This is a genomic window from Flavobacterium sp. U410 (assembly GCF_053570605.1).
In genome coordinates this window covers 57672-115342 of sequence record NZ_JBSEFI010000010.1, presented here as the reverse complement: position 1 = coordinate 115342, position 57671 = coordinate 57672, and the positions used below count along the sequence as shown (strand labels likewise).

Genomic DNA, 57671 nt, shown 5'->3' with positions numbered 1-57671 from the left:
TCATAAACTTTTTCAGCTTTAAATATTGAGATGCTTTTATCATAATATTTAACAGCTTCCGAGGTCTCTTTTTTTAATCCGCGAAAAGCTGCTAGGTTGTTGTAATAAGCCGCAAGATGTGTAGCATAAATTTGATGAGATTCTTGATCTACTTTTTTAGGATAGCCTTTTAGTGCCAGCTTCCCCATTTGCTCATTTATTTCTTCATACAGCTCGAAATCTACTATATTGTCAAGAATTAAAGCAATTTGCATCAGCTTAGTAGTATCATGGAGCTTTGGATTTTCAACAAGTATTTTCACAGAATCTATAGTTTTACCTTGTGAAAAAGAATAAAACACCAAGAATAAGAAAAAAAAGATTGAAGTCCGTTTAATAATAGATTGCATTTATGAAATTTAATAGGTTGAAAAATGTGTCTAAAAATAATCAATTTAAAACAGTTTTTAACAAAAATCCCAAATTCAAAGAACTTGGGATTTTAAAAACTTTATTTATTTTTTATCACATTATTCCTTAACAATAGCAATCCATTGCCCCTTGTTTCTGAAAATATAATTATCATCATACATGGCTTCGCATTGAATTCCCGGTAAATAATAGCTTCCCAAATACGACGCATTCAACAATACAGTAAATGTTTTACTTTCTCCGCGACTCAAACCAAAATAGAATTGTGTTCTATCATCACGAATATCAATATAATCCGCTTTGTTTTCTGCAAAACTTCCAAAATCGGTAAAACGTGAATTCACAATTTCAAATCCGGAAGGGAAAATTTGCGTCAAAGCTACATTCTGAATAGGTTCCATTCCATTATTTCTTACAGTTACCTGCGCTACAATTTCAGTTCCTTGTTTCACATTCGATAAACTTACCGCTGCTCCGTTTCGCGTTTTATAAGAAACTTGCGCCGATAAATTTTTCATCATTTCGCGCTCTTGTCCCATTGGCAACACACCCGAATTCAATACACGAACATATAAAGTAGCATTTCCAGTGTTTTTCAGATTTACACTATAATTGCCTTGATTCACCACTAATTCTTTTTCCAATACCGATTTTGTTGTGGTCAATTTTTCAGATTTTCCGTTGAATGTCAAACTACAATTAACACCTTTACTACCGTTTTTAATTGCAAATTTTGACATGGCATATAACGAATAGGCTGTTGTTTGCGTACTCATATAATATTCTCCCGACAAACGTTTTGCTAATGTATTCGCTGTTTGGAACGCTTTTGTTTTATCATCTAACAGCAAATAGGTTTCCAACAACATGGCTCTGTTTCTATCCTCTGAACCGTAATAATAGTAATAACGATTTTCATTTGTTTCATTCCAATTTACTGAAGTCATAATTTTCTGCGCGGTTGCTTTTTGTCCTGCCAAAGCGTAAGCCGCTGCTAAACGCAATTTAGATTCTGTTGAAATACCAACCGTTTCTCGCAATCGGTTCATAGAAGCCATATCGGCTTGTCCGGCTACAGCCAAAGTGTACAAACGATACGCCTGAGCAAAATCATTATGATAATCGGAATTATAACGCCATTGTTTGGCCTGATTTTGTTGGAACGAAATCCATTTTTGCTTGAAACCAATAGGTAAAACATACCCTTTTTTCTCTGCTTCCATCATAAACTGACCGGCATAAGAAGTTCCCCAATCGTCGGCGGTACTGTTTCCTTGCCAATATGACAATCCGCCACTTGCCAACTGAAAACGACCTAAACGCTGAATTCCTTGATTGATATTTTGCTGTATCTTCTGCTTTTGACTATCGTTTATCGCTACTACATCAGCCAAATACAATTGTGGAAAGACACTTGATGTAGTTTGTTCTACACAACCGTGCGGATATTGAATCAAATATTGTAATCTTCGTCCAAAATCAATAGTTGGAAAAGAAGAAACTTCAACTCCTGCTTTATTCGTTCCTAAAACACCAAATGTCGTCCAATTGATATCTTTACTTTCATTTGGTACCAAAACGACATCCACAAAATCATTCGTCAACGGATTCGGATTTTCTACATCCAATTCTACTTCATATGTTGCCTTTTGACTTCCCGATATTGCAATAACTTCTAATTTGGCAATGCCAATTTTATCTGCGGCTTCTAAATCAAAATACACCATTTTTTCATCTGGAGAAGCAAACGAAATACTTTGCTGAGAAGCTCCTTGAACTTTTAAGAAGCTATTAGTCTTGATTTGAACCGAAACATTTTTCACTTGATTTTCCATAGCAAAAACCGTGATGGGCAACGTAATTTTCTCTGTCGGAGAAATTTTTCTCGGCATGGAAGCCAATACCATCAACGGATTTTTAACCGGAACTGTTTTCTCTGTACTTCCGTAAGCGTTTTCGTTTGCATTTCCGGCTACTACCATCGCTCTAACAGAACCTACATAATTAGGCATCGTAAAACGATGTGTTGCTTTTTGTCCTTTTTCTAATTTAAAAGGTCCTTTATAAATAATAACCGGTTTGAATCGGTTGGCTTTTTTGGCTTTTCCACCGCCTAAATCTTCATCTCCACCAATACTGAATATCTGATTGATTTTTCCGCCATACGCTCCGATAACATCATCGTAAATATCCCAAGTACGAACGCCAAGTGCTTGTTTCGCATAAAATTTATCCCAAGCATTCGGTGTTTTAAATCGGGTTAAATCCAACAAACCTTCATCAACAATAGCAATCGTATATGTCATTTCCTTACCTGATTGTTCGCTAACTTTAATCGTAGCTTCTTTTTCAGGACGCAACACTTCAGCCATTTCAATCTGTGGTTTTAAAACGGTATTTTTATCAATAACTTCAATCGGTAAGATTCCATACATTCTAATCGGAGAATCGTTCAACGTAGACGCGTGTGGTTTAAGCAACGAAATATTGGCATACACATTTGGCGCCATTTCCGGTGTTATTTCAACTTCAACTTTAGTTTCGCCTTTAGTGGTATTTGCCCAAAGTGTTTGCACTACTTTTGAACCGTTTTCGAAAGACAACAAAGCACGCCCGCCTTCGCTGGAAGGGAATGAAATAACTGCTTTTTCACCTACCTGATATTTTTCTTTATCGGATGTGAAAACCAACATATTTGCTGTTTCTCCAGTTCCTGATTTTGATTTTCCGGACCAAATGGGCCAATCGATAATTTGAGTTGTGCTAGTTGCGTGACCACCATTTTCATCCACCACACGAATTAAGTAACGTCCCCAATCATCTTCCGGAACTTCAAACTGAAATGACGCTTTTCCTTTTGAATCGGTATTTAATACAAAATTTTTATAGGCCGTTGTACTGTAATCCGAATTGTATTTTGCTAAATCATCATTTGACGAATTCCACCACCAACGCCAATCTACTTTATATACTCGAACTTCTAAATTTTTAACCGCTTTCGGTTTGCCATTTTCAGAAAGTGTCACTACTTCAAAACGATTCACTTTTCCGGTTTCTAGCATGCCGTATTTATTAGGTTCCGGACTTTTTAACCCTACATACGTTTCATAAGGTGAAAAATGAGCAGTAACTACATCGGTACTGAAATCACCGCCATTTTCATACGCTTTGGTTTGGAAAACTACTTTTAATTTTCCTGGCGATTGACGGTTTACTTTAGGTTGCAACGTAATATTAGCGAAACCTGTTTCATCCACTTTTCCAGAATACACATTGACTTCTTCGGTATAAAAATTACGAACTTCATCATCAAAATCGTAGGCTGCATATCCTTTAAAAGTAGTATTCTCTTCCATGAATTTTGCCTGCATTTCCACTTTCAGATTTTTAGCCGGAGCACCGTGCAACCAATTGACCTGAACCGTTCCTTTATTAGGTTGGTTTCCCGAAATTTGTGCATCGTTAAAACTATTCTTGATTTTTAAACGATTCGGTTTAATCGTCTCAATTTTAATGGATTTGTAGAAATTAGCTCCGCCCACACTAACTTTAGCTTCCCAATTTCCGGTTAAATCAGTAGATTTAGTAACCACATTAAATACATAATGATTGCTCTCTTTGTATTTTTGAACTGCTTGATAGGTTAATTTTCCTTTTGGATCGGACAATCGGAATTTGATCGGGTGTTTTCCTGCTAATTTACTTTCGTTATCATTCAACATAAACGCAATATGCAGTGTGTCGCCCGGTCGCCAAACGCCTCGCTCGCCATAAATATAACCTTTCAATCCTTTTTGTAAGGTTTCTCCGCTCACATCAAAATTACTTACTGAAAGCGATTGCCCTTCATCTAAACGAACATACGTAGTATTATTGTTTTGCGTAACTACAGCAAAAAAAGCATACTTTTCTAAATCGATAGTTGCCCAACCTTTATCATCTGTTTGTACCGTTCCCAATTTTTGTTGTTGGAAATTATACAAATCAACAGTTGCTCCCGGAACCGGTTCGGTTGTTACGATATTGTTCACAGCGAAGAAGTAAGAACCGTTTTCGCCTCTTTTAGCGATAACACCTAAATCGGTTGCCGCAACATTAGTTGCAATTGTTTTACGATAATAATAGGAATTGGTACACGGATCTTCTCTTTCTGACCATTCGTAATCATAATAATAATCGTCTTCGTAATAATAGTAATTACCATTATTGCTTCTTACTTCTTCATTATCATCTTCCGGTTCATCTGTTGTTTCGTCTTCTTCTATCGAAGCACATTTATAAAGTGAATATTTTTTATTAAAATCTAATTCGACTCTATAAATAGCTCCCGGTTCCGGAGTAATGATTTTTGATAAATCTAAAGCATAGGCATTCCATTTGCTATAATTAATCAAATTACTTTTCTTCAAAGTCACTTTTTGCTTAGCAATTGGCCCGGCTACTTTTCTAAGATTATAGTTTCCGTTCAACTGATTATCCTGCAAAAATTGCAGCACATTGTTTTTGTAAATCTTATAAACTTTGACATCAACAGCACTTAAATTAACGGCTTCAAAATTGATCTTTAAATTATTAGAACTTGGCAAAATCGTTCCGCTTTTCACAAAACGAACACTAGGCTTCAATTGCTCGAAAGCTATTTTTTGCGAAAAATTTTGTTTCAATTTATAACCATCTTCACTTTCTATTCCTTGAAAGACCTCAACTAACAATTCGCCTTTTAACGGTTCAGTAAAAAAGACTTTTAGCAGATTTCCTGCTGTAGCAAATTTCAATTGGTTAGCTGATTCGACTTGAACCAAACCATTAAAATCCTGATTTTTCTTTAAAGGATCAGAGAAATTAAGTAACAAAACCTGAGTGTTTCCTTCTTCTACTTCTGCACTTAAAACCGAAAAATTATTTTTTCCCGGAATATCGATTTCTGTTTCTCCTTTTTGTTCAATATTAAAATCTTTTCCATCCCAAGAAACTTTTATTTTAGAATCTTCTTCAAATCTTTGGATACTGTCAATTACAAATTTGAATTCGCGTGCATTGCTAAATTCTTTATCTATTTTCACGGATAATTTTTTATCCTTTTGTAATACAGAAATCAGTTGATTCGCTTTCTCCATCGGAAAATTATCGCTGGTATTCAACACTCCGTTTAGATAAAAGTAATCTTTGCTATAAGATTGCAGATCTTGAAAATTAATTACAAAATCTTGCTTAATAGTTTTTACTGTAAAATTGAATTTTTCCAGTTCACTTTTCACCTCTTTCAATTTAAACAAATGAAAACTAACTTGATATTCTTGATTATTTTGTAAAGGTTCATTTGGTACAAAAGCCAATGTATTGGCCGACATTGCCACAACTTTTCCTTTTACATTGGGGTTTACAGTGAATAAATCTTCGTCAATTTCTTTATTCGGAGTATAATCGGGTATGTCAAAGGCTAGCACTACTCGAATGTCATCATGAGCGGAAATTAAGCCCGAACTAAAATTTAGTATGTACTCTTTGAATAATCCGTAGTTAGAATTGAAATCTTTACTCTCTTTAGAACAAGAAACTATTAGAAAAAGAGCTGCCAAAACAAGCCCTCCTAGAAAAGTTTTACTTTTACTCATGATGATTTATTATAGTTGTTTTTTTATTGATTGATATCAAAAATGATGCAAAAATTGCCTTAAAGATAGATTATTTTTTACTAAAAATAAGACAATCTATCGTTTGGTTCTAAAAAAGGCTCTCATTAATAATGCGCATTCTTTTTCTAAAACACCACTAACTACTTTAGTTTTAGGATGCAACTGTGTTCCTAATTTTGTAAAACCTCTGTTTTCATCTGCGGCACCGTACACAATTTTTGAAATTTGACTCCAATATAAAGCTCCGGCACACATTTGACAAGGCTCTAATGTAACGTATAAAGTGCAATCTTTAAGATATTTTCCTCCCAAATAGTTTGCTGCACTTGTTATAGCTTGCATTTCAGCATGAGCTGTAACATCATGAAGCAATTCGGTAAGATTGTGACTTCGAGCAATGACTCTGCTATCTATGACAATAACAGCTCCGACAGGAATTTCACCTTTTTCAAATGCGACTTCAGCCTCAAGCAAGGCTTTTTTCATAAAATATTCATCGGTGAAAATGTTTTCCATAAGTACAAAAGTACATTTTTTTCAAAAATGCTATGTTGATTTATGGCTATTCTTATTATACTTTTATAATTTGAAATTTCGGGAAAATGGAATTTCTGTTTTATCGGTCATTATTACTGAGGTTTTATTTATTTGACTGATAAAATTTTTATTGATGATATAGGAACGATGACATTTTGTAAAGTTTGGTGGTAATTGTTCAATAATCTCTGATAATTTCCCTCTTACAAATTGGTTTTTACCTGTTGTAACCAGTTGTAAATAATGGTCTTCTGATTTTATATACATCAATTCATTCAGGTATACTTTTGCCTTATTTTTAAGTGTAATATGATCTTCTATAACCAATTGTTTTACTTTTTCCAGTTCTTGAACTGTAGTTGTGTGTTGATGTTCTATTGTTGTTTTTTCCTGAAGGATTTCTCTTTTTCTGGCATCTACTTTTTTCCAACGGAGAAAGGAATAAAAAGCCAACAAGAATACAAAGAACAATAAGATGCTATAAATCAATCTATTCTTATTGAACTTTCCTTCTAACGAAGTTAATTCTCTTTGCTTTTCTTTGAGTTGGAATTTTGAATCTATCTCATAGAAGTTGCTGTTTTTTCTGAAATCATCCAATAAGGAATCCAATTTGGTAAAAATGAGTTCACTTTTACGAAACTGAGTACTATCTCCTAATTTGGAATAGATTTCTTTTCGCTTAAAATATAGCAGTCGATACGATTTTACTTTGTATTTAGGTATGGGCAATACTTCCGCTTTATCTAAATATTCCAATGCTTCTGAATATTTGGATTGATCTACATCATTTACCGCTAAATTCAGATAATTGTAAAATTGATTTTGCACATCAGCTATTTTACCGGATAAATAGAGTGATTTTTGGAAAACTTCGGTAGCTTCTTTATACTTTTTTTCCTGGTTCTTTAAATAGCCGTAGGCTAATAATGTTTTTGCCTGAAAGACTTCTTGTTCTTGATAATACCTTGTTTGAAATATTTTTTCAAATTCTTTTTCCGCTTCCGGAAATTGGAGACTATCAACCAGATGATCTTTGGCAAATTCCAAATAGCAATAGGCTCTCCATTTATCACTTTTCTCTTCCTTAGAAAGTGCATACAGTTGATTCAGAAAAAAACGTCTGTCTTTATGATAGTAATTTTTAGAGGACTCTACATAATGGATATCATACAGCAATTGGTTGTACTCTTCATCACTTAACATTCTTTTTGCCTGTTCTTTTTCATAAGCTTTATAATAATTAGCATACGCCGAATCTTCTATATTGATATTTCGGTACAACTCAGCTATTTTTTGTAACTGTTGGGACGATGCCGAAGAAGCAGTTGTGAACTGCTTCTTTAAGGCTAAAATTTTCTGTATCTCATTCTTATAAAAGTAATTGTACGAAATAGAGTCTTTGTCTATTTGTGAAAACAGAAAAGAATGAGAAAAAAAGATAAGAAATATATAATTCTTCATTAACTACAATTGTCTGCAATACCAACAACACCTCCATTTCCTCCTTGACGAGGTATTGTTATATGTTCAATTTTTTTAGTAAAAGAAGATGATTTTATAGAACAATCATTTCCCACTATAAAAGGACCAACATTCATTATACGTTCATCTAACTTTATTTTTTCAAAAACTTCTTTAAAACAATCTAAAACCGCACCTAATGTATCGCCTTTATCATTCCAGTAAAAAACTCTTAACTCCTGAGTTTTGCAATCGACATTTTTAGGTATATCCACACTTATTGTTTTTGAAAAACTGAGTGGTCCATGAGATAATTCAATACCTTCATCATTTTTTATATGTAATACGACTGCATAATCATTTTTAACTCCGTTAGAAATTTTTATCAACTCATGCGTTACATAGTTGCATTCCGGATTAATGTTATTTAATGAAAGTGTTACTTCTACAATTGTTGTCCCACTAATTCTTTTTGCTTTAATGTCTGTCCACATATTCTTGTTTTTTTAATTGTTATAAAAATAATTGTTTTTTATAGTAAATTATAGCTTATTCCTATAAAAAAAGAGGGTTTATATATTGAATTGTATCTTATTTCTGTATCAGATTCATTTCTGAAATTATAACTACCATTGTCATAAATTAAATTAGCCGTGTTTAAACGTTTTACCTTTTGGAAAGAAAGTCCTGTTGTAAAAACCAATCTGCTCTTTTCTGTAAAAAACAGACTTCCTCCCATATAGAAACCGGCATCGGAATCATCATTAATACTCAAACCTGCGGAGGCACCATATTTAACATCCCCTTTGCAATTGTAATATACATGAAGTAAAGCCCCTAAAGAATTTTTAATCACATTCCCTTTATTTTTAATCACTCCGGTTTGAGAATTCGGATCATTCTCTTTTCTCAACCTTAAAGAATAATCATCATCCGATATAAAGTTAAGAAAATATCCCGCGCTACCATTCACTTTTAAATTACCATAGGTTTTTACTTCAAATGTTCGGTATTCATGCAAAACCTTTCCTTTACTATTTTTTAACTGCGGTTTTATTTCAGCCTCATCACCATATATATTTTCTGAGGTTATCATTAGTGTATATTCCTTTGCCTGTATCTCATCATACAAATCAATCCCCTCCTGAGCCGCGGCAATTATAGCCAACTTGTTTTTAGGCAAAGAAAGGCTATCATAAATTGCTTTTGCCTTGCTCATTTCTTCTTCAAATTGTTTGTTTGTTTCAATCGTTGCAGATACTTTATCAAATTTCAGAACCGTTTTCCCTTGTTTCAATTCACCTGAAAGAGTTAGTTCATCGTTTTTATGTTGTTTATTGAGTTCCTGATATAATGAACTCATCTCAAAAAAAGACTGTTCAATACTCTCCAACTCTTTAATAATTTGTTCTTTTTTTTGCAAATGATTGGTGGTATCTTTATAAACAGCCATATAACTAGATGATGCTCTGTTTTTAAAATTTTCTTCATTTTCAATAAAGATACTGTCTCTATTTATTTGATTGATTAAAGTATTTTTCAGTGATGTGTATAGATTAATTTTATTAAAGGAATCTTGAAATTCTGAAAATCGAGATTTAAAACCTGTCGTTTTTTGAGCAATATCTAAAAGTTCTTCTACTTTCTTTTGAAGCTCTTGATTATCCTTGGTCAGATTTTCTATTTTCTTTTTGTATTCCTCGATTTCAGTTTTTAATTCACTTATCTCTTGTTCTAATTTCACAACTTCCATAGAATCACTATCAGAAAAATCTCCACTGGCAATTCTTTCTCTTAGTGCATTTAATTTATAAGATTTAAAATTAAATTCACGTTCATCTTTAGAAAGTTCTATAACTAAACCTTGAATTTTATCCTCTTTGTAAATAACACCTGATTTATTTGATAATTCAGTATAATCATTGTCTATTGCTAAAAACTCTTTAACACTAAAATCATAATGTATCGGTTTATAAGTTGAATACCCCTTCATATAAAAGGTATTTACATGATTTACTTTAATGCATAATGGCGTACCGTATTTTATAAACCTTTTCTTTTGCGGAGGCAAATATGCTCCGTCTGCCACCAGACACCCTTTTCCTGTGATCTTCTTACCGTTGACTTTTTTAACAACAATTTCATATTCGGTACTGTCTTTCGTTTTGAAAGTTACCTTTTCCTGCCCTATACCAAAATTCAGAGCCAGCAGGAATATAATTGTAATTAATTGTTTCATAATTTTTTCTTTATTAAGATTATTGAGTAATAAAAGATTCAGAAAGTGAAATAGAACAAGCCTGTAGTCCTTTGTCTATGTCTGCTAAAATATTTTGGTAATCCTTAACCATTTTTGACAACTCCTTTTCCATATTAGCTACCTCTCCAATAGCGTTATTCTCTTTCAGGATCTTAATCGCTGCTTTTGTTTTTGCAATGGCTTCATCATAATATTTACAAACGGAATTTCTTTCTTTCATCAAATCCTCTCGCATTCCTTCATTCATTTTTTCAATTTCTGCAGCAACTTCCGCTTGAAGTGAAAGTTGCATTTCACTTTCTACCTTTGCTATTTCAGCTGTTAATTCTTGTCCTACTTCCTGAACTTCTCGTTCCTGTTCTTTAAATTGACCCGATAATTCTTTCACATAGAATTGAGGCAGATGCAACTTAATTTCTACCGTTTCCATTTTAACAACTGGCTTATCAAAAATAATTTCAACTCTTTTAGAGGTAAATCGCGGAATATCTGTCTTTATCTCAATTGTTTTCATATACACTTCTGGTTTATCTCCCCAAACACAAGTCCATTTCACGGTTATTCTCGGAGGAAAGCCTGAAGATTTAAATTCCGGCTTTTTAAAAAGACAAGTCCTAACCATTCTTGTAGCAGGAACATCAAACTTTATGGACTTCAATTCCATTTTTACTTCAGGAACATCAAACTTTAGAATTTCTCTTTCCATTGAAAATTTAGGAACATCAAATTTGATAGACGTTATTTTTGACTTTATCTCAAAAGTTGCATTTAATACTGCCTCAGCAGCATTAGGGTCGGGAGAATCATCTGTGATTTTTTTTATTCTTCGATTTCCTTCTTCTTGAATTTTAGCTATTCTTTCTTCAAATTTTCTTTTTACCTCATCTACTTTTTGTTGAATTCTTTCATCGTTAAATTGTGACATAACATTATAGTTTTTAGAATTAATACTCTTTCATTTTGAAAAACATTAGATTTTTAAACCTTGTCGATTTTCTTTTCAAAATTCCTATGAATAAAGGGCTTACGCAAAAAAATGTCGTGAAATGCACGAAATATAGCGTGAGAAGAATGTTCAGCATAAAAAGCTTTCTCTGATTTTTAATTACGAATTAAAAAACAACTACTAAAGCATTAATTTTATCCTGTAGAAATAGTATTTTTGCATTTTAAAAACATGGATTACACACTACTAAATAACATCCAAGATCCGAATCAGATAAGAATTCTTAATTCAAAGCAATTGCTTCAACTTGCAGATGAATTAAGAACTTTCATTATTGATATTGTTTCACAGAAAGGAGGACATTTAGGAGCAAGTTTAGGCGTTGTGGAACTTACGGTAGCTTTACATTATGTTTTTAACACTCCGGAAGATTTGTTGATTTGGGATGTTGGGCATCAAGCTTATGGACACAAGATCTTAACCGGAAGAAGAGAACAATTCCACACCAATAGAGAACTCAACGGAATTTCAGGTTTCCCAAAGAGAAGCGAGAGCGAATATGACGCTTTTGGTGTTGGCCATTCATCCACTTCCATTTCGGCAGCATTGGGAATGGCTTTAGCCTCACAACTCAAAGGAGATTTTGAAAAACAACATATTGCAGTTATCGGCGATGCTTCAATAGCTAGCGGAATGGCATTTGAGGGATTGAACCACGCCGGAGTTACTGATGCTAATCTTTTAGTGATTTTAAATGACAATGCTATTGGAATTGACCCGAGTGTTGGTGCATTAAAAAATTACTTAACACAAGTAAAAGAAGGTAAAAATCCGAGGCAAAACAACATGATTAAATCGCTCAATTTTAATTACAGCGGTCCAATTGACGGACATAACTTACCTGTTCTTATCAAAGAGCTCAACCGGCTAAAAAAGGTTAAAGGGCCTAAATTCCTTCATGTAATTACCACAAAAGGAAAAGGACTTCAATTAGCAGAAGAAAATCAGGTTAAATATCATGCCCCGGGAAAATTTGAACCTAAAACCGGAAAAATCATTCCGCAAGACGATTCGCATTTACCTCCTAAATTTCAGGATGTTTTTGGATTGACCTTAGTAGAATTGGCACAACAGAATGAAAATATTATTGGAATAACACCGGCTATGCCAACAGGAAGTTCTATGAAATTCATGATGGAAGCCTTTCCGAAACGTGCTTTTGATGTTGGTATTGCCGAACAACATGCCGTGACTCTTGCCGCCGGAATGGCCACTCAAGGTATGGTTGTATTTTGTAATATCTATTCCACTTTTTTACAAAGAGCTTATGACCAAGTGATTCATGACGTTGCTTTACAGAACCTTCCCGTTATTTTTTGTTTAGACCGTGCAGGACTTGTTGGAGAAGATGGTGCAACTCATCACGGTGTTTTTGATATTGCCTATTTAAATTGCATTCCCAATATTATTATTGCTGCTCCGCTTAATGAAATAGAACTACGTAATATAATGTTTACCGCTCAAAGAGGTTTAGAACACCCTATCGCTATTCGTTATCCTAGAGGTCGCGGTGAAATATTAGACTGGCAAAAAGAGTTTAATGAAATTGAAATTGGCAAAGCTGTTTCTCTTAAAAAAGGAAAAAAAATTGCTATACTTTCAACCGGGACTATTGGAAACGAGATTATTAAAGCAATTGATTCTTTCTCTCAACCTGAAAATGTTTCACATTATCATTTCCCTTTCGTAAAACCATTGGATCAAGAAATCTTAGAAAAAATATTTAAAACATATCACTTTGTAATTACGATAGAAGATGGCACAATTATTGGGGGATTTGGAAGTTTGATTAATTTATGGGCTGGTAACAAGAATTTTAATGTTAGCATATACAATTTAGGAATTCCTGATGCGTTTATAGAACATGGAAAAGTCTCAGAATTACATCATCTATGCAAAATTGATAAAGAACATATTATTAACCTATTAAATACTATTATTTCAAAATGAAAAAAACCTTTTTCTTATGGGTTTTAGCACTTTTCATCCAACAAAGTTTTTCCCAAATCGTTGTTACTAAACTACCTGATTCTACGACCTATTGGACCAAAACCAATAAAGTTGGATTTGACATCTCTCAAGTTTCCTTTGTTAACTGGAATGCCGGAGGAAACAACTCTATTTCAGGCTTACTTAAAGGACAAGCTGTTCGTAAATATGAACGTAAAAACTTCACTTGGAATAACGAAATGATTCTTCGTTACGGTATTAACAAGCAAGAAGGTCAAGAATTACGTAAGACTGATGACCAAATTCAAGTAAATTCTACCGCAGGTTTTAGAACAGATAGCACATCTAATTGGTATTACGGTGGAAAATTCACTTTTAACACTCAATTTGCAAACGGGTACAATTATCCTAATACAGAAGATGCTATTTCACGTTTTTTCGCACCGGCCTATGTCTTTTTAGGTATTGGTACAGAATACGTTAGAAAGGACATAAAATTCAATCTATACCTTTCTCCTTTGACTCAAAAAACCACTCTTGTCTTAGATCAAACTTTAGCAGACCAAGGAGCTTTTGGAGTTACCGCTGCCGTTTATGATCCTGTTACCGGAGAACTAATCAGACACGGAAAGAAGACAAGAACTGAATTGGGAGCTTTAGTGACCAGTCAATGGGAAAAAGAGGTATATAAAAATATAAACTTAGAGAATAGATTAAGTCTTTATACTGATTATATCAACAATTTTGGCAATATAGATATAGATTGGCAACTACAACTAGACATGACTGTAAATCAATATGTAAAAGCCAATATCAACACTCATCTACTCTATGATGATGATATTAAGGCAAAAGAAGAAATTGACGGCGAACAAGTAACTGTTGGTCCAAAAGTTCAATTGAAACAAATTTTAGGAGTTGGAATAAGCTACACTTTTTAATTCTAAAAAATTATTTCAAAAGTATTTGTTTATATAGTTCTATTTTCTATATTTGCACCCACATTTAAACACACGCGGGTGTGGTGAAATTGGTAGACACGCCAGACTTAGGATCTGGTGCCGCAAGGTGTGAAGGTTCGAGTCCTTTCACCCGCACCAATACAAAAAGCTTGAACATTGTTCAAGCTTTTTTTGTTTATCTCCACCTTAATTGGATTCCCCAGATTAATATTGTATATTTGCACCACTTATGATTTTAAGCGCAAGAGAAATAAACAATCAAAGAATTTATTCTTTTCAGTACTTAGTTTTTAGAGTACAATCAGACAAATTTATTCCTCCACAACTATACTTTTAGTATCTACCGATTTTTTAAGTATTATTTTTCATTTGTACCAAAGATTTCATCCACATTGATGGATCATCTCTTTATTTATATCTAATTAGCCTGCAGAAAGCGACTGATTATTAGTTTTTTTTATACTAAAGCATCAACGATTAAGACTCACATAAAATACTAATTGGATACACCAAATAATAATTCATTACAACAATAACAAATAAAAACTTTATTATGTTAAAAATAGAAATAAAACAAGGAGACAGTATTGAAAAAGCTTTAAAAAAATTAAAGCGTAAATTTAGAGACACTAAAGTAAAAGAAGAACTGCGCGACAGACAACATTATACCAAAAAATCGGTAACTCGAAGAAGAGAAGTGCAAAAAGCAAGATATAAAGAGGTTTCCCTTAAATCAAAGTACGATTTCTAAATACTTTTCAAAAAATGTAGTACAAAGAAAAACAGCGTTTTGATTTTAAAATCAAGACGCTGTTTTTCTTTACCATTAATTCCTCATTTATTTTTCAAAATTCCTATATATTGTATATTGTTTCTCTCGAAAACAAGCTATAGTTGTATATTTGCCACTCATTCAAGACAATCTATGTTTCAATTCAAGCAATTTATAGTAAAGCAAGAAAAATCAGCTATGAAAATCGGCACTGATGGCGTCTTACTCGGAGCTTGGACTCCGTTGGAAAACAATCCTTTTAATATTTTAGACATCGGTTCAGGAACAGGATTAATTGGATTAATGTTAGCTCAAAGGAGTGATGCACAACAAATCGATGCCATTGAAATTGATGAAAACGCTTATGAAGAGAGTGTTGAAAATTTTGAAAATTCACCTTGGAATGATCGCCTTTTTTGTTATCATGCCGATTTAACTGAATTTACAGAAGAAGTTTTTGAAGAGGAAGAATATGATTTAATTGTTTCCAATCCTCCTTTTTTCACGGATACTTATAAATCTAAAGATAACAGCAGAGATTTAGCTCGATTTGAAGACGCATTACCTTTCGAAGAACTTATCGAATGCTCTTCTGCTCTTTTATCAGAAAATGGCGTTTTTGCTGTGATTATCCCCTTTAAAGAAGAAGAACGATTTGTATCTATTTGCAGAACTTTTAATCTTTTCCCTTTTCAGATCACACATGTTAAAGGTACTCCAGAAACCGAAATCAAACGAAGTTTATTAGCTTTTTCCTTCGAAGAAAAAGCTGTTGAAATTTCAACTTTAATTATCGAAACCGAAAGACACCTTTACACTGAGGAATATATTAATTTAACTCGTGATTTTTTTATAAAAATGTAAAACTATAACATTTCTTTATTGAATTGTTAAAAATCTTTATTTACATTTGTTAACCAAAACAAACGTAAATGAAACCAGATTTATTTCAATCGCCTGATTACTATTTATTAGACGATTTATTATCAGATGAACATAAATTAGTTCGCGAAGCTGCCAGAGCTTGGGTGAAAAAAGAAGTTTCTCCTATTATAGAAGACTACGCACAACGCGCTGAATTCCCGAAACAACTTATAAAAGGATTAGGAGAAATTGGTGGATTTGGCCCTTACATTCCGGTAGAATATGGCGGTGCAGGATTAGACCAAATCTCTTATGGCTTAATCATGCAGGAAATTGAACGCGGTGACTCCGGTGTTCGCTCTACTTCTTCCGTACAGTCTTCTTTAGTTATGTATCCTATTTGGAAATATGGAACCGAAGAACAACGTATGAAATATTTACCAAAACTTGCTACAGGTGAAATGATGGGATGTTTTGGATTAACAGAGCCTGACCACGGTTCAAATCCCGGAGGAATGATCACCAATTTCAAAGACAAAGGCAATCATTATCTTTTAAACGGGGCTAAAATGTGGATCTCTAATGCTCCTTTTGCTGATATCGCAGTAGTTTGGGCTAAAAATGAAGAAGGAAGAATTCACGGTTTAATCGTAGAACGTGGTATGGAGGGCTTTTCAACTCCTGAAACACATAACAAGTGGTCACTTCGTGCTTCTGCTACAGGTGAATTGATTTTTGACAACGTAAAAGTTCCCAAAGAAAATTTATTACCAAACAAATCTGGTTTAGGTGCTCCACTGGGATGTTTAGATTCTGCACGCTACGGAATTGCTTGGGGTGCTATTGGTGCAGCAATGGATTGCTATGATACTGCTTTACGTTATTCTAAAGAACGTATTCAGTTTGACAAACCTATTGGTGCAACACAATTACAACAAAAGAAGCTAGCCGAAATGATTACTGAAATCACTAAAGCTCAATTACTAACTTGGCGTTTAGGTGTTTTGCGTAACGAAGGCAGAGCTACTTCAGCTCAAATTTCTATGGCAAAACGCAACAATGTTGACATGGCTATTCATATTGCCAGAGAAGCTCGTCAGATGCTTGGCGGGATGGGAATCACCGGTGAATATTCTATTATGCGTCACATGATGAATCTTGAATCTGTTATTACCTACGAAGGAACTCACGATATCCATCTATTAATCACAGGAATGGATGTTACAGGGTTTTCAGCTTTCAAATAAGATTTATTCCAAAAACTTACTTCATGAAAACAAAAAGTCCCGAAATAGCTTCGGGACTTGATGTTCTAAATAAGAAATAAAATTACTGCTATTAACCGTTAACAAACTTAGAACAATAAAAGTTACTATCGGTACAGAAAAACTGTATATTTTGTTAAAGTTTAACTTTTTATAAACGGTCTTGTATTCTCTATTAAAGTACATTCGTTGAAAATTAATTCTTTAATCATGAAGAACAGCTATTTCCTTTTTATTTTTATAAGTTTTTTTTCTTTTGCTCAAGGTGGAATGAACATGGGCGGAGGAATGGGCGGACAAAGACCTTCAGGACCGCCACTTGGTAATCGTTTAGAACAAAAAGATTCGAGAGACAACAAAATGTCTATTGACGAACAACTTAGTTTTTTAAAAGAGAACTTAAACCTTGATGAGCTACAAGAACTTTTGATTAGAGAAGAATTGATAGACGAGGAAAAGAAAAGATCGACTTCTTTTAATACAAATCTATCTCCTGAGGCTTTACAAGAAAAAGCGGAAGCTGAAAAAAAGAAAAGAGAAGAAAAATTTAAAAAAATTCTTTCTGAAGAACAATTTCAAAAGTGGAAAGAATTGGGTTCCGGTTTTCATAAAGGAAATAATCCTCCTAAACAAAACGTAATGGATCTTTTCCGTAAAAACTCGCAAGATTTAAATTTAACTGAAGAGCAGCAAATAAAAATAGAGGATTTTACAAATCCTGAAAAAGCAGACTTCCAAGAACCTTTTGATCCTCAAAAAAAAGAAAAAGAATTTGAAGAATTCTTAAAATCTACTTTAGACAAAAAACAATATAAAAAGTGGAAAAGCATCCTAAAAGAGCAATCTTAAAAACATAAAATGCATCATTTAAATTAATTTTAAGTCAAAATGCTTCTTTAATTAAAGAAGCATTTTTAATTTTGTATAAAATTTAGTGTTATGAACACCCAAGCTATTCACCAGACAATTGAGCCTTATAAAAAGCAATTGCTATCACATCCTTTATATAATGAAATAAAAAATTTAGAGGATTTGTATTCTTTTTTGGAAAACCATGTTTATGCTGTGTGGGATTTTATGTCACTCTTAAAAGCCCTGCAAAATAAATTAACATGCACTACTACGCCTTGGGTTCCGGTAGGAAATCCTGAGATTCGTTATTTAATCAACGAAATTGTATTAGCAGAAGAAACAGATATTGACAAAAACGGCAATAGAAAAAGTCACTACGAATTGTACTTGGATGCCATGACAGCTTGTGGCGCAAATACTGAAACTGTTTTAGAATTTTTAAAAGATGTTAAAACAACTCAAAACATTTTTGTTTCTATCAAGCATAGTTCTTTACACGATAATGTAAAAGACTTTCTAGATTTTACCTTTAGAGTGATTGAAGAAGGTGATACACACCAAATTGCTGCCGCTTTCACTTTTGGTCGTGAAGATTTAATTCCGGATATGTTCACTCAAATCTTAAAAAACTTCCAAAATAATTTCCCAGATACTGACTTATCAAAGCTTATCTATTACTTCGAAAGACATATTGAGCTTGACGCTGATGAACATGGTCCAATGGCGATGAAAATGATAGAAGAGCTTTGCGGTAATGATGAACGAAAATGGCAGGAAGCTTCTGATATGGCGATATTGGCTCTTGAGAAAAGAATTAAACTTTGGGATGCTATTGGAGAACAAATTTCAGTAAGACAGGAATTCGTTTAAGCCTTTTCACCTACAAAAGAAAGTCGTTTACCTCAATCTTCTCTCTTTTCATTTATAAATTATTACTTTTATACAAGTAATTTGTTTGATATGCCTAAAGAGAAAAGATTGTTGTTATTTCACATTATAGGATCCGTCGGTTTCTTGCTTATCCCCATATTGAGTTCCCCCGATTTCAATTCCAACACTAATCTTTTCTTAATAAAACCTTTCCTAAGCCAATTTTTAAGACAGATTTTTCTGTTACTATTCTTTTACTTTAATTACTATTTTTTACTTTCTAAATTCTATTTCCCCGGAAAAAGGACACTTTATTTTTTAAGTATACTTATCTGTTTATTTATTATTCTTAAGATTCCTGATTTTCTGATTCTTCAAACCAATTTTAATCCGGAAGCAAATATCCCTCCTGATTTCAATCATTTTCCAAAAAATATTCCACCACGAAATGCTCCTTTTTTTCCGGTTTTCAATGGAGATCTACTTCAATTTATTTTGGTTTTCTCACTATCTCTACTTTTAAAATTAAACGTTCGTTATCACGAAATGAAAGATGAAAAACTAAATGCTGAAGTATCTTATTTAAAAGCTCAAATCAATCCTCATTTTTTGTTCAATACATTAAACAGCCTTTATGCTTTAACTTTACAAAAATCAGATGAGGCACCAAAAGCGGTTTTGAAATTATCCGGAATCATGCGTTACGTTACTACCGAAAGCTCAAAAGATTACGTTTCTCTGGATAAAGAAATAGAGTATATTAAGGATTATCTTTCCCTTCAAAAGCTCCGTCTTTACGACAATGTTAATTTGAAAGTTGAAATCAACGGCTTAATGAATGGTAAAAAAATTGCCCCTTTAATACTAATACCATTTATAGAAAATGCTTTTAAATATGGCATTAATCCAGATGAAGATTCTTTTGTTTCAATAGAAATCTTAATCATAGAGAAAGAATTATTCCTTACTATTGAAAATTCTATCGTCAATTTAGTAACTTTAGACAATTCTAAAAGTGAAAAAGGGATTGAAAACACGAAAAAAAGATTAGATGTCTTTTATTCCGGTAAATATTCTCTTGACATCACTAATGATAAGAAAACTTTTAAAGTTGAACTGAAACTTTCTTTAGATGATTAAAGCTATCGCTATTGATGACGAACCCCTAGCACTTAACATTATATCGCATTTTTGCCATATCACAGGAAAAGTATGTTTAGAAAAATCATTCACTAAACAAACAGAAGCTTTAAAATACCTTAATAAATTCCCAGTAGATTTAATTTTTCTTGATATTAATATGCCTAATAAAAATGGCATTGATTTTTATAAAGAATTAAAAAACAAACCTCTACTTATTTTAACTACAGCATACAGCGAATTTGCTTTAGAAGGATTCAATATTAATACTACTGATTATCTGCTAAAACCATTTTCAGAAGAACGATTTGTACAAGCAATAGAGAAGGTCTGCAAGCAACTAAAACTGATCAAAGACACTGCTATACAAACTCACCTTTCTATTCGTGCTGATTATAAACTGCATCGAATTGAATTTGACAACATTGCATTTATCGAAGGATTAGATGATTATGTTAAAATATTTTTAGAAGATCAAACCAAAATAATTAGTCGGATGTCTTTAAAATATATTTTGGAAAAATTACCTGAAAATGATTTTATACGAGTTCATCGTTCCTACATTATTCCTCTTAAAAAAGTTTCAAGTATTCAAAGTAAATCATTACAAATAGGAGAATTCACTATTCCTATAGGCAATACTTATAAAGATTTAATCTCTAACTTGTTTAACAAATAAATATGTTCTCCTCTTTTTATTAGCAGTTCTCCTCATTTTTTTTGTTCATAACAAATTCAGAACTAGTTTTATGTAATTAAAAATTAATATGTTATGAATAGAAAAGATTTTTTAAAAGGTTTAGGCTTAGTAGGTTTGACAGCAACATCTATACCTATTTTAAATGCCTGTAGTAACGATGATGGTGACTCAACAACTTCTACTCAAAATAATGACATAGACACAAGTTGTTCCGTTACCAACAGTGAAACAGAAGGACCATTTCCGACGATTACTCCTGCCACACTAAATAGAACCGATATAACAGAAGACAGAACCGGAATCACTTTAGATATTACTATTACTGTAGTTGATACAACCAGCGATTGTACCGAGTTAGAAGGTGCAATTGTAGATATTTGGCATTGTGATAAAGATGGTAACTATTCTCAATATGGCGGAACTCAAATGCAAGCTACGGATTATTCCAATTATACCTTTTTAAGAGGAAGACAAGTTACAAATTCAGATGGTATTGTAGGTTTTACTTCTATCTTCCCTGGTTGGTATCAAGGTAGAGCTACTCACATCCATGTGCATATTTATAATGCTTCCGGAACCTCTCTTTTAGTTACCCAAATTGCGTTCCCTGAAGGCTCAAACAGCGCTGTAGTTCAAGTTAATTCAGCTACGGCTTATGGTTACACTAAAGGAATGAGTGGTTACACATACAATGCTCAAGACAATATTTTTTCAGACGGAACATCAAATGAAATGTCTACAATAACCGGAAGTATAGAAGAAGGTTTTGAACTTACTCACACTATAAAAGTTGCCAATTAATTATGTTAGTACAACATCCTGCTAAAATATTTAAAGCTCAACAAAGAGGAATAATCAGCACTGCTGATTATAAATGCTTTCCAACGTTCAACTATTTAAATTATAGAAATGAACATAGAAATCCTTTTGGCAGTTTAAAATATTTTAACGAGGAACAACTTGCGCCACAAAAAAGCATCAAATATACATTTGAGGAAGAAGAAAGTATCATTATCATTCCAATAATCGGAGCCATTGATATTGAAGAAAATAAAAGTGTAAAATTCATTCACATTCACCAAATATTTTCTAACACATATAATGTTGGGGAAACTTTAATATTAACTAATCCTTACGAAAAAGAATGGATTAATTACATTCAAATTAGAACGACAAAAGTTTTACCAAAAAAAATTGGCAATTTCGAATACGAAAATAATACGCTAATTGACATTCTAAATACCGAAGGTGTCCGAATTTCTACAGGATTATTTCAAGATCGCATCGATGGTGAATATGTTTTACAATCAAAGAATAGCAATCTTATGGTTTTTATTATCAATGGTGCTTTTGAATTTCAAAATCGCTTATTGGAGAATAGAGATGCTTTAGGTATTTGGGATATTGAAGAAATCGAATTTGAATGCTTGGTCAAAAATGGTCTTGTGTTACTTATTGAAACTCTCTAGAAATAAATATGCTATTAACCTTTTTAACTCTTACCTACTTAAAACTACCCAATTATGAAAAGAAAAGATTTTTTAAGGAACAGTATTGGATTCTTAGGACTCGCTCATGCAACTCCTAATCTTATTTTTGCGGAAAACCAACCCGAGGAAACACTCACTTGCACTAGTACAAATAGTGAAACGGAAGGTCCTTTCCCTACCATCAATCCCGCTAATTATACTACAAATAATATTATTGGCGACAGAACCGGTGTTTCATTAAGCATTTCCATCAACATTGTCAATATCAATGCTAATTGTTCTGCTTATCAAAATGCAATTGTTGATATATGGCATTGTGATAAAGATGGCAACTATTCTCAATATGGTGGAACTCAGATGCAATCAGCCAATTACACCAATTACAATTTTTTAAGAGGGCGACAAATTACGGATAGCAACGGAAATGTAACTTTTACAACCATTTTTCCGGGGTGGTATCAAAGTAGAGCTACACACATTCACGTTCATATTTATGATCCTAACGGAACTTCTTTATTGGTCACACAAATCGCATTCCCTGAAGGAACAAATAGCGCTGTAGTTCAGGTTAATTCTGCAACAGCTTATGGTTATACTAAAGGAATGACCGGTTATACATACAATGCACAGGACAATGTCTTTTCAGACGGAACGTCAAATGAAATGTCAACGATATCGGGAACAATTTCAGGTGGTTTCGCTTTAAGTCATACTATTTATGTTGCAGGACAAGTATTATCTACGAGTGATTTTGATTCGTCATCTTTTGGATTAGCACAAAACTATCCGAATCCTGCTGAAGACTTTACTGTAATTCCAATTAATCTTCCTTATGATTCTATTGTATCTCTACAATTGTTTGACATGTCAGGAAAACTGGTTTCCGATATTGCTTTAAATAATTTTACATCAGGACAAAACGAAATTCTCCTAGAAAGAAACGGTTTAAGCAGCGGAAATTATATCTATAAAGTTCGCATTCAAAATGAATCAGGAGTCTTTGAAGAAAGCAAGCAACTTATTTTTAAATAAATCTGTAAAAGAAAACTTTTCCTCTTTTTTATAAATTTAATACTATGGAAACCAAAAAAATAAGATTAGCCTATAGAATAATTATTGATGCTCATTCTAATTTTACTTGGGATCGATTTGTTTTTGAAGATACTTATAAAGAATATTTAATGCAGAGCCAGCTTTTTAATTCAAAGGAAAATCCTAAAACTACTTTTAGAGAATTATTAGTAGAAAATGAAAAAGCAAACCAGCTTCATTTCTTAGTCGGAATGGCGGCAAAAGGTTATGTAACTCAATTAAAAGGATTATTTCACCGAGTTCCTGATGTTCTTGGAAAAGATTTTTTCCCTTTTGTCAATTATGAATTGGATATCATTAATACTGATAGTACTGATATTTCAAAACATAAAATTGGAATTACTTTTTATTCTCCAGTTTTAGTTTTATTGGATATTATCAACAACTGTTATTTGGTTTCAACCGAAATTGAAAAAAGCAACCAATATAAAACATTGATGTTTCCCGTTCAAAATAATCTGTCTATCTGTTATTATGAATATTAAAACGGCTTAAGTTTATCAAATAAATTTAAGCCGTATAAAAAATTATCTTTTTAATGAAAAATGAGCTCTAAAAAACCTAGTTGCTCCTTCATAATCATATTCTACAACAAACCAATAATCAGTTGAAGGCAATTTTTTCCCGTTATAAGTTCCGTCCCAACCATTTCCCAATGGAGAAATTTGTTTTAAGAATTTACCATAACGATCAAAAATCGTAATCACAGATTCCGGATGTTCTGATCTTAAATCCCAAATATTCCAAGTATCATTTACACCATCTTCATTAGGCGTAAAATAATTGGGATACTTAATCACAGTAAATGCCAACGTATAGTGACCACAATAGCCAAAAGTATCTCTAACAACAATGACATGGTCTCCGGAATTCAAATTAGTAAACACATTACTAGTTTGAAAATCTCCGTCATCCAACTGATAAATATAATTTCCATATCCGCTATCTATGAGTACTTGGTCATTGGCTACATTCTCAAATGGAAATGTAACTTCCACATGAGCAAGAGCCTTACTAGACTGCCCTACAATCACTTCTTCAGGCTCATAATTACAATCGGGCGGTAACTCCGTAGAAAATTTTATAGGCATAGCGGTATAAGTTCCGACCTGTGTAGCTTCATAAGTCAATCCGGTGCCCATTAAATTACCATCGAGATACCATTCAATGTCATATTCATTTGGATCCAAATCAGCTTCTAACATCAAACTTCTTATTGTTTGATTTGTCTCCGGATCTACACAAATAATTCCTCCTTCTACCTCAAACGTTGGTCTTGGAAAAATTATAAATTGAAAATGTGTTTCATCGGCACACCTTGTAACGGTATTAGTTGATTCATCATATCCTGAAGCTTCTGCATACACCCAAATATTATACGTTTCCGGTTCTGTATCTGGTACAACAGCAAAAACATAATCATTAGAGTTTACAATATCAGCCGGATTTCCTCCTTGTTGTGTATAGTAATTTATATTAAAATTACCTGTCGGTAAAGCTGGTAAAGTAAAATCTCCACAATAATTCTGATTGTCTAAATCTCCATAATTATAAAGTGATAAATCAGGTGTTTCCAAAACTGTTACTACAAACGATTTTTCCTCAACACATAAAGCAAAGTGATTATCCGTATTAATAGCATACACATAAACTGTTTGTGGTGTATTGTTAGGCGTAAACACATAGTTAGCAAAATCTATTTCATCTACCGGATCTCCTCCCGAATTAAAATAATATTTCACATAATTGATTGCTTCCGGATTTGGAGTTGGATTAGTTAATGCGGGAAGCATATAACTATCACAACGCGTTACATCCGGAAAATCAGGCAAATTTATTCCTTTATATATTCTTTGAAATTCCTTATCTATAGTACACCCTGTATTAGGATCAACATAATATAGATAAAAAGTTTCTGTAGTTGAATAAACTGTATTGGGATCAACTATTTGCCCCACGCCATAAGGACCGTCAGGAGCTGTGTAATAATTACCTAATGTAGGTTGTGGCAATGAATATGGAGTACATTCATTGGTATTAATTGCCTGATCTAAAGAAGGGAAAGGTTGAATAGTAATTGTGAAAGCGTGTTCATTATTACATACTACTTGCCCTCCGGATTGAAGTATATGTATTTCTTGATTGTAAACATAATAAGTACCTGGCGGATTAACTCCTCCTATCTCAATTTTATTATCGGGAGAAACAATCTCTTGTTGACCAAAAACATTTGGTCCTCCAGGTAATTTATAATATTTCCCATTGGTAAGTTCTGGCAGGATAAATTCACCACAATAATTTCCGTCAGGAATTTCATCCACTTCGGGCTTACCAAAAATTGTGATGTTATAATTTAACGTCTCCGTACAATTTGGCATTTCTGTAGTTTGTGCGAAATAATATATCACTTGTGATGATGTTATAGGGATCGCAGGATTAATCGCATTCCCTTGTCCGCCAGGTTGATCAAAATAACCTCCGAAATAAATAACAGGTAAAGTAAAACTTTCACATCTATAAATATTAGTAAACTGATTGACATTTACAATATTAACCCTAAAGAATGTTTGACCAGAACAATATCCAGTTGATCCATCCGAATTTATATGACTAATTTGATTATAAATATAAATGGTCCTTGTTGAAGTAATAACTGCTCCTGCTGCTAATTGAGTTCCCGTTCCATTTGGTCCTGTATAATAACTACCATTTGTGATGGGTATTAAAGTATAACTATCACAGTAAGTGACATCCGGCAAACTATCTACAAGCGGCGTTGGGTGAATAAGAATATCAAACTGTTTATCTGTACAAAGTACTCCTTCTATTTCAGAATAATAAAAAATAGATTGAGTTATCGTTGAATTTGTAGTATTTGTAAAGACTGTCCCTGGTGATATCAGTGTCCCGCTACCATTTGGCCCTCCAAAATCAGTGTAGAATCCTCCTATTCCCATTGGAACTCCCGGTACAGTGAATCGTCCGCAATAATCATTATTAGGCTTATATTTGTCTAATAATGTGACTGTAAAAGTAGTTTCATTAGTACAGCCATTCACATCTGGCCCTGCAAAAATGTAATAAACACCTTCTTCATCAACATAAGTACCTGATCCTCCCTGACCCAAATTTGTTCCTGTCCCATTTGTCCCAGTATAATAAGTACCATTTACAATTTCAGGCAAATAAGCTTCAGTACATTCTATAATATCATCTATAGAATCTACTATTGGCTGTGGATTTATTGTTACTTCTACTGAAGTTACATCAAAACAATTTGAATTAGTAACATCTTCAATACGTATCCAATACATTATCGTTTCTGTTCCACTAGGAATAGTAACATATTGACCTATTGCATTTGTTCCATCTATAGCATCTGTTTCAGAAGTATAATAAGTGATTAGATAACTACCGGTTTGCCCATTAATAACCGCAGTATCATTCTGTGATAAATCATACAAAATTCCATCTGGATCCTCACAAGTCTCATCTGTAATATTAGTTCCGGCTACAACTACATTATTTATAATTAAATTGAATGGATAAAGTGTTTCACAAAATAAATCATTAACAACATCAAATATCTTAATATAAATAGTTTGTCCGCTACTCAGAAAACCGGTTATTTCACTTGAATCAATAGAAATATTTTGCTGTGCATTTACTGGTGAATCATAATAATATACTTGATATAAAGATGAATCTAACCCAAGGTATGAAATATCATTTTGGGTTAAATCAAATAAATATTGAGCTGCACCCGAATTACACTGATATAAATTTTGAGGAGAATTTACAACTAAAGGAGAAAAAGTCACTGTATCTTCAATATGACAAGTTCCTCTATCTATAATCACTTTATAAACTCCGGGATCAGTTACATTATAAGTAGCTCCGGTTTCTCCCGAGATTAATACATTATCCTTAAACCATTGGAATGTATAAGTGCTATCCAGTTCAGTATCTAACAAAAACTCATCTCCGGCACAAATAACTCTATCATCACCTAAATCAAAAGTAGTTGTAAAACTTCCTGCTTCAATAAAAACTGCCGAATCATAATTGGTACTAAAATAATCAGCAACAACCATTCTTAATCTATAGGGATGATTTGGAATAATTTGTGAAGCTACCGAAAGTTTTATGGTATACCCCCTCATATTAATAACTGAAGATGCAGGAGTATCTACATTATAAACACCAAAAAAACCCGGATTTGTTGAACTACAAGTATTATTATAAGTAGAACTTTTTATTGTTTTTACAGAAACAGGAATAGAAGTATCCGGAATAACAGCCAGATTGGTTATTGAATTTGTTGCCAAATCAATCAATTCAAAAGCAAAAATATCATTAGACAAACATTGATACTGACCATATTCATTGGACGCAAAAAGAAAATTGAAATTGAATGAATCAGAAATAGAAGAAAAATCAAATTGTAGATATGCTAAATCTACTATTGATTCAGTAGTTCCGCTACTCGTATTACTTAACGTTTGTAAAAAAGAATCTGTACCTCCGTTAGTAGTAGTAGAACCCATATTGTTTCCGGTATAGATTCCTTGAGTATCCAATACATTACCACTTCTAATTACTATCCCTTTTTCTATAGGAAAACTCGAACCATTTCTCGAAAAGTAAGCAACAGATTGACTTGATGATAATGAAGCATTTTCAAAATCGATACAAGAATTTTCAAGTAGTACTTCAACTAAACCATCTACAGAGTGTGTTGTATTATCAATAGATACGGTTTGCGAAAGACAGCCTAAACTAAAAAACAAAGCTATTTTTAAAAACAAGCCTTTCATAATGCTTTATTAAAGTTATTATTTATAGATACCAATAAAAGTCTGTCAGTCTAAAATTATTAAAAATATAGCGAACGACAAAAAAAATCGGCTAAAAGCAATTTAACCGATTTTTATATTATTAGTCATTCAATTTCAACACTGCCATAAATGCTTCTTGAGGAATTTCAACATTACCTACCTGACGCATACGTTTTTTACCTTTTTTCTGTTTCTCTAACAATTTACGTTTACGAGAAATATCTCCACCATAACATTTCGCCGTAACGTCTTTACGTAACGCTTTAATGGTTTCACGAGAAATAATTTTAGCACCAATAGCAGCTTGAATTGGAATATCGAACTGTTGCCTTGGGATTAACTCACGAAGTTTTTCACACATTTTCTTACCAATGTAGTACGCATTATCTTCATGGATTAAAGCCGATAAAGCATCTACTTGATTCGCATTTAATAGAACATCTAACTTAACAAGCTTAGACTGGCGCATTCCGATAGGATGATAATCGAAAGAAGCATAACCTTTTGATACTGTTTTCAAACGATCGTAGAAGTCGAAAACAATTTCTGCCAAGGGCATGTCAAAATTTAATTCAACACGCTCGGGAGTTAAATACGTTTGGTTGGTGATAACACCTCTTTTTTCAATACATAAACTCATTACGTTTCCTACGAAATCTGACTTGGTAATGATCGTTGCTTTAATAAATGGCTCTTCTACTCTGTCTAATTTTGAAGGCTCCGGTAAGTCTGAAGGATTGTTAACCACAATAGCTGTTTCCGGTTCTTTTTTGGTATATGCCAAATACGACACGTTGGGTACTGTAGTAATAACCGTCATATCAAATTCGCGCTCTAAACGCTCTTGAATGATCTCCAAATGCAGCATCCCTAAGAAACCACAACGAAAACCAAAACCTAACGCAGCCGAGCTTTCTGGTGCAAATACTAAAGAAGCATCATTTAACTGAAGTTTCTCCATTGAAGCGCGCAAGTCTTCAAAATCTTCTGTATCCACAGGGTAAATTCCTGCAAACACCATTGGTTTCACATTTTCGAAACCAGTAATCATATTAGTAGTCGGATTTTTAGCATCAGTGATTGTATCACCCACTTTTACTTCTTTAGCTTCTTTAATACCAGAAACCAAATATCCAACATCTCCACTCGAAATTTTATTTTTTGGAACCTGATTTAACTTCAATGTTCCAACTTCATCGGCAAAGTATTCTTTACCGGTTGCCATAAATTTAATTTTCTGACCTTTTGAAATTTCACCGTTAATCACACGGAAAATTACTTCAATTCCTCTAAAAGGATTGTAATGCGAATCAAAGATCAATGCTTGAAGCGGTTCTTCCGGATCACCTTTAGGCGCAGGAACTTTTTCAATAATTGCTTCTAAGATTTTATCAACACCAAAACCTGTTTTTCCTGAAGCATGGATAATATCCTCTAAATCACAACCTAGCAAATCAATAATATCATCACTAACTTCTTCAGGATTGGCACTTGGTAAATCCACTTTATTCAGAACAGGAATAATTTCCAAGTCATTCTCTAAAGCCAAATATAAATTGGAAATAGTTTGTGCCTGAATACTTTGCGCAGCATCTACAATCAACAAAGCGCCTTCACAAGCAGCAATAGAGCGAGACACTTCATAAGAAAAGTCTACGTGACCCGGAGTATCAATTAAATTTAAAATATATTTTTCTCCTTTGTGCACATATTCCATTTGAATCGCGTGACTCTTAATTGTAATCCCACGCTCACGCTCTAAATCCATATTATCAAGCAGCTGAGCCTTTTCTTCACGAGCTGTCACAGTTTGCGTAGCCGCTAAAAGCCTGTCGGCAAGCGTACTTTTTCCGTGATCAATATGGGCAATAATACAAAAGTTTCTAATATTCTTCATCTTCAAATCTATCGTTTTCCCTAAATATAACGGGGATTTAATCTGCAAATATAAATCAAAGTTTTTAACATTTTACGTATTATTATTCAGATAATGTATTCTGCTTAAACAACTGCTAAAGTTTTAAAAAATATTCTAATAGTGTATTATTTTTTTCTTACATTTGTTTGAAAAAAATCACACACAATATGAATTACGATAGAATTAAAGAAAAACTCGAAATTTTAGCCGATGCAGCAAAGTATGATGTTTCTTGTTCTTCAAGCGGAGGGAATCGTAAAAACAAAGAAAAAGGCTTAGGAAATTCTTCTGCTTCCGGAATTTGCCATACCTATACCGAAGATGGTCGTTGTGTATCATTATTAAAAATACTCTTAACTAATTTTTGCATATACGACTGTGCATATTGCGTTACACGAAAAAGCAATGACATTAAAAGAGCTGCCTTTACTGTTGAAGAAGTAGTCGACTTAACTATCAATTTTTACAGAAGAAATTACATTGAAGGTTTGTTTTTGAGTTCCGGGATTTTCAAAAATGCCGATTATACCATGGAACGCTTAGTGAGAGTTGCCAAAAAATTGCGTTTGGAACACAACTTCAACGGCTATATCCATCTGAAAACAATTCCGGGAGCCAGCGATGACCTCATGAGAGAAGCGGGTTTGTATGCCGATCGTTTAAGCGTGAATTTAGAAATCCCAACAGAATCCGGATTAAAACTGTTGGCTCCTGATAAAAATCATCAGCAAATGATTAAACCTATGGGCTTTGTTAAAAATGAAATCATACTCTATGAAGATGAAAAGAAGAAAATCAGATCTGTTCCTAAATTTGCTCCGGCAGGACAAAGTACACAATTAATTGTGGGAGCTACACAAGAAACGGATTTTCAAATCATAAAAGTCGCAGATCATTTTTACAATAATTTCAACTTAAAAAGAGTGTATTATTCAGGTTATGTACCTGTTGCTGATGATTCTCGTTTGCCTGCTTTAGGCACACAAGTCCCTATGGTAAGAGAAAACAGACTTTATCAAGCCGATTGGTTAATGCGGTTTTATGGTTTTAAAGCTGATGAAATTGTCGAAAGAAATAATCCTTTTCTAGATTTGGAAGTAGACCCAAAATTAGGTTGGGCACTACGCAACATTGACAAATTTCCCGTGAATTTACAATATGCCCCTTTAGAAATGATTTTACGAATTCCCGGCGTAGGTGTAAAATCAGCACACAAAATTGTACAGGCCAGACGTTTTCAGAATCTCACCTTGGAACATATTAAAAAAATGGGCGTAGCAACAAACCGAGCAAAATACTTTATAACTGTGGCTAATCCAAATAAACATCTGCAATTCTTAGACAGCATGCATCTAAAAACTGTGATTTTGAATGAAACAAAAAGTAAATTTGAAAAACAATTTAGCTCCCAATTATCTCTATTGAATGACCATTCTTTCTTACGATAGTACTTTTGAAGGATTACTAACAGCTGTATTCGAAATCTACGAATATAAACATGTTGATGCTGTTATTACAAAATCTTCCTTATATCAGGAGGCACTTTTTAGTGAAGCAACATTAGTTATAACGAACAAAGAAAAAGCCGATAGAGTTCTTACCAGATTAGAAAAACAGTTAGGTAAAAATGGCATCAGCCAATTGTTATACGCCTATTCTTCAGAAAGCGAAACTATGGAACACATTATAAGCAATGTTATTTTTTATGCTATTTCCTGTCCTGGCAAAAACATCTTGAATGATTACTCCAACCCTTTTGTACTACAACTTTCAAAACTGGTAAAAAGTGTTGGAAGAGAAAAACACAGAATGGAAGCTTTTGTTCGCTTCGAATTATTAAAAGACAACATCTATTTTGCTAAAATTAACCCCGATTTTAATGTTTTACCTTTAATCACTGCTCATTTTAAAGAACGATATCAAGATCAGAAATGGATTATTTATGACGAAAAACGAAAATATGGCATTTACTATGATTTAAATGAAGTCGCTATCATTTCTTTACCCGATCAAAAAGAAACATTTAATCAAGATAAAGATGTTATTTTTCACGAAAGCGAAATGAACTATCAAAAATTATGGATAGAATATTTTGATCACACCAACATTAAAGAAAGAAAAAACACCAAGTTGCATTTACAACATGTTCCTAAAAGGTATTGGAGTTATTTAACCGAGAAAAAAATCCTGTAACCATTTCTTTTAGTGCCGTTAAGAATTGAAAATTAGATTGAAAACACAAGTTTTTATAAAAAAACTTACCTTTGCAAAAAAATAATTAACCATGCCTAAAATCGGCAACATACAGTTACCTGATTTTCCATTGCTATTAGCACCGATGGAAGATGTGAGCGATCCGCCATTTAGACGTTTGTGTAAAATGCACGGAGCCGACTTAATGTATTCTGAATTTATTTCTTCTGAAGGATTGATTAGAGACGCCATCAAAAGTCGTCAAAAATTAGACATCTTTGATTATGAGCGACCAGTCGGTATTCAAATCTTTGGCGGCGACGAAGAAGCGATGGCTATGAGTGCTAAAATTGTAGAGACCGTTCAACCCGATTTAGTAGATATTAACTTTGGTTGCCCTGTTAAGAAAGTAGTTTCTAAAGGTGCCGGTGCCGGAGTTCTAAAAGACGTTGATCTAATGGTTCGTCTAACCAAAGCAGTCATCAAAAGCACAAGCTTACCGGTAACCGTAAAAACACGTTTAGGTTGGGATGAAGACTCTATAAACATCGATGAAGTTGCAGAACGTTTACAAGATATCGGTGTACAAGCTTTAACTATCCACGCACGAACCAGAGCTCAGATGTACAAAGGTCATTCAGATTGGTCGCACATTGCCCGCATCAAAGAAAATCCGAGAATTACCATGCCTGTTTTTGGGAATGGTGATATTGACAACCCGGAAAAAGCGTTGGAATACAAAAATAAATATGGTATTGACGGCATCATGATTGGTCGTGCGGCAATAGGCTATCCCTGGATTTTCAACGAAATCAAACATTTCTTTGAAACCAGAGAACATCTTGATGCGCCAACTATGAAAGACCGAATCGAAGCTGCAAAAAACCATTTGATCTGGTCCATGGAATGGAAAGGAGAACGCTTGGGAATTGTAGAAATGCGTAGACATTACACTAATTACTTCAAAGGCATTCACGGATTTAAAGAATACAAACAAAAATTAGTCACTACGGATGGACACAATGAAATGCTGAATATTTTTGAAGAAATAGCGGATGCTTATCACGATTATATAATTACTCCATAGACAATATGAGAAACAAGAAAGCCAAACTTAAGTTTGGCTTTCTTGCTATATATTTTTCAAATTGATGATTTCCTGATCGGTTAAGAATCTCCAATTTCCACGAGGTAAATTCTTTTTGGTTAAACCGGCAAAAACCACTCGATCTAACTTAATCACATCATAATTCAATGCTTCAAATACCTTACGAACGATTTTAATATTAGCCGTTTTCATTTTAACTCCTATTTCACTCTTCGGTTGATTTTCAATATACGTGATTTCCTCAACAAATACTTTATGATCGTCAATAGTTAATCCGTTTTTGATTTTTTCTAAATCATCAAATTTCAAGTTTTTATCCAAACTCACTTGATACAACTTAGTCGAACGTTGATTAGGACTTGTAAATTTCTTTACCATATCCGTATCATTGGTAAACAACAACAAACCTGTAGTTGTTTTATCCATTCTACCAACAGGTTGTAATTTAGCACGTGTTGCATTTCGAACCAAATCTAAAACACTTGGCGCATTTTTATCTTCGTCATGAGACGTTGAAAAGTTTTTTGGCTTGTTTAATAAAATATATTCTTTTTTTTCAGGAGTAATTAAAGCTCCGTCAAAATGAACTACATCTGTTGGTTTTACCTTGTAACCCATTTCAGTCACCGCTACTCCGTTTACTTTTACATTTCCGCTTTGGATGTAAATATCAGCTTCTCTACGGCTGCACATTCCAGAATTTGCAATGTAGCGATTCAAACGCATTTCATCTGAATTTGATGCTGCTGGTTTTGGCTTTGGTTTCGGTTTTCCTTCAGGTTTAAAATATTTCGCCTGACCGCCAGACGAACTGTCATTCCCTCTCGAACTGCGTTCCTTTTTAAATCCTCCTTGTCTTCCAGACCCAGGATTTTTTCTATCATTCCCTTGATGACGTGACATAAACTATTTTTTTGCAAAGATATATTAATAAATGGAAAGTAGTTTTTTTCCGTGAACTAAAACACTCGGTTTTATCAAAACAATACAAAAAACGCCACTTAATATAATGATTTTAAGCAGGAAATGAAGTTTTACATACATTGACTTTTCACTAGCTTTCCACAATTGGATTAAAAAAAGTATCAGCAAGAAGTAACTCATGTAAAAATAAATTTCCATGTAACCTACATTGTATATTTCGGTCAAGAAGTAAACCGGAATAATAGAAAAAACAGTTAAGGTCGTAATAATTGTTTTTGCTGTTTTTTCACCAAATCTCACGGAAATGGTTTGATAGTTATTCGCCAAATCACCTTCTATATTTTCCAAATCTTTCACCAATTCTCTAATCAAGATCAGTAAAAACAAAAACGTAGCATGTGCAAAAATAACGTGATAGAAATTTTTAAAATACATCAACACTCCAAAGAAAGGCAGAACAGCCAAAAGCGCAGCTGTTAAGTTACCAATCATAGGATAACGTTTCAATTTATGAGAATAGAACCAGATGAGAAAAATATAAGCCGAAAAAAAGAGAACAGCACGCCATGAAATAAAACTCATCAATACCACAACAATAAAATTAACCGAAAAGTACACTTTTAGCTTGGTACTTTGGCTAACCAACCGGTCGATCATTACTTTTTTCGGACGATTGATTAGGTCTTTTTTAGCATCATAAAAATTATTGATGATATAACCCGAAGCAATACTTAAGGAAGAAGCCAGTACAATTAAAAACAACTTCCAATCGAGCAAAATATGCAAAGCGCTTTCTTCGGGAGCCAGAATAAAAATAGCTGAAAGATATTGCGCTAAAGCAATAACCCAAATATTATAGCCTCTAACAACTGAGAAAAAGCTGAAGATTTTGGTCAGTAATAATTTGGATTTTCTGGAAAACATATCAATTTAATAGGTTAATTTAAAAGACTTGAGCTCTTAAAGCAATCTGAAACCGAAATGTACACCTAAAAATTGTATACTACCTCTAATTTATAATCTTTTAACGCTACTTTAGCTTTTTCCAAGTCTTGTGTAAAACCTAAAATATAGCCACCTCCGCCAGAACCACATAATTTTAAGTAGTAATCATTGGTTTCAATTCCTTTTTGCCATATTTGGTGGAATTGTTCCGGAATCATTGGTTTAAAGTGATTTAAAACTACACCCGAAAGTTTTTTAGTATTCTCAAAAAGTGATTTCACATCGCCGTGTAAAAAGTTTTCCACACAAGCATCGGTATATTTTACAAATTGAGATTTTAACATGTTACGGAATCCTTGATCTTTTAAGTTTTCCATAAAAATATTTACCATCGGTGCTGTTTCACCAACAATTCCTGAATCGATCAAGAACACAGCTCCTTTTCCATTAGTAGATTGGCTAGGAATTCCCGTTGGTTCAATATTGTCTTTTGAATTGATAAGAATTGGCAAACTTAAATAACTGTTTAACGGATCTAATCCGGAACTTTTTCCGTGGAAGAAAGATTCCATTTGGGAAAAAACAGTTTTTAACTGTAATAATTTTTCACGTGTTAGATTTTCAAGAACTGTAATTTTATCATTTGCATATTTATCGTAAATAGCCGCTACTAAAGCTCCGCTACTTCCTACGCCATATCCTTGCGGAATACTAGAATCAAAGTACATTCCGTTAGCTACATCCTGATTTAATTCTTCCAAGTTGAAAGTAACCAAATTAGGTTGTTCCTTTTGCAAATCCGCTAAATACAGAGCGAACTTGCGCAAACTCTCATTTGATTTTTGAGCCGTTTCCGAAAGATTTTCGTCTTTCTTTAATGCTCCTTTATAGAAATTATAAGGTATAGAAAGTCCTTTTGAATCCTGAATAATTCCGTATTCACCAAAAAGTAAAATCTTCGAGTAAAATAATGGTCCTTTCATGTATTTAGTAGCTTATTAAATAATTCAAGTAAATGTACAAAAAATTATAATAGGTTTTTCGCACCTTCACCAATTTCGTCGCAAATGTACTGACCATTTTGACAATATCCAACTAATTCATTTTGAATAAACTGTAAAACTTTTTCTTTTACACTTTCAGGATACAAGACATGCACATTAGCGCCGGCATCAAGCGTAAAACAAACCGGAACTTGAGTTTCGTTTCTAAACTTCCAAATTTTATTAATGATTTCCAATGTATTAGGTTTCATCAAAATAAAATAAGGCATAGAAGTCATCATCATAGCATGCAAAGTCAAAGCTTCGCTTTCGACTAATTCCACAAATTTTTCCAAATTTCCTTCCGAAAGAATTTGCTTGATCGCTGTTAAATTGTGTTGTGCCTGTTCAAAACGCTGGTTAGCAAACGGGTGATTGTGCATTAAATTGTGACCAACCGTACTCGAGACTTGTTTTTCGCCTTTGTCGACCAATAAAATTGTATCTTGATATTTCTTGAAATTTTCATGAACTGCTGAATATTCAACTCCAAACAAATCAGAACTTTCAGCGGTATCTTGATGGCGTCCCCAAATTACCACTTCTCCTTTCACGCTTCGGCAAGCACTTCCACTTCCTAAACGCGCTAAAAACGAAGCTTTTTGGTTAAAATAATCTTCGGAAATTTCAGGTTTTAGCATTTTTTCTAAACTCATGATATTCACCGCCAATGCAGCCATTCCTGATGCAGAAGACGCAATTCCCGAACTATGCGGAAATGTATTTTGGGTATCAATTTCTAAATGATACAATTTCAAATACGAACAATAGCTTTCTATTCGTTCCAAAAACTTTTGAATTTTCGGTTTAAAATCTTCTTTTGGTTTTCCCTCAAAAAGCAAATCAAAAGAAAAATCATCGGATGGATTTTGTTTGGCACTAACTTTTAAAGACGTAATCGTTTTACAGTTACTCAAGGTAAAACTAATGGAAGGATTTGCCGGAATTTGATCTCCCGTTTCTTTTTTCCCCCAATATTTTACCAATGCAATATTACTTGGCGCACTCCATGAAAATGTCGCTTTTTCAACACTTCCATAGTTTGTCGCTACAAAATCCTGATTTGAAAACATATTGTTTTTTGCTGCAAAAATACCACTTTTGACTGTTTATTCGTTACTTTGCCCAACAAATTAAAAATATGAATTCTTATTTACGCATTATTTATGTGGTGGTAATTTGTTTAGCTGTGGGCTACTTATCATCGCTTGTTACACAAAGTTCCGTTACCACTTGGTATCCAACAATAGAAAAACCATTTTTCAACCCGCCCAACTGGCTTTTTGCTCCGGTTTGGACCTTACTTTATATTATGATGGGAATTTCCGGTGGAATGATCTGGACGGCTTACGAAAGCGATCCTGAAAAAGTAAAAAAAGCGATGTTGTTTTTCACCGTTCAGTTGTTATTGAACGTATTATGGAGTTATCTTTTCTTTGGGCTAAACAATATTCTTGTCGCTCTAATCGAAATTATTTTATTGGCACTGATTATTTACGAAACGATTCATTTGTTCAAAGAAATCAAACCCAAAGCAGCTTGGCTTTTAATTCCGTATTTGGCTTGGGTTCTGTTTGCAACAGTTTTAACTGCTTCTATTTTTTGGTTGAATCGCTAAACGCTATAGCTTGGGCAGCAATAAAACCGCCTGTCCAAGCATTTTGAAAATTAAAACCTCCGGTAATAGCATCAATATTCAGCACTTCGCCCGCCAAATAAAGATTGGGTAAAATTTTACTTTCCATGGTTTTAAAATTGATTTCTTTTAAATTGACACCGCCAGCCGTTACAAACTCTTCCTTAAATGTACTTTTTCCGTTGACCTGAAAAACAGCATTCGTCAATTGGTTTGCCAAAGTCGTCATCTGCTTTTTATTGACATCAGCCCATTTGGTTTCCGGCTGAATTTCGGAAGCTTTCAAAATACTTTCCCACAGTCGTTTTGGAAAATCAAATGGGCAGAATTTATCGGTATTTTTTTTGGCATTTTCCAATTTCAACTCGTTCAATTGTTCCAAGGTTTCTTCGAAATTTTGATCTTTTAACCAATTGACCTGAATTCTAAACTGATAATTCACATCGGCTAATTCGCGAGCACCCCATGCCGACAAACGCAAAATAGCCGGACCACTCATTCCCCAGTGTGTAATCAACAAAGGTCCGGAAGCTTTCAACTTACTTCCTTGCACCTTTACACTGGCTTGAGCTGCAACACCCATTAAATTCTTAATACGTTCGTCCTTAATATTAAAAGTGAAAAGCGAAGGAACCGGAGCAACAATTTGGTGACCCAATTCGACCAACATTTCCCAAATTTTAGGATTACTTCCGGTGGCAATAACCACATTTTCTACAGCAAAAGTTTCTTTAGTTGTTTCTACTTTCCAAAAATCTTCGGTTTTATACAACGACTGAACACTTTGTTGCGTTAAAATAGCTATTCCCAATTGCTGGGTAGCTCTTAGAAAACAATCTACAATAGTTTGCGAAGAATCAGTGTCAGGAAACATGCGTCCGTCTTCTTCAATTTTTAAATTGACGTCGTGTTTTTCGAACCATTCTATGGTATCGCCTGAACAAAATTGATGAAATGGTCCTTTTAATTCTCTTTCGCCTCTGGGATAAAATTTCACCAACTCATTGGGCACAAAACAAGCATGAGTTACATTACAACGTCCGCCTCCCGAAATTTTAACTTTCGACAAAACTTCTTTTCCTCGTTCCAAAATAGCCACTTTTAACTCCGGATTGTTTTCTACAATATTAATAGCGGTAAAAAATCCGGCGGCACCACCTCCTATAATTATTACATCGTAATCGGTATTCATATTCTATCGGGAAAATCGGTTATTATACCATCAATTGGAAATCGCTTAATATGTTCTATATCTTCAGGGTTGTTAACAGTCCATGTATTTATTTTCAAACCCATTTCTTTGGCTTTATCACAACTATCCTTTGTTAATAACGAAAAATGCGGATGAATTGCTGAAGCATTGAATTCAGTCGCCAACTCCATAGCTTGTTCCATGCTAGCTTGCGTTAAAACCGCGATTGGAATTTCGGTATTCAATCGGGAAAAGGCTTTTAATTCAGAATATTGAAAACTGGAAATAATAAAATCATCTGGTTGCCAATGCTTTTCTGAAATGTATTTTTTCAGAATCTCAAAAACCGGAAGTGCGGTGTGTTCGCCTTTTAGTTCAATATTAATCCAACATTTTCTATCAACTAAATTCAACACTTCTTCTAAAGTAGGAATTTGAAATTCATCTTTTATTTTGATGTTTTTCAATTCGTCCAGACTAAAATTAGAAATCGCTCCGATGGTATTCGTCAAGCGATCCAACGTGAAATCGTGAAAAACGACTACTTCTCCTGATGCACAAACATGTACATCTATTTCAATAGCATTGACCTTTAAATCTATTGCTTTTTGAATAGATTCCAATGTGTTTTCGGTTATATATCCCGAAGCGCCTCTATGTCCAATTATATAAAACATTCCCACAAAGATATAATAGTTTCAGTTTTTGATCGTTTAATTTTGTAAAGAATAAATATCGGAAAACATGAAAAAGACAGTATTACTATTAACATTAGCTTTATTTTTAACACAGTGCACTACTACAAGTTCCTTCAATTATCGCGATGATTTTAAATCATTGAACGAAAAAGAAACACAAGCATTTTTGAAAAGCAAGTCGGCAACAAGCGACAGTAAATCAGTTGTTATTTTAACACAAGGTTTTAAAGGCGAACAAGTTACAGCTACTCAAAACAATAAAACCATTTACAAGCAGTATCCTATCAGCAATTTAAAAACAAAATATGCAGATAGTTTTAGTTATAGCAATACAAGTAATTTAGTTATTGAGGATAATTTCTTAAAAAAACAGGTAACTATTCCCGTTAAAGAGGCTAAAGAATACAAATTTGTTTATATAATGATTGAAGGAAGCGGAAGCGATGCCAAGTACAAAATCACTTTTAGTCATAAATTAAGACCGTTGGACTAAAAGTATAACAAACAAAAAAGCCAGACAATGTCTGGCTTTTTAAGTGGTACCTCCAGGAATCGAACCAGGGACACACGGATTTTCAGTCCGTTGCTCTACCAACTGAGCTAAGGTACCTTGTAATCATTTGAGCAGTATTGCTTGCTGATTGCGGGTGCAAATATAGAACCAATTTTATATTTTCCAAAACAATTTTCAAAAAAAAATCAATTTGTATATTTGCAGGACAAACAAAACGATATGCTTTTAACGCTTGACGCCGGAAACACGCTTTTCAAAGGCGCTGTTTTTGAGAACAATAGAATACTTTATCAGTTTTATTGCCCCTTTATTGAGGCTGAAAAAAAAATTGGAAAAATTTTTTCTGAGTATCCAAAAATAACGCATTCTATCTATTCATCGGTTGTTATTGGCGATTCAAACTTGGTTGAAATCTTAAAAAAAAGAACGCAACTCACCCAAATTAACCATCAATTTAATTTTCCTTTCAAAAATTTATATACCACTCCTAGTACATTAGGAATAGACCGAATGGTTTTATCGGCAGGAGCCAATTTAAATTTCCCTAATAAAAATGTTTTAGTAATCGGAGCCGGCACTTGTATCACTTATGATTTCGTAAACGCAAATAATGAATATTTAGGAGGAGCCATTTCGCCAGGCATACAAATGCGATATAAAAGTTTAAACAATTATACATCAAAACTTCCGTTATTAGAAAAGGAAATTCCGGAGAGCTTCATCGGAAACAGTACTCAAAATGCAATTCATTCTGGAGTAATCGATGGAATTATCTATGAAATTGAGGGGTTCATTTCCCAATATTTTCTTAAATATCAAGATTTAACAATTATTTTAACAGGTGGCGATGCAGATTTTTTGGCTAAAAGCTTAAAAAGCACCATATTTGCCAATTCAAATTTTCTTCTGGAAAGTCTGAATTTAATTTTTACACATTGTATAGATAATGATTAAAAAAATAATTTTGTCGGTTGGTTTACTATTTAGCCTTTACTCCTATTCTCAGGAAGGAACTTCTTCTCCTTATTCTTATTTCGGACTAGGAAAAGATCGTTTTAGAGGAACTCAAGCTCAAAGGGCGATGGGAGGATTAGCTATTGAAGGAGATAGTATTGCTATGAATTTGCAAAATCCGGCCTCTTACTCTCATTTAAAACTAACGGCTTTTGCTATTGGCGGCACAACAAGTTTCACAACTATGAAGAATGAAACGGATAGTGAAAAAGCAAAACGTACTACTATTGACTATCTAGCCATCGGTATTCCTATGGGGAAATTTGGAGCTGCAATTGGTTTAAAACCTTATTCTTCTGTTGGCTATAAATTCCAAGATACTTATGTTGACAACAATAGTTTTGACACTACTAAGAAATTTACCGGAAACGGAAATATCAATAATTTCTTTGGTGGCGCATCTTATACAATCAACAGCAATTTCAGCGTTGGTACTCAATTCGAATATAACTTTGGGACTATTGAAAATGAAGTTATTGAAACTCACACTGGTCTTCAGTTAAGCACCAGAGAAAATAACACAGCGCAAATTAAAGGTATTACCTACAGCTTCGGTGTTTTATACAACAAAAAACTATCTAATGGATTAAAGCTAAACGGAAGTTTTACCCTTAGTCCTGAAACAAAATTAAACATATCAAACACTAGAAATATTGCCACTGCTGCTTATTCACAAAGCACCGGTACAGAATATGTAAACGATAGTCAAGATATTGAAATTGCGGATTACAAAGCGGTTATCCCTACAAAATATAGTTTTGGAGCGGGAATTGGAAAACAAAACAACTGGTTAGTTGGTGCTCAGGTTATTTTACAAAACAATAGTAAAATGATTAACTTATCCAGTGCAAACACTAGCGGTGATTTTGAAAATGCACAAACATATATTGTAGGGGGGTACTACATACCTAAATATGATTCGTTTTCAAGTTATTTTAGCAGAGTTGTTTACAGAGCGGGATTTAGATATAACAAAACAGGATTAATCGTTAACAACGAAAGCATAAAAGATTATGGCATGAATTTTGGTCTAGGATTACCACTAGGAGTTTCAAAAGTAGATGTTGGATTTGAATTTGGTAAAACAGGAACCACAAGCAACGGATTAATCCAAGAAAATTATTTCAACATCAGCATTGGATTCTCCATAGCAGATAAATGGTTTAGAAAAACTTTAATCGACTAATATTACGCAATGAAAAATTAATGAAAATGAGAACTAAATTAACCTTATTAGCCCTTGCAGCAAGCTTCTTTTCGTTCGCACAGAACGTTGATTGTGCTGAAACTTTAAGCCTTATGGCAACTTCTGCCAAAGCTAAAGATGCATCTGCCTACGACTACTTGAACAGCCTAAGAAAAGAATGTCCAACGTATGACTACAGAACATATGCTTACGGTATTTTTGCTATCAGAAACAACATTGATAAGGCAAAGGACAATACTGAAAAGGAAAAATATGTTCGTGATTTATTGAAATTATATGATGAATATCAGCAATATTTCCCACAAAAATCGGGTAATATAGATATGAAGAAAGGTTTAGAGCTTTTCAACTACAATGTTGGTTCACAAGAAGAAATCTTCAACTCACTTGACAAAGGTTTCAAAAATGACTTGGCTAATTTTGATAGTACTAAAGCGCTATATGCTTATTTTGAAATTTTAGTAAACAATCACAAAGCAAACAAAGGCGTTACGCTTCAGCAAGTGTTTGACAAATATGACGATGTTTCTGATAAGTTAAGTTCTTTAAAAGAAGAAGACACTAATGCTTTAGACAAATTATTAGAAAAAGAGGAGGCCGGACAAACATTAGACAGTAAAGAAGTTAAAGCTAAAAACAAATATGAAGGAAACATTGAAGACATCGGAGTAGTAACTTCAAGTATGGATGCTATTATCGTTGAGCTATCAACTTGTGATAAATTAATTCCTTTCTACCAAAAAGGCTTTGAAACGAACAAAACAAACGAGCAATGGTTAAAACGTGCCGCTGACCGTTTAGAAGCTAAAGAATGTGATACAGATCCTTTATTCTCTAAAATTTCAGAAGCATTATACAAATTAAACCCAAGTGCAGATGCTGCTTATAAATTAGGAGTTGTAGAAGCTCAAAAGAAAAACAACACTAAAGCTTTAGAGTATTTCAACAAAGCTGCTGATATGTATACTGACAACACTAAAAAAGCTGCAGTATATTTCAAAATAGCAACGATGTACTCTAAATCAAATAAAAGTCAAGCCAGAACTTACGCTAGAAAAGCTTTACAGGTTAAACCATCTTATGGAAAAGCGTATTTGTTAATTGCTCAAATCTACGGAAATAGCATTAACGAATGTGGTAATGACCAATTTGAAAAAAGAGCAATGTACTGGTTAGCGGCTCAATATGCTGACAAAGCAGGTAGTGTTGATCCTTCATTGAAAGCGACAGCCAATAAAATGGCTTCCGGATACAGAGCTGCTGCTCCTTCAAAAACAGAAATTTTCCAATCAGGAAAAGCAGGTCAAAGAATTGCTTTTAACTGTTGGGTTGGAGAAAGCATTGTTGTACCGAGTCTATAATATGAATAACAGCAAAAAAAATAGCATTTTAAGCATGGTCACGATTCTTGTCGTGACTATGTTTTTTTCATGCGAAACGTCACTTCGCGATAAACAAAAAATGAACCAATCGTCATTTATGCCTATTGGAGAAGCTGACACCATTAATCTTAAATACACCGATTCAGGAAGAATAAAATCTATTCTGAAGAGCCCGAAAATGCTTGACTATAGCCAAATTGAAAACCCGTTTGTAGAGTTCCCAAAAGGGGTTTTAGTCACCATCTACGACGAAAACAACAACATCACTACGGTTAAGTCAGATTATGCCATCAGTTATAAAAAAACAGATATTATTGACCTGCAAGGCAATGTCATTATTTCTTCTTATGATGGTAAAAAAATGGAAACTTCGCAACTGTACTTTGATCAAAAAAACGAATGGTTCTTTACCGAAAAATTCTTTAAATATTCTGACAGCGAAGGTGGTTTTTTACAAGGCCCTGGAGTTGACTTTAGCAAAGACTTCAAAATTTTCAACACGCAGAAAAGCACCGGAGAGGTCAACAGCGCAGAATAATATGTACTTTTCTTTATCAAAATATTTAACTACATTTGATAAAAAAATATTATGACTTTTTATAAAATTTTCTACTTCATTTACCTCATTTTTGCAGGTTTCTTTTTTTACAACGCGTATATGAAAATACAGGAAGGAGAAAGCCCATGGCTTAGTATTATCATTGCTTTAGTTGCCATTGGCATGTTTTTCTTCAGAAGATATTTTTACAACAAATATCAAAATAACAACAAATAATATCCTATGAACATTGTGATAATTATTGTTTGTTTAATCCTTTCTGCTTTTTTTTCAGGAATGGAAATAGCTTTTGTCTCTTCAAATAAAGTTTTTATTTCACTAGAAAAAAAACAGAACAATTTCAACGCCAAAGTTTTAGCCAAAATCACCGAAAAACCTTCTCAATTTATCACAGCCATGTTAGTTGGCAACAATGTGGTATTGGTCATCTACGGGATTTATTCTGGCAATATGATTATGGACTGGTTCAATTCTCTACCATTCGAACTTTCCTCTTTCGTTAGCCTTTTGCTACAAACACTTATTTCAACAATTATCATTTTAGTCACCGCTGAATTTCTTCCGAAAGTATTCTTTCAAATTTACGCGAATAGTTTCATGAAGCTTTTTGCTTTTCCGGCTTATATTTTTTACCAGATTTTTTATGGTGTTTCGCGTTTCATCATTTCAATTTCTGATTTTGTACTGAAAAAATTCTTTAAAACAGAAGGAGATCAAGTTCAAGATTACTTTAGCAAAGTAGAACTAGGCAACTTCATCACCGAGCAAATGAATGGCGTAAGTAATGAAGACGATATTGATTCTGAAATTCAGATTTTTCAAAATGCTTTGGAATTCTCAGATGTTAAAGCCAGAGATATCATGACACCTCGAACAGAAATTGCGGGTGTTGATATTTTAGATTCTGTTCAAGATTTACGTAGTTTATTTGTAGAAACGGGTTATTCAAAAATTGTTGTGTATCAAAATTCAGTCGATGATGTTTTAGGATATGTTCATTCATTTGAACTTTTCAAAAAACCAAAAACCATAAAATCAGTAATGATCCCTATGGAGTTTGTTCCGGAGACTATTTACATCAAAGACTTATTGAATATCCTAACCAAAAAGAGAAAGAGCATGGCTGTGGTTCTGGACGAATACGGCGGAACATCAGGAATTATTACCGTTGAAGATATTATTGAAGAACTTTTTGGCGAAATTGAAGACGAACACGATTTGGATGAAGAATTGATCGACGAACAAATTGAAGACAACATTTTTTTATTTTCTGCTCGTTTAGAAGTTGAATTTCTCAATGAGAAATACAATTTGAATATTCCCGAATCAGATTCCTATAGTACGTTAGGAGGATTTATAGTTCACAACACTAAAGAAATTCCTCAGAACGAAGAAAAAATACAAATTGAAAATTTCGAAATCACTATTCATTCAGCTACAAACAAAAAAATTGAATTGGTTCGTTTTTCAATTCAAGAACATAAATTATAAAAAATCAAAATTTTAGCGTAAATATTATTTTTCTTTTTTATTATTAAATAGATAATTGTATTTTCGCCCTCTGAAAAAAAGTAAATTGATATAAAATGGCAGTTTTAGGAAAAATTAGACAGCGCTCAATTTTATTAATTGGAGTTATCGGATTCTGTTTATTAGCCTTCGTTATTGGTGATGTAGTACAAAACGGAAGCTTTGGTGTTAATTCTAACAACATAGGTTCAGTAAACGGAACAGATATTGACGCTCAATTTTTTATGCGTAAAGTGGCTCAGGTTGAAAAACAAAGCCAAAACATGTCCAACACTCAAGCAATGAACAGTGTTTGGGAGCAAGAATTAAGAGGTATCATTGTTGGTGAACAAATTGAAAAATTAGGCTTAGGTATTGCTGATGACCAATTGATCAATGTAATCAAAACTAATCCATACTTTGTTCAAAATCCACAATTCTTAAATGCTGCGGGACAGTTTGATGAGGCAAAATTCAGAGAATTTGTAAAGTCTTTCAAAAATGATCCAAACCAAGATCGTTGGGCAGAATGGCAAAACTTCGAAAAAGAAGTTGAGAAATCGGCTATTGAGCAAATTTATTTCAACTTATTAAAAGGGAGTATTTATACTACTAAAGCTGAAGGTAAATTCAAATATTTGGCTGAAAACAAAAAAGCAGACTTTGAATATGTAACAGTTCCTTTCAACACTGTTAATGATGATGAAGTTAAAGTTTCGGATGACGAAATTATTGCTTACATGAAAAAAAGCCCTAAAAAGTACAAATCAGATAACACTAGAACGATTGACTATGTTTTGTTTGAGAACAAAGCTTCAAAGGAAGACGAGCAAAATGTAGAAAAAATAATCAATGATGTTTTATATGGCGGAAAAGTTGAGTTTAATGACAAAACTAAAACTAATGACACTATTCCTGCATTTAAAAATGTTACCAATGTTGCTGAGTTTGTAAACAAATATTCTGACATCAAATTCGATTCTACTTACTTAGCAAAAAGTGAATTGCCATTAGATTATCAAGAACAATTATTTAATTTAGGAAAAGGTGAAGTTTTCGGACCTTACTTATTTAACAATCACCAATGTGTTTCCAGAATGTTAGACAGAAAACCAAATGCTAGTGCTAAAGCTAGTCATATTTTAATTGGTTTTACCGGAGCTGAACGCTCAACTGCTACAAGAACTAAAGAAGAAGCACAAACCTTAGCTAATGAATTATTAGCAAAAGTAAAGGCTAATCCTAACGAGTTTGCTTCATTGGTACTTGCTAACAGTGATGATCCGGGGTCTAAAAACAACGGTGGTGTATATGACAATATTGCTCCAGGACAAATGGTACCAAAATTCAACGATTTCGTTTTCAACAATCCGGTTGGAACAGTTGGTGTCGTTGAAACAGAATTTGGTTTCCACGTAATTAAAGTTTTAGATAAATACGATGCTGTATTATTAGCTACAATTGCAAGAAGCATCGAGCCTTCTGAAGCTACTATTGATGCTGTTTATACACAAGCAAGTAAATTTGAAGCTTTAGCAAACGAAAAAGCATTTGACGAAGCAACTAAAGAATCTAAATTAACAGCAACACCTGCAAGCAATCTAAAAGCTACTGACGAATATGTAGCTGGCCTAGGTACTCAAAGAGAAATTGTACGTTGGTCATTCAATAACGATACTTCGGTAGGTGATGTAAAACGTTTCGAAGTTCCTCAAGGTTATGTTATCGCTGTTTTAAAAGAAAAAAACGAAACTGGTTTATTATCTCTTGATGTTGCCAGACAATCTGTTGGAACAATTTTAAGAAATGAGAAAAAAGCAGAAATCATCAAGAAAAAAATGACCGGAGCTACTTTAGAAGAAGTTTCTAAAGCAACTGGCTCTTCTGTGATTTTAGCTTCTGGTGTTTCAACAGCAAGCCCTTTAATTCCTAATGTAGGGAACGAACCAAAAGTTGTAGGAACAGCGTTTGACTTAGAAGCCGGAAAAACTTCAAAATTAATTGATGGTAACAGCGGTATGTTCATGATTAGAGCTAAGACAGTTTCTACGCCTGCTGAACCTGCAAATGTTAATTCATACGTAGAGTCTGAAAATACACAACAAAAGAATGCGGCTCAGATGAGAGCTTATCAAGCCCTTAAAGAAAAAGCGACAATTAAAGACGAAAGAGGTAGATTTTAATATCTATTCTTCCCTAATAACAGAAAAGGAGTCCAAATGGACTCCTTTTTTTGTTCTATAAGACACTAAAAAGCAAATGAAATTATCATTTCATCTACTCATTACAAGAATATCATTCTACAATCACTCTTATCTTTCTTTGATTATTTCCCCATCTCTTTCTCCCTTTTATTCCCATCTAATTGATTATATCCTAAAGAAGATAAAAATAAAACACAATCAGTTTATTGTATTTTTAGTTCTTCTGTTCTTATTAATGCCTTAAAGGACTAATAAACCTCAATGATACAAAAACAAAAAGGCGCTCTATGAGCGCCTTTTAATATGTTTAAACTTCTACATTAGTCTATTCTAGACAATTTTGTTTTCCTTGAAACACTTGCTGTTTTTTGACTATACATTTCCGTTTTAATATCATTCAAAACATTTAATGCTTCTTCTACATAAACATCTTTTTGCATTTCTTCATGCCAACGAACTCTTTTTTCTTTTAACACGGAATCTTTGGCAATTACCGCATCTTCGTATGGCAATGAACTAAAATGAAGATGATTACTATATGTTGTAATAGGTTTGAATTTTTTCAACATCATATCCGTTTTCTCCTCTTCTTTTTCATATTTAACCAAATTCAAGTCAAATTCGTTATCATCTTTTCGTTCAAAAATCCATTTTGCATTTTCATCAATTAATTTAAATTGCTCATTTTGATCTACTCTGCTTTTACTTTTAGCAATAATATTTGCAAAACCATTGGTTACCGGTTTATAATTTGCAGGTTCAATTTTATCCCAAGGTAAAGCGTATTTCTCATCTCTTTCGCCCATATCTAAATACATGAAACGATCCGGGAGCACTACATCGCTCAAAACACCTTCACGCTGTGTTGAACCACCATTAATACGATAAAACTTCTGAGTGGTCGTTTTTAATGCTCCTAAATCCCCAAATGAATTACCACGTACAAACTGATTTAAATCAATTACATTTTGTACCGTTCCTTTTCCATACGTATGTTTACTTCCAATCACCACTCCTCTTTTGTAATCTTGAATAGCAGCCGCAAAAATCTCAGAAGCTGAAGCCGAGAAATTATCCACCATAACTACTAAAGGTCCATCCCATTGTACTTCAGAATCTTTATCAAAAAGAACATCTTGCTTTTTATTTGCCGATTTAACCTGAACTACCGGACCATCTTTAATAAACAAACCAGCCATATTTACAACTGTTTCAAGGGATCCACCGCCATTTCCTCTTAAATCCATGATAATTCCCTGAACACCTTGTTCTTTCAAACGTTCAATTTCTTTGGCAACATCTTTATAAGCATCGCGCTCTTCTCTGTTTTCAAAACTGATATAAAATTTAGGCAGATAAATGATGCCATATTTCTTTCCGTCTTTTTCAACTGTTGAAGATTTTGCAAACGTTTCTTCTGTTTCCACTTCATCTCTAATGATTGAAATTACTTCAATTGTTCCGTCTACTTTTTTAACGGTTAAGCGTACTTCGGTTCCTTTTGCCCCTTTAATCTTTTTAACTACATCATCTAAACGCATTCCGGCAATGTCAATAGGTTCTTCAGTTCCTTGAGCAACTTTTAGGATAACATCACCTGCTTCTAATTCTTTTCCTCTCCAAGCCGGCCCTCCTGAGATTAATTCAGAAACCTCTACAGCATCATTCTTTTTTTGTAAACGCGCACCAATTCCTTCGAATTTTCCACTCATACTAATATCGAACTTGTCTTTATCTTCCGGAGAAAAATAAAAAGTATGCGGATCAAAACGCTCTACTATAGAATTCAAGAAAATAGAAAACCAATCGTTGCGATCTAATTCCTTTTGAATAAAGTTAAAATAGTCATCCAAAGATTTTTTAGAACTTTCGCGAGCTTCTTTTTCTAAGGTTTCAAAAGTTTTCTTTTGGTAAGTATTGTCTTTTTTAAACTTCTCTTCTTCTAATTTTTGTTTATCTGATAAAGTTGATAGAACAGACAATTTTAATTGTTTACGCCATCTGTCTTTTAATTCTTTTTCATTTTTAGCATACGGCAAATGTTCATAATCAACATTAATTACTTCTTCCTTATTAAAATCGAATGGCTTGTTCAATATGGAGCTATAGATTCCTCTTGACTCTTCAATACGTTGCAATAAACGTTGGTTGGTTAAATCAAAAAAAGTCAAATCTTTCTCACGAATTAAATCGTCAATTTTATCCTGATATTTCAGAAACTCTTCGCTATCTGACTGTAAAAAGAAACGCTTTGTCGGATCAATTCCATCAATATATTTCGTGTAAACATCTTTAGAAAAAGTATCGTCTAAAGCAACAGGACTATAATGTCCTTTTTCTAAAATAAAAGAAAGTAATTCCAACAATAATTTGTCTTTTTCAGGATCCTCCACTTTTTTAGTTGAAGGCATAAAACTCCATAGTACGGCAGAAATTACCGTAACCAGCAAAATAATCTTATAATTTCTCTTCATAAAATCAAAAAGTCTTTTCATTCAAAATTTTTCATCTAAGTTACATAAAAAACTATGCCACTTTATGGCAAGGTACGATAATTTTTTGTTAAAGCCTTTACACAATTCGACCAGAAAAAGAGTAATTGCGCGAATTTTAATTAATTTAGCAAAAAAAAAAATTATGAGCAAACCCTTAATCTTAGTTACCAACGACGATAGCATTGTAGCACCGGGAATCAGAACCCTTATAGAAGTAATGAAAGAGATAGGCGATGTAGTTGTAGTTGCTCCTGATAGTCCCCAAAGTGGCATGGGACACGCTATTACCATAAATAACACACTACATTTAGACCGTGTATATTTAGATAAAAAAATTGAACACGAATATAGCTGCTCAGGAACTCCGGTAGACTGTGTAAAAATGGCGGTACATGAAATTTTGAAAAGAAAACCCGACCTATGTGTTTCAGGTATTAACCACGGATCCAATTCTTCTATCAATGTAATTTACTCCGGTACAATGTCAGCAGCAGTTGAAGCCGGTATTGAAGGAATTCCTGCTATTGGTTTTTCACATTTAGATTATGGTTGGGACACCGACTTCGAACCCGTAAAACAGTATGTCAAAAAAATTGCTTTAGAGGTTCTACATAATGGATTACCTGATGGAATTGTTTTAAATGTCAACTTTCCAAAAGCTGATAAAGGGGAAATCCAAGGAATTAAAGTTTGTCGTCAAGCGAAAGCAATGTGGGTTGAAGAATTTGACAAACGCATTAACCCGCAAGGGAAAGAATATTTTTGGCTGACAGGTCGATTCATTAATCAAGACAAAGGTCAAGATACAGATGAATACGCCTTAGAAAATGGCTATGTTTCTGTAGTTCCGGTACAATTTGATTTAACAGCTCATCATGCTATTCAAACACTAAACAATTGGGATTTATAAAATGAAAAATAAAAAAGATTTTATCATTGGCTTCCTCATTGGGATTGCAGGAAGTTTTACAGGCTGTTTTATAGCTCTTCAATTTTTTACTAAAGCCGGTTTTATCGAAGGTTTTATTTTAATGCGTGAAGCAGGTATGATAGGCAAAGTAATTACTTTAGGAGCCATTTTAAACTTAATCATCTTCTTTCTTTTATTGAATAGAAACAAAGAGCTAATGGCGAGAGGAGTCATTCTAGCAATGTTTATTTTAACGGTTTTAACTCTAATTCTATAAGCATGAAATATTACATTATTGCGGGCGAAGCTTCTGGCGATTTACATGGTTCCAATTTAATGAAAGCTCTTTTTGATAAAGATTCACAGGCCGAAATCAGGTTTTGGGGCGGTGATTTAATGCAAAAAGTTGGCGGAACTTTAGTAAAGCACTACCGTGATTTAGCTTTTATGGGTTTTGCCGAAGTAGTAATGAATTTAAAAACCATTTTAAACAATATTTCTTTTTGCAAAAAGGATATCGCTGCTTTTCAACCTGATGCTTTAATTTTTATTGATTATCCTGGGTTTAACATGCGCATTGCACAATGGGCAAAAGAGCAAAAGATACCAACGCATTACTACATTTCTCCTCAAATTTGGGCTTGGAAGGAAAAGAGAATTACGGCCATAAAGCGCGATGTCGATCACATGTACGTTATTTTGCCTTTTGAAAAAGATTTTTACGAAAAGAAACATAATTTCCCGGTTCACTTTGTGGGGCATCCGTTAATTGATGCTATTGAAAACCGAAATTCGGTTAACGAAGAAACTTTCAGAAAAGAGCATAATTTAGGTAATAAACCGATTATTGCATTGTTACCCGGAAGCCGTAAACAGGAAATCAACACAAAACTACCCATTATGCTTTCGGTAGTTCAATATTTCCCAGATTATGAATTTGTGATTGCCGGTGCTCCCGGACAAGAAGATAGTTTTTATCAACCTTTTTTGACGAATAAAAACATTCATTTCATTACCAATAAAACTTACGATTTACTAAGCGTAGCTTATGCTGCATTGGTTACTTCCGGAACCGCAACTTTGGAGACGGCTCTTTTTAAAGTTCCCGAAGTCGTTTGTTATAAAGGAAATTGGATTTCGTATCAAATTGCGAAAAGAATTATCACTTTAAAATACATTTCGTTAGTCAATTTAATCATGGATCAAACCATAGTGACCGAATTGATTCAAGGCGACCTGAACACTGTGAATTTAAAGCGTGAATTGGGAAAGATTTTAGAAACCAAAGGACGTGAAAAAATGATTCAAAACTTCAATTTATTGGAGACAAAGCTTGGAGGAACCGGGGCTAGCGAAAAAACGGCACAATTAATAATAGATAGTTTTAAAAAATAATCTTACATTAGCAAAAAAGAAGAAATTGAAGCAACTGGTATACATTTTAGTATTGGGTATTTTGGCTGTAAGCTGTAAAACACAATCCACAATTGTAACCTCAAAAGAAGAAGCAAAATCAAGAGGACTTTACAGCTATAACGAAGAAAAAAGCATTACCAAAAGCAAAAAAAAGTCAACAAAGAAAAAAGCTTCTAAAAATAGTCTGGCCTATCAAATTATTGATAAAGCTATGGAATATCGAGGAGTTAAATACCGAACCGGTGGTACTACCAAATCAGGAATGGATTGTTCAGGTTTAGTATATGCTTCTTTTAAAAGTTTTGACATTAATGTCCCGAGAACTTCCAGTAGTTTAGCTGACCAAGGTAGAAAAGTAAATAAAAACAATGCTTCACCGGGCGATTTAATTTTTTTTAAAACCAACGGTAGTCGTTCCATTAATCACGTTGGTATTATCACTGAAATTGTTGATGACGAAATAAAATTCATACATGCTTCCACGAGTTCGGGAGTTATAATATCTTCTACTGCTGAGCGCTATTTTGAAAAAACATATGCGCAAATTAACCGATTGATTGAGTAAAAGATTGTTGGTTTAATTTGAAGTTAACGATTTGAAGTTTTTTCCATTTCCACTGATTGTCTACACTATTAGTGTCGCTTTTGGTATTTTTATACGTCATTATTTTCAATTGCCTAAAGTTGTGCTTTACGGAGTATTGCTAGCAACATTAGCTACTTGGTTATGGGCTTTTCTTAAGGCTAAAAAAGAACTTATTCCTACTTCTTTTTTTGGAATTATAACTCTTATTTTTTGTTCAACATTAGGCTTTTCTTGGCTCGATCTTCATCAGGAAAACCAATACAAAAATCATTATTCGCATTTTGAAAAAGCAGATAACCAAATTATTTCGGCTCATATCTTAAACGAATATCGGGCTTCTGCCAAAAACAAAAAATATCAGATCGAAATTACTAGTGTTGACCAAAAGCAAACCTTTGGCAAAGCGTTATTCTATGTCCCAAAGACAAACCAATTTACTTTTGAACCTGATGACCAAATTATTTTTAGTGCCCAATTTTCGCCTTTACCCAAAAATTTAAACAACAATTCCTTTGACTACGGAAAGTATTTAGAAAACCAACAGATTTACAGTGTCATTTTCTTTAAAGATTCTACTTCGTTACAAAAGGGAAATCAAAAAAGTTATCGTCATTATTTATACACAACCAAAAAGAGAATTACCCAAATTTTTGAAAGCTATTCTTGGAAACCGGAAACCTTAGCGATAGTTGAAGCTCTTATTTTAGGCGAACGCTTTTTACTAGACGATTCGTTATTAAAAGAATATCAAAATGCCGGAGTAATGCACGTTTTGGCTATTTCAGGCTTACACGTTGGTATTTTATATTTTGTTTTAGCCTTTCTCATCAAACCTTTAAAACGAATAAAACACGGCAAATATATCCAGTTTGGTATCACCATTGTCTTTTTGTGGTTCTTCGCTTTCTTAACCGGGCTTTCGCCTTCTATCAGTCGGGCAGTGACCATTTTTAGTTTGGTTGCAATCGGAAATCTGTTAAACAAAACGAACATTTCATATAACTTAGTCGCAGTTTCCGCACTGTTTTTATTACTTCTCAATCCGAATTCCCTTTTTGATGTTGGTTTCCAATTGAGTTACGCTGCGGTGTTGAGTATTCTCATTTTTAATCCGTTATTCAGCAAATTTAAAGTTCGTAAAAACAGAATTATTCGCTATTGCATCGATTTAGTTTTGGTTTCATTAGCGGCACAAATTGGAGTTTTACCGTTGAGTATTTATTATTTCAATCAATTTCCGACCTTATTTCTTTTTGCCAATTTATTAGTGATTCCAATGATAACTTTGATTTTAATCGGAAGTATTGCGATTCTTATTCTTCATTGGCTCCCAAGTATTATTAACAACTTCATTGCTTCAATAATTGATTTTTTGGTTACTTTTCTCAATCAATATGTTTCTTGGTTGAACCAATGGGATTTCTTTCGAATACAAAACATTTCTTTCAACACTTTGCTTTGCGTAGTGAGTTATATTGTTATCATTAGTTTTGTTTTTTGGCTGTACAAGAAAAACTATTTTCGTTTTCAACTTTTTTTAAGTACTATTTTGAGTTTTCAATTGGTCTACATTACGACGGTTTTACATCATCAATCGCAACAAGAATTTATTCTTTTTAATAGTAAACAAACCGTTTTAATCGAAAAAGAAAACCAAAAGGCAATTGCTTATACGAATGCTCCTGACGAAAATAACAGAATTATTTCGGATTATAAGAAACAGTCGTTTTGCCATGAAATGAGAATCGAACCCTTGAACAATACTTTGATTGTAAAGGGTAAAAAATGTTTAATCCTTGACAGCTTGGGTATTTATAAAACGACTCTTAAACCAGAAATTATCATTTTAACACAAAACTGTAAAATCAATTTAGAACGAATGATTCAGTCTGTTCGTCCAAAATTAATTATTGCAGACGGCAGTAATTCATATTACCTTTTACAAAATTGGAAAACTACTTGTAGAAAAGAAAAAATCCCTTTTCATGCAACTTCTGAAAAGGGATTATATCAATTTTAAAATTATTTCTTGACTAGTAAACCATTGGCTACAGCTAACCATTTTTCAGGACCTCCGGCAACATATCCGGTACTTCCTAAGGCGTCAAGATTAACTTTTTTACCTTCTTTTTGCTCAGGTTTCACAAACCAAATTGTTGGATAACCTGTTACCCCGAACATATTTTGAAGATTATAATTTTGCTGTTTTAAGGCTTCGCCTTGCGGTGTCCTTTTGGGAAAATCAAGTTCAACTAAAACTACATTTTTTTCTGCCCATTTTTCAAACTCAGGTGTATGAAAAACTTCTTTTTCCAAACGTTTACACCAGCCACACCAATCAGATCCTGTAAAGAAAAACATCATTGGCTTTTTCGTTTTTAATGATTCTTTAGCTGCATCTGAAACATCAGTGTACCACTTAAGCTCCTGTGCCTGAGAGGTTAAAAACGTTAAAAATAAAAAGGATAATACAAAAGCTTTTTTCATTTTCTATTCTTTTCTGTAAATTTAACAAAAAGAGTGCCAAGTTATGTAACTTACTTTACACCGTGCATTAATTTCTTTATAACTGGCGACATTACTATAGATAAAATAGCAATAACAACAGATATAATGGTTAACATCCAAAAGAAATAACTTAAACCATGCTCATTTGCAATTTTATCAATATTCTCTCCAAATTTACCTGCTCCTTTCATACCTATTGCAACTGCTAAATACCAAACCCCAAACATAAAAGCAATCATTCTTGCTGGTACCAACTTAGAAACATAAGATAATCCTACCGGCGAAATACATAGTTCTCCCATTGTATGAAAAAGATAAACTAATATTAGCCAAATCATACTAACAGAAGCTGTTTTTGCTCCTGGTTCAATACCTGTAGCTCCTACTGCAACACAAGCCATACCTAGTGCTAATAATCCCATTCCAATTCCGTATTTTACGTTTGCGCTAGGATTATATTTACTTTCCCACCATTTGGAAAATAAAGGTGCTAATGAGATAATAAATAAGGAGTTCAAGGTTGAGAACCAAGTTGCAGGAACTTCTGTGAGAGGGTTTGTAACTTTTTCTATTTTTAGAAATTCTAATGTTGACTCTGAAAGTGTTAAATAACCCGCAGAATAAAAATCTTTAATTAACATCCAAATAGCAATTCCCCAAATGATCACAAAACTTGTTGATAGAATCAAATTAGCAACTGCATAATTTTTAAATGTTTGTTTGAATAATAAAAACAAAACCCAAGTAATAATTGCTAAAGGAACTATAGTTATTAGAGAATTAATTATCAAGAAAAATGTACTCCAATTCCCGTCTAATACTCTATTAGTATAGTCATTAGCAAAGATGGTCAAAGAGTTAGGCGATTGTTCAAAAATTGCCCAAAAGAAAATAGTTAAAAAAGCAAAGAATGTAACCGCGATCATTTTTTCTCTGGTAATTTGAGAATAACGTAATAAACGACTCACCAAAAGAATAATAAAAGTACCTAATGCTGTTAGAATAGCAATATTGTTACCATTTTCGCCTAAAAAACCGAAAATATCTACCGCACCACCAGAAATTTTAGAAGCAGGATCATTTAAAATCCATAATAATCCTAAAACGGAAGAAATTCCTATTAAAATTAAATCAACGGTTGTAAAAGGATTTTTTTTATCAGTATCACTGCTTTCAGCTTTCGCTTTACTCTCTGCAGTTGGTTTTAAGCCAATGTCTCCAAAGATGTTTTGAGATAACCAAAATTGTAACATTCCGAAGAACATAAAAATACCGGCCAATCCAAATCCGTAACTCCATCCTACTTTTTCACCTAAGTAACCGCATAATAAAATCCCGAAAAATGCACCTGCATTTACCCCCATATAAAATAAAGTATAAGCTCCGTCTTTTTTCTCAGGTCTATCTTTATACATTTCGGAAATTATCGAAGTCATGTTGGGCTTAAAGAAGCCATTTCCAAAAACCAAAAGAACTAATCCTAAATATATTGAAAATTCAGTTTCTACAGCCATAGAAGCATGACCTAAAGTCATTAAAACAGCTCCTACAACGACCGCCCATCTAAAACCAATAATTTTATCTGCAAAATATCCGCCTAA

At 33.4% G+C, this 57671-nt stretch carries 47 protein-coding genes and 2 tRNA genes (2 of these 49 cut by a window edge); 30 read left to right on the top strand and 19 right to left on the bottom strand.

All coding sequences use genetic code 11. The features are described 5' to 3' along the window. The 7 genes from ACUSJC_RS08570 to ACUSJC_RS08540 all read right to left on the bottom strand — a co-directional run. Nucleotides 1-302: the beginning of a tetratricopeptide repeat-containing sensor histidine kinase gene (locus ACUSJC_RS08570; RefSeq protein WP_449269153.1), read on the bottom strand. The gene continues 1576 nt to the left of window position 1, outside the view; the window shows 302 of its 1878 coding nt (coding positions 1-302); the start codon lies at nucleotides 300-302; the stop codon falls past the left edge of the window. 207 nt (nucleotides 303-509) lie between these two features. Next, on the bottom strand, nucleotides 510-6026 hold the full coding sequence (locus tag ACUSJC_RS08565) for an alpha-2-macroglobulin family protein (RefSeq protein WP_449269152.1): 5517 nt from the start codon (nucleotides 6024-6026) through the stop codon (nucleotides 510-512). Nucleotides 6027-6122: 96 nt separating this feature from the next. Next, nucleotides 6123-6563: a nucleoside deaminase gene (locus tag ACUSJC_RS08560; protein WP_449269151.1), complete on the bottom strand. Its 441-nt coding sequence runs from the start codon at nucleotides 6561-6563 to the stop codon at nucleotides 6123-6125. Nucleotides 6564-6626: 63 nt separating this feature from the next. After that, nucleotides 6627-8048 carry a LytTR family transcriptional regulator DNA-binding domain-containing protein gene (locus ACUSJC_RS08555; RefSeq protein ID WP_449269150.1) on the bottom strand — a complete coding sequence of 474 codons (1422 nt, stop codon included), beginning with the start codon at nucleotides 8046-8048 and terminating at the stop codon, nucleotides 6627-6629. Beyond that, nucleotides 8048-8542, bottom strand: a complete 495-nt coding sequence (locus ACUSJC_RS08550; protein WP_449269149.1) for a hypothetical protein — start codon at nucleotides 8540-8542, stop codon at nucleotides 8048-8050. Before ACUSJC_RS08550 ends, ACUSJC_RS08555 begins: the two co-directional genes overlap by 1 nt. A gap of 38 nt (nucleotides 8543-8580) precedes the next feature. Continuing rightward, the gene (locus ACUSJC_RS08545) at nucleotides 8581-10287 is read right to left on the bottom strand and encodes a hypothetical protein (RefSeq protein WP_449269148.1); all 1707 of its coding nucleotides are present in this window, start codon (nucleotides 10285-10287) and stop codon (nucleotides 8581-8583) included. Nucleotides 10288-10306: 19 nt separating this feature from the next. Beyond that, the gene (locus ACUSJC_RS08540; RefSeq protein WP_449269147.1) at nucleotides 10307-11233 is read right to left on the bottom strand and encodes a hypothetical protein; all 927 of its coding nucleotides are present in this window, start codon (nucleotides 11231-11233) and stop codon (nucleotides 10307-10309) included. Between the two features lie 252 nt (nucleotides 11234-11485). On the opposite strand from ACUSJC_RS08540, the gene ACUSJC_RS08535 reads away from it, so the two are divergent. From ACUSJC_RS08535 to ACUSJC_RS08470, 14 genes are all read left to right on the top strand, one after another. Continuing rightward, complete coding sequence (locus tag ACUSJC_RS08535) at nucleotides 11486-13264, top strand: 1-deoxy-D-xylulose-5-phosphate synthase (protein ID WP_449269146.1); 1779 nt, start codon at nucleotides 11486-11488, stop codon at nucleotides 13262-13264. Next, complete coding sequence (locus ACUSJC_RS08530; RefSeq protein WP_449269145.1) at nucleotides 13261-14205, top strand: DUF3078 domain-containing protein; 945 nt, start codon at nucleotides 13261-13263, stop codon at nucleotides 14203-14205. Before ACUSJC_RS08535 ends, ACUSJC_RS08530 begins: the two co-directional genes overlap by 4 nt. A gap of 74 nt (nucleotides 14206-14279) precedes the next feature. Then, nucleotides 14280-14364 (top strand) — tRNA-Leu (locus tag ACUSJC_RS08525). Between the two features lie 415 nt (nucleotides 14365-14779). Next, nucleotides 14780-14977, top strand: coding sequence for a 30S ribosomal protein S21 (gene rpsU / locus ACUSJC_RS08520; protein ID WP_449269144.1), 198 nt, complete (start codon nucleotides 14780-14782; stop codon nucleotides 14975-14977). Between the two features lie 174 nt (nucleotides 14978-15151). Further along, the gene (locus tag ACUSJC_RS08515; protein WP_449269157.1) at nucleotides 15152-15862 is read left to right on the top strand and encodes a tRNA1(Val) (adenine(37)-N6)-methyltransferase; all 711 of its coding nucleotides are present in this window, start codon (nucleotides 15152-15154) and stop codon (nucleotides 15860-15862) included. Between the two features lie 68 nt (nucleotides 15863-15930). Further along, nucleotides 15931-17109, top strand: coding sequence for an acyl-CoA dehydrogenase family protein (locus ACUSJC_RS08510; protein ID WP_449269143.1), 1179 nt, complete (start codon nucleotides 15931-15933; stop codon nucleotides 17107-17109). A 228-nt stretch (nucleotides 17110-17337) separates the two neighbouring features. Next, nucleotides 17338-17976 (top strand): hypothetical protein, encoded by a 639-nt coding sequence (locus tag ACUSJC_RS08505; RefSeq protein WP_449269142.1) that lies wholly within the window; start codon nucleotides 17338-17340, stop codon nucleotides 17974-17976. A 90-nt stretch (nucleotides 17977-18066) separates the two neighbouring features. After that, nucleotides 18067-18849, top strand: a complete 783-nt coding sequence (locus ACUSJC_RS08500) for a DUF3050 domain-containing protein (RefSeq protein ID WP_449269141.1) — start codon at nucleotides 18067-18069, stop codon at nucleotides 18847-18849. Between the two features lie 90 nt (nucleotides 18850-18939). Continuing rightward, nucleotides 18940-19989 carry a sensor histidine kinase gene (locus tag ACUSJC_RS08495; protein ID WP_449269140.1) on the top strand — a complete coding sequence of 350 codons (1050 nt, stop codon included), beginning with the start codon at nucleotides 18940-18942 and terminating at the stop codon, nucleotides 19987-19989. Next, nucleotides 19982-20668 (top strand): LytR/AlgR family response regulator transcription factor, encoded by a 687-nt coding sequence (locus ACUSJC_RS08490; RefSeq protein WP_449269139.1) that lies wholly within the window; start codon nucleotides 19982-19984, stop codon nucleotides 20666-20668. The genes ACUSJC_RS08495 and ACUSJC_RS08490 overlap by 8 nt, the downstream gene beginning before the upstream one ends. A gap of 93 nt (nucleotides 20669-20761) precedes the next feature. After that, complete coding sequence (locus tag ACUSJC_RS08485) at nucleotides 20762-21490, top strand: dioxygenase family protein (RefSeq protein ID WP_449269138.1); 729 nt, start codon at nucleotides 20762-20764, stop codon at nucleotides 21488-21490. Between the two features lie 2 nt (nucleotides 21491-21492). Beyond that, nucleotides 21493-22158 carry a pirin family protein gene (locus ACUSJC_RS08480; RefSeq protein WP_449269137.1) on the top strand — a complete coding sequence of 222 codons (666 nt, stop codon included), beginning with the start codon at nucleotides 21493-21495 and terminating at the stop codon, nucleotides 22156-22158. Nucleotides 22159-22212: 54 nt separating this feature from the next. Beyond that, the gene (locus ACUSJC_RS08475) at nucleotides 22213-23211 is read left to right on the top strand and encodes a dioxygenase family protein (protein WP_449269136.1); all 999 of its coding nucleotides are present in this window, start codon (nucleotides 22213-22215) and stop codon (nucleotides 23209-23211) included. Nucleotides 23212-23255: 44 nt separating this feature from the next. Beyond that, on the top strand, nucleotides 23256-23756 hold the full coding sequence (locus tag ACUSJC_RS08470; RefSeq protein ID WP_449269135.1) for a hypothetical protein: 501 nt from the start codon (nucleotides 23256-23258) through the stop codon (nucleotides 23754-23756). 42 nt (nucleotides 23757-23798) lie between these two features. Here ACUSJC_RS08470 and ACUSJC_RS08465 read toward each other — a convergent pair whose 3' ends face one another. Continuing rightward, nucleotides 23799-28088 (bottom strand): choice-of-anchor L domain-containing protein, encoded by a 4290-nt coding sequence (locus ACUSJC_RS08465; protein ID WP_449269134.1) that lies wholly within the window; start codon nucleotides 28086-28088, stop codon nucleotides 23799-23801. Nucleotides 28089-28209: 121 nt separating this feature from the next. Further along, the gene (gene lepA, locus ACUSJC_RS08460) at nucleotides 28210-30006 is read right to left on the bottom strand and encodes a translation elongation factor 4 (RefSeq protein ID WP_449269133.1); all 1797 of its coding nucleotides are present in this window, start codon (nucleotides 30004-30006) and stop codon (nucleotides 28210-28212) included. A 188-nt stretch (nucleotides 30007-30194) separates the two neighbouring features. Here lepA and ACUSJC_RS08455 point away from each other — a divergent pair, with 188 nt between their 5' ends. From ACUSJC_RS08455 to dusB, 3 genes are all read left to right on the top strand, one after another. Next, nucleotides 30195-31475: a putative DNA modification/repair radical SAM protein gene (locus ACUSJC_RS08455; RefSeq protein WP_449269132.1), complete on the top strand. Its 1281-nt coding sequence runs from the start codon at nucleotides 30195-30197 to the stop codon at nucleotides 31473-31475. Then, entirely contained in the window at nucleotides 31453-32220 is a 768-nt protein-coding gene (locus tag ACUSJC_RS08450) for a TIGR03915 family putative DNA repair protein (protein ID WP_449269131.1), read from the top strand. Before ACUSJC_RS08455 ends, ACUSJC_RS08450 begins: the two co-directional genes overlap by 23 nt. Nucleotides 32221-32311: 91 nt before the next feature. After that, nucleotides 32312-33307, top strand: coding sequence for a tRNA dihydrouridine synthase DusB (gene dusB / locus ACUSJC_RS08445; protein ID WP_449269130.1), 996 nt, complete (start codon nucleotides 32312-32314; stop codon nucleotides 33305-33307). Between the two features lie 45 nt (nucleotides 33308-33352). Here dusB and ACUSJC_RS08440 read toward each other — a convergent pair whose 3' ends face one another. The 4 genes from ACUSJC_RS08440 to mvaD form a co-directional block, all read right to left on the bottom strand. Beyond that, nucleotides 33353-34231 (bottom strand): pseudouridine synthase, encoded by an 879-nt coding sequence (locus ACUSJC_RS08440; protein WP_449269129.1) that lies wholly within the window; start codon nucleotides 34229-34231, stop codon nucleotides 33353-33355. Between the two features lie 24 nt (nucleotides 34232-34255). Further along, complete coding sequence (locus tag ACUSJC_RS08435; RefSeq protein ID WP_449269128.1) at nucleotides 34256-35176, bottom strand: geranylgeranylglycerol-phosphate geranylgeranyltransferase; 921 nt, start codon at nucleotides 35174-35176, stop codon at nucleotides 34256-34258. A gap of 65 nt (nucleotides 35177-35241) precedes the next feature. Further along, nucleotides 35242-36180 carry a mevalonate kinase family protein gene (locus ACUSJC_RS08430; RefSeq protein WP_449269127.1) on the bottom strand — a complete coding sequence of 313 codons (939 nt, stop codon included), beginning with the start codon at nucleotides 36178-36180 and terminating at the stop codon, nucleotides 35242-35244. Nucleotides 36181-36224: 44 nt separating this feature from the next. Next, on the bottom strand, nucleotides 36225-37313 hold the full coding sequence (mvaD, locus tag ACUSJC_RS08425; RefSeq protein ID WP_449269126.1) for a diphosphomevalonate decarboxylase: 1089 nt from the start codon (nucleotides 37311-37313) through the stop codon (nucleotides 36225-36227). 68 nt (nucleotides 37314-37381) lie between these two features. Here mvaD and ACUSJC_RS08420 point away from each other — a divergent pair, with 68 nt between their 5' ends. Continuing rightward, the gene (locus tag ACUSJC_RS08420) at nucleotides 37382-37858 is read left to right on the top strand and encodes a TspO/MBR family protein (protein ID WP_449269125.1); all 477 of its coding nucleotides are present in this window, start codon (nucleotides 37382-37384) and stop codon (nucleotides 37856-37858) included. Here the strand turns inward: ACUSJC_RS08420 and ACUSJC_RS08415 are convergent. Further along, complete coding sequence (locus ACUSJC_RS08415; RefSeq protein WP_449269124.1) at nucleotides 37836-39068, bottom strand: NAD(P)/FAD-dependent oxidoreductase; 1233 nt, start codon at nucleotides 39066-39068, stop codon at nucleotides 37836-37838. The genes ACUSJC_RS08420 and ACUSJC_RS08415 overlap by 23 nt on opposite strands. Further along, complete coding sequence (locus tag ACUSJC_RS08410; RefSeq protein WP_449269123.1) at nucleotides 39065-39745, bottom strand: glycerophosphodiester phosphodiesterase; 681 nt, start codon at nucleotides 39743-39745, stop codon at nucleotides 39065-39067. The genes ACUSJC_RS08415 and ACUSJC_RS08410 overlap by 4 nt, the downstream gene beginning before the upstream one ends. A 67-nt stretch (nucleotides 39746-39812) precedes the next feature. Between ACUSJC_RS08410 and ACUSJC_RS08405 the strand changes: the two genes are divergently transcribed. Further along, complete coding sequence (locus tag ACUSJC_RS08405) at nucleotides 39813-40259, top strand: hypothetical protein (RefSeq protein ID WP_449269122.1); 447 nt, start codon at nucleotides 39813-39815, stop codon at nucleotides 40257-40259. 44 nt (nucleotides 40260-40303) lie between these two features. On the opposite strand, the gene ACUSJC_RS08400 is transcribed toward ACUSJC_RS08405, so the two are convergent. Then, nucleotides 40304-40376 (bottom strand) — tRNA-Phe (locus ACUSJC_RS08400). A 123-nt stretch (nucleotides 40377-40499) separates the two neighbouring features. On the opposite strand from ACUSJC_RS08400, the gene ACUSJC_RS08395 reads away from it, so the two are divergent. The 6 genes from ACUSJC_RS08395 to ACUSJC_RS08370 all read left to right on the top strand — a co-directional run bounded on the left by ACUSJC_RS08395 (nucleotide 40500) and on the right by ACUSJC_RS08370 (nucleotide 48134). After that, on the top strand, nucleotides 40500-41234 hold the full coding sequence (locus tag ACUSJC_RS08395) for a type III pantothenate kinase (protein WP_449269121.1): 735 nt from the start codon (nucleotides 40500-40502) through the stop codon (nucleotides 41232-41234). Next, on the top strand, nucleotides 41227-42480 hold the full coding sequence (locus tag ACUSJC_RS08390; RefSeq protein WP_449269120.1) for a hypothetical protein: 1254 nt from the start codon (nucleotides 41227-41229) through the stop codon (nucleotides 42478-42480). The genes ACUSJC_RS08395 and ACUSJC_RS08390 overlap by 8 nt, the downstream gene beginning before the upstream one ends. Nucleotides 42481-42506: 26 nt before the next feature. Then, nucleotides 42507-43862, top strand: a complete 1356-nt coding sequence (locus ACUSJC_RS08385) for a tetratricopeptide repeat protein (protein ID WP_449269119.1) — start codon at nucleotides 42507-42509, stop codon at nucleotides 43860-43862. 34 nt (nucleotides 43863-43896) lie between these two features. Continuing rightward, a complete protein-coding gene (gene lptC, locus ACUSJC_RS08380; RefSeq protein ID WP_449269118.1) occupies nucleotides 43897-44421 on the top strand; it encodes an LPS export ABC transporter periplasmic protein LptC in 525 nt (174 codons plus the stop codon). Between the two features lie 243 nt (nucleotides 44422-44664). After that, nucleotides 44665-45933 (top strand): hemolysin family protein, encoded by a 1269-nt coding sequence (locus ACUSJC_RS08375; RefSeq protein ID WP_449269117.1) that lies wholly within the window; start codon nucleotides 44665-44667, stop codon nucleotides 45931-45933. A gap of 95 nt (nucleotides 45934-46028) precedes the next feature. Then, nucleotides 46029-48134, top strand: coding sequence for a peptidylprolyl isomerase (locus ACUSJC_RS08370; protein ID WP_449269116.1), 2106 nt, complete (start codon nucleotides 46029-46031; stop codon nucleotides 48132-48134). A gap of 341 nt (nucleotides 48135-48475) precedes the next feature. Here the strand turns inward: ACUSJC_RS08370 and ACUSJC_RS08365 are convergent, their stop codons facing one another. Continuing rightward, entirely contained in the window at nucleotides 48476-50650 is a 2175-nt protein-coding gene (locus tag ACUSJC_RS08365; RefSeq protein WP_449269115.1) for a carboxy terminal-processing peptidase, read from the bottom strand. A 142-nt stretch (nucleotides 50651-50792) separates the two neighbouring features. Between ACUSJC_RS08365 and surE the strand changes: the two genes are divergently transcribed. The 5 genes from surE to ACUSJC_RS08340 are packed head-to-tail and all read left to right on the top strand — an operon-like array spanning nucleotide 50793 to nucleotide 55582. Then, entirely contained in the window at nucleotides 50793-51560 is a 768-nt protein-coding gene (gene surE, locus ACUSJC_RS08360; protein WP_449269114.1) for a 5'/3'-nucleotidase SurE, read from the top strand. 1 nt (nucleotide 51561) lies between these two features. After that, nucleotides 51562-51837 (top strand): hypothetical protein, encoded by a 276-nt coding sequence (locus ACUSJC_RS08355; protein ID WP_449269113.1) that lies wholly within the window; start codon nucleotides 51562-51564, stop codon nucleotides 51835-51837. A 2-nt stretch (nucleotides 51838-51839) separates the two neighbouring features. Continuing rightward, nucleotides 51840-52955 (top strand): lipid-A-disaccharide synthase, encoded by a 1116-nt coding sequence (lpxB, locus tag ACUSJC_RS08350; protein WP_449269112.1) that lies wholly within the window; start codon nucleotides 51840-51842, stop codon nucleotides 52953-52955. A 25-nt stretch (nucleotides 52956-52980) separates the two neighbouring features. Beyond that, entirely contained in the window at nucleotides 52981-53541 is a 561-nt protein-coding gene (locus ACUSJC_RS08345) for a C40 family peptidase (RefSeq protein ID WP_449269111.1), read from the top strand. A gap of 31 nt (nucleotides 53542-53572) precedes the next feature. Then, nucleotides 53573-55582: a ComEC/Rec2 family competence protein gene (locus tag ACUSJC_RS08340; RefSeq protein WP_449269110.1), complete on the top strand. Its 2010-nt coding sequence runs from the start codon at nucleotides 53573-53575 to the stop codon at nucleotides 55580-55582. A gap of 2 nt (nucleotides 55583-55584) precedes the next feature. Here the strand turns inward: ACUSJC_RS08340 and ACUSJC_RS08335 are convergent, their stop codons facing one another. Together ACUSJC_RS08335 and ACUSJC_RS08330 are read right to left on the bottom strand one after the other, a co-directional pair. Beyond that, nucleotides 55585-56049 carry a thioredoxin family protein gene (locus ACUSJC_RS08335; protein ID WP_449269109.1) on the bottom strand — a complete coding sequence of 155 codons (465 nt, stop codon included), beginning with the start codon at nucleotides 56047-56049 and terminating at the stop codon, nucleotides 55585-55587. A 50-nt stretch (nucleotides 56050-56099) separates the two neighbouring features. Continuing rightward, on the bottom strand, nucleotides 56100-57671 hold the 3' portion of the coding sequence (locus ACUSJC_RS08330; RefSeq protein ID WP_449269108.1) for a peptide MFS transporter. 234 nt of this gene lie beyond the right edge of the window; only the last 1572 of its 1806 coding nucleotides appear in the window; the start codon falls outside the window, past its right edge; its stop codon occupies nucleotides 56100-56102.

Bases quoted from the DNA above. Each gene is read 5' to 3' on its own strand.
- ACUSJC_RS08365 (WP_449269115.1), bottom strand. From the start codon at position 50,650: ATGAAAAGACTTTTTGATTTTATGAAGAGAAATTATAAGATTATTTTG.
- lpxB (WP_449269112.1), top strand. From the start codon at position 51,840: ATGAAATATTACATTATTGCGGGCGAAGCTTCTGGCGATTTACATGGT.
- ACUSJC_RS08555 (WP_449269150.1), bottom strand. From the start codon at position 8,048: ATGAAGAATTATATATTTCTTATCTTTTTTTCTCATTCTTTTCTGTTT.
- ACUSJC_RS08535 (WP_449269146.1), top strand. From the start codon at position 11,486: ATGGATTACACACTACTAAATAACATCCAAGATCCGAATCAGATAAGA.
- dusB (WP_449269130.1), top strand. From the start codon at position 32,312: ATGCCTAAAATCGGCAACATACAGTTACCTGATTTTCCATTGCTATTA.
- ACUSJC_RS08485 (WP_449269138.1), top strand. From the start codon at position 20,762: ATGAATAGAAAAGATTTTTTAAAAGGTTTAGGCTTAGTAGGTTTGACA.
- ACUSJC_RS08495 (WP_449269140.1), top strand. From the start codon at position 18,940: ATGCCTAAAGAGAAAAGATTGTTGTTATTTCACATTATAGGATCCGTC.
- ACUSJC_RS08450 (WP_449269131.1), top strand. From the start codon at position 31,453: ATGACCATTCTTTCTTACGATAGTACTTTTGAAGGATTACTAACAGCT.
- ACUSJC_RS08505 (WP_449269142.1), top strand. From the start codon at position 17,338: ATGAAGAACAGCTATTTCCTTTTTATTTTTATAAGTTTTTTTTCTTTT.
- mvaD (WP_449269126.1), bottom strand. From the start codon at position 37,313: ATGTTTTCAAATCAGGATTTTGTAGCGACAAACTATGGAAGTGTTGAA.
- ACUSJC_RS08550 (WP_449269149.1), bottom strand. From the start codon at position 8,542: ATGTGGACAGACATTAAAGCAAAAAGAATTAGTGGGACAACAATTGTA.
- ACUSJC_RS08375 (WP_449269117.1), top strand. From the start codon at position 44,665: ATGAACATTGTGATAATTATTGTTTGTTTAATCCTTTCTGCTTTTTTT.
- ACUSJC_RS08480 (WP_449269137.1), top strand. From the start codon at position 21,493: ATGTTAGTACAACATCCTGCTAAAATATTTAAAGCTCAACAAAGAGGA.
- ACUSJC_RS08430 (WP_449269127.1), bottom strand. From the start codon at position 36,180: ATGAAAGGACCATTATTTTACTCGAAGATTTTACTTTTTGGTGAATAC.
- ACUSJC_RS08560 (WP_449269151.1), bottom strand. From the start codon at position 6,563: ATGGAAAACATTTTCACCGATGAATATTTTATGAAAAAAGCCTTGCTT.
- ACUSJC_RS08415 (WP_449269124.1), bottom strand. From the start codon at position 39,068: ATGAATACCGATTACGATGTAATAATTATAGGAGGTGGTGCCGCCGGA.
- ACUSJC_RS08455 (WP_449269132.1), top strand. From the start codon at position 30,195: ATGAATTACGATAGAATTAAAGAAAAACTCGAAATTTTAGCCGATGCA.
- ACUSJC_RS08355 (WP_449269113.1), top strand. From the start codon at position 51,562: ATGAAAAATAAAAAAGATTTTATCATTGGCTTCCTCATTGGGATTGCA.
- ACUSJC_RS08530 (WP_449269145.1), top strand. From the start codon at position 13,261: ATGAAAAAAACCTTTTTCTTATGGGTTTTAGCACTTTTCATCCAACAA.
- ACUSJC_RS08510 (WP_449269143.1), top strand. From the start codon at position 15,931: ATGAAACCAGATTTATTTCAATCGCCTGATTACTATTTATTAGACGAT.
- ACUSJC_RS08405 (WP_449269122.1), top strand. From the start codon at position 39,813: ATGAAAAAGACAGTATTACTATTAACATTAGCTTTATTTTTAACACAG.
- ACUSJC_RS08395 (WP_449269121.1), top strand. From the start codon at position 40,500: ATGCTTTTAACGCTTGACGCCGGAAACACGCTTTTCAAAGGCGCTGTT.
- ACUSJC_RS08390 (WP_449269120.1), top strand. From the start codon at position 41,227: ATGATTAAAAAAATAATTTTGTCGGTTGGTTTACTATTTAGCCTTTAC.
- lptC (WP_449269118.1), top strand. From the start codon at position 43,897: ATGGTCACGATTCTTGTCGTGACTATGTTTTTTTCATGCGAAACGTCA.
- ACUSJC_RS08440 (WP_449269129.1), bottom strand. From the start codon at position 34,231: ATGTCACGTCATCAAGGGAATGATAGAAAAAATCCTGGGTCTGGAAGA.
- ACUSJC_RS08500 (WP_449269141.1), top strand. From the start codon at position 18,067: ATGAACACCCAAGCTATTCACCAGACAATTGAGCCTTATAAAAAGCAA.
- ACUSJC_RS08490 (WP_449269139.1), top strand. From the start codon at position 19,982: ATGATTAAAGCTATCGCTATTGATGACGAACCCCTAGCACTTAACATT.
- ACUSJC_RS08410 (WP_449269123.1), bottom strand. From the start codon at position 39,745: ATGTTTTATATAATTGGACATAGAGGCGCTTCGGGATATATAACCGAA.
- ACUSJC_RS08435 (WP_449269128.1), bottom strand. From the start codon at position 35,176: ATGTTTTCCAGAAAATCCAAATTATTACTGACCAAAATCTTCAGCTTT.
- ACUSJC_RS08385 (WP_449269119.1), top strand. From the start codon at position 42,507: ATGAGAACTAAATTAACCTTATTAGCCCTTGCAGCAAGCTTCTTTTCG.
- ACUSJC_RS08370 (WP_449269116.1), top strand. From the start codon at position 46,029: ATGGCAGTTTTAGGAAAAATTAGACAGCGCTCAATTTTATTAATTGGA.
- ACUSJC_RS08335 (WP_449269109.1), bottom strand. From the start codon at position 56,049: ATGAAAAAAGCTTTTGTATTATCCTTTTTATTTTTAACGTTTTTAACC.
- ACUSJC_RS08515 (WP_449269157.1), top strand. From the start codon at position 15,152: ATGTTTCAATTCAAGCAATTTATAGTAAAGCAAGAAAAATCAGCTATG.
- ACUSJC_RS08470 (WP_449269135.1), top strand. From the start codon at position 23,256: ATGGAAACCAAAAAAATAAGATTAGCCTATAGAATAATTATTGATGCT.
- ACUSJC_RS08540 (WP_449269147.1), bottom strand. From the start codon at position 11,233: ATGTCACAATTTAACGATGAAAGAATTCAACAAAAAGTAGATGAGGTA.
- surE (WP_449269114.1), top strand. From the start codon at position 50,793: ATGAGCAAACCCTTAATCTTAGTTACCAACGACGATAGCATTGTAGCA.
- lepA (WP_449269133.1), bottom strand. From the start codon at position 30,006: ATGAAGAATATTAGAAACTTTTGTATTATTGCCCATATTGATCACGGA.
- ACUSJC_RS08465 (WP_449269134.1), bottom strand. From the start codon at position 28,088: ATGAAAGGCTTGTTTTTAAAAATAGCTTTGTTTTTTAGTTTAGGCTGT.
- ACUSJC_RS08545 (WP_449269148.1), bottom strand. From the start codon at position 10,287: ATGAAACAATTAATTACAATTATATTCCTGCTGGCTCTGAATTTTGGT.
- ACUSJC_RS08475 (WP_449269136.1), top strand. From the start codon at position 22,213: ATGAAAAGAAAAGATTTTTTAAGGAACAGTATTGGATTCTTAGGACTC.
- ACUSJC_RS08565 (WP_449269152.1), bottom strand. From the start codon at position 6,026: ATGAGTAAAAGTAAAACTTTTCTAGGAGGGCTTGTTTTGGCAGCTCTT.
- rpsU (WP_449269144.1), top strand. From the start codon at position 14,780: ATGTTAAAAATAGAAATAAAACAAGGAGACAGTATTGAAAAAGCTTTA.
- ACUSJC_RS08420 (WP_449269125.1), top strand. From the start codon at position 37,382: ATGAATTCTTATTTACGCATTATTTATGTGGTGGTAATTTGTTTAGCT.